At 38.5% G+C, this 57,671-nt stretch carries 50 protein-coding genes and 5 tRNA genes (1 of these 55 cut by a window edge); 33 read left to right on the top strand and 22 right to left on the bottom strand.

What is annotated here, in order from left to right; translation table 11 throughout:
- Nucleotides 1-8: 8 nt before the first annotated feature.
- Nucleotides 9-2,012: an NAD-dependent DNA ligase LigA gene (gene ligA, locus DRF67_RS11955; RefSeq protein ID WP_115928529.1), complete on the bottom strand. Its 2,004-nt coding sequence runs from the start codon at nt 2,010-2,012 to the stop codon at nt 9-11.
- 320 nt (nt 2,013-2,332) lie between these two features.
- Here ligA and DRF67_RS11950 point away from each other — a divergent pair, with 320 nt between their 5' ends.
- The 8 genes from DRF67_RS11950 (at nt 2,333) to DRF67_RS11915 (ending at nt 15,735) form a co-directional block, all read left to right on the top strand.
- A complete protein-coding gene (locus DRF67_RS11950) occupies nt 2,333-5,419 on the top strand; it encodes a TonB-dependent receptor (protein ID WP_115928528.1) in 3,087 nt (1,028 codons plus the stop codon).
- 161 nt (nt 5,420-5,580) lie between these two features.
- A complete protein-coding gene (locus DRF67_RS11945) occupies nt 5,581-6,327 on the top strand; it encodes a glycerophosphodiester phosphodiesterase (protein WP_115928527.1) in 747 nt (248 codons plus the stop codon).
- 323 nt (nt 6,328-6,650) lie between these two features.
- Nucleotides 6,651-9,629, top strand: coding sequence for a SusC/RagA family TonB-linked outer membrane protein (locus tag DRF67_RS11940; protein WP_115928526.1), 2,979 nt, complete (start codon nt 6,651-6,653; stop codon nt 9,627-9,629).
- A 7-nt stretch (nt 9,630-9,636) separates the two neighbouring features.
- Nucleotides 9,637-11,085: a SusD/RagB family nutrient-binding outer membrane lipoprotein gene (locus DRF67_RS11935; protein WP_115928525.1), complete on the top strand. Its 1,449-nt coding sequence runs from the start codon at nt 9,637-9,639 to the stop codon at nt 11,083-11,085.
- Between the two features lie 37 nt (nt 11,086-11,122).
- On the top strand, nt 11,123-12,706 hold the full coding sequence (locus DRF67_RS11930) for a calcineurin-like phosphoesterase C-terminal domain-containing protein (protein WP_115928524.1): 1,584 nt from the start codon (nt 11,123-11,125) through the stop codon (nt 12,704-12,706).
- A gap of 290 nt (nt 12,707-12,996) precedes the next feature.
- Nucleotides 12,997-13,710 (top strand): 3-ketoacyl-ACP reductase, encoded by a 714-nt coding sequence (locus tag DRF67_RS11925; RefSeq protein WP_115928523.1) that lies wholly within the window; start codon nt 12,997-12,999, stop codon nt 13,708-13,710.
- Between the two features lie 307 nt (nt 13,711-14,017).
- Nucleotides 14,018-14,845, top strand: a complete 828-nt coding sequence (prmA, locus tag DRF67_RS11920) for a 50S ribosomal protein L11 methyltransferase (RefSeq protein WP_115928522.1) — start codon at nt 14,018-14,020, stop codon at nt 14,843-14,845.
- Between the two features lie 257 nt (nt 14,846-15,102).
- Complete coding sequence (locus DRF67_RS11915) at nt 15,103-15,735, top strand: MgtC/SapB family protein (RefSeq protein ID WP_115928521.1); 633 nt, start codon at nt 15,103-15,105, stop codon at nt 15,733-15,735.
- Nucleotides 15,736-16,148: 413 nt separating this feature from the next.
- On the opposite strand, the gene DRF67_RS11905 is transcribed toward DRF67_RS11915, so the two are convergent.
- Both DRF67_RS11905 and DRF67_RS11900 read right to left on the bottom strand, forming a co-directional pair.
- Nucleotides 16,149-16,222: transfer RNA gene (locus tag DRF67_RS11905), tRNA-Arg, on the bottom strand.
- Between the two features lie 14 nt (nt 16,223-16,236).
- Nucleotides 16,237-16,311 (bottom strand) — tRNA-Pro (locus DRF67_RS11900).
- A gap of 437 nt (nt 16,312-16,748) precedes the next feature.
- On the opposite strand from DRF67_RS11900, the gene DRF67_RS11895 reads away from it, so the two are divergent.
- The 5 genes from DRF67_RS11895 (at nt 16,749) to DRF67_RS11865 (ending at nt 22,073) form a co-directional block, all read left to right on the top strand.
- Nucleotides 16,749-17,270 carry a thermonuclease family protein gene (locus tag DRF67_RS11895; protein ID WP_115928519.1) on the top strand — a complete coding sequence of 174 codons (522 nt, stop codon included), beginning with the start codon at nt 16,749-16,751 and terminating at the stop codon, nt 17,268-17,270.
- Between the two features lie 431 nt (nt 17,271-17,701).
- Complete coding sequence (locus DRF67_RS11890; protein WP_115928518.1) at nt 17,702-18,637, top strand: NAD-dependent epimerase/dehydratase family protein; 936 nt, start codon at nt 17,702-17,704, stop codon at nt 18,635-18,637.
- A 245-nt stretch (nt 18,638-18,882) separates the two neighbouring features.
- Nucleotides 18,883-19,479 carry a Crp/Fnr family transcriptional regulator gene (locus tag DRF67_RS11885; RefSeq protein ID WP_115928517.1) on the top strand — a complete coding sequence of 199 codons (597 nt, stop codon included), beginning with the start codon at nt 18,883-18,885 and terminating at the stop codon, nt 19,477-19,479.
- Between the two features lie 1,090 nt (nt 19,480-20,569).
- A complete protein-coding gene (locus DRF67_RS21350; protein WP_123912738.1) occupies nt 20,570-21,367 on the top strand; it encodes a KGG domain-containing protein in 798 nt (265 codons plus the stop codon).
- A gap of 73 nt (nt 21,368-21,440) precedes the next feature.
- Complete coding sequence (locus DRF67_RS11865; protein WP_228435793.1) at nt 21,441-22,073, top strand: YciE/YciF ferroxidase family protein; 633 nt, start codon at nt 21,441-21,443, stop codon at nt 22,071-22,073.
- Nucleotides 22,074-22,246: 173 nt separating this feature from the next.
- On the opposite strand, the gene DRF67_RS11860 is transcribed toward DRF67_RS11865, so the two are convergent.
- The 5 genes from DRF67_RS11860 to DRF67_RS11840 all read right to left on the bottom strand — a co-directional run bounded on the left by DRF67_RS11860 (nt 22,247) and on the right by DRF67_RS11840 (nt 24,425).
- Nucleotides 22,247-23,245, bottom strand: coding sequence for an SDR family oxidoreductase (locus DRF67_RS11860; RefSeq protein WP_115928513.1), 999 nt, complete (start codon nt 23,243-23,245; stop codon nt 22,247-22,249).
- Nucleotides 23,246-23,274: 29 nt separating this feature from the next.
- Complete coding sequence (locus DRF67_RS11855) at nt 23,275-23,748, bottom strand: PA2169 family four-helix-bundle protein (RefSeq protein WP_115928512.1); 474 nt, start codon at nt 23,746-23,748, stop codon at nt 23,275-23,277.
- Between the two features lie 387 nt (nt 23,749-24,135).
- A tRNA-Arg gene (locus DRF67_RS11850) sits at nt 24,136-24,209 on the bottom strand.
- Between the two features lie 42 nt (nt 24,210-24,251).
- Nucleotides 24,252-24,326 (bottom strand) — tRNA-Pro (locus DRF67_RS11845).
- Between the two features lie 14 nt (nt 24,327-24,340).
- Nucleotides 24,341-24,425 (bottom strand) — tRNA-Ser (locus DRF67_RS11840).
- Between the two features lie 135 nt (nt 24,426-24,560).
- On the opposite strand from DRF67_RS11840, the gene DRF67_RS11835 reads away from it, so the two are divergent.
- From DRF67_RS11835 to DRF67_RS11820, 4 genes are all read left to right on the top strand, one after another.
- Nucleotides 24,561-25,586, top strand: a complete 1,026-nt coding sequence (locus DRF67_RS11835) for an N-acetylmuramoyl-L-alanine amidase (protein WP_115928511.1) — start codon at nt 24,561-24,563, stop codon at nt 25,584-25,586.
- Nucleotides 25,587-25,658: 72 nt separating this feature from the next.
- Nucleotides 25,659-27,059, top strand: coding sequence for an aspartate ammonia-lyase (gene aspA / locus DRF67_RS11830; RefSeq protein WP_115928510.1), 1,401 nt, complete (start codon nt 25,659-25,661; stop codon nt 27,057-27,059).
- 74 nt (nt 27,060-27,133) lie between these two features.
- Entirely contained in the window at nt 27,134-27,988 is an 855-nt protein-coding gene (locus tag DRF67_RS11825; protein WP_115928509.1) for a glycosyltransferase, read from the top strand.
- A gap of 83 nt (nt 27,989-28,071) precedes the next feature.
- Entirely contained in the window at nt 28,072-29,127 is a 1,056-nt protein-coding gene (locus DRF67_RS11820) for a hypothetical protein (protein ID WP_115928508.1), read from the top strand.
- Between the two features lie 23 nt (nt 29,128-29,150).
- Here the strand turns inward: DRF67_RS11820 and DRF67_RS11815 are convergent, their stop codons facing one another.
- The 3 genes from DRF67_RS11815 to DRF67_RS11805 all read right to left on the bottom strand — a co-directional run bounded on the left by DRF67_RS11815 (nt 29,151) and on the right by DRF67_RS11805 (nt 32,341).
- Nucleotides 29,151-30,629: a lipopolysaccharide biosynthesis protein gene (locus tag DRF67_RS11815; RefSeq protein WP_115928507.1), complete on the bottom strand. Its 1,479-nt coding sequence runs from the start codon at nt 30,627-30,629 to the stop codon at nt 29,151-29,153.
- A gap of 9 nt (nt 30,630-30,638) precedes the next feature.
- Nucleotides 30,639-31,433 carry an FkbM family methyltransferase gene (locus DRF67_RS11810; protein ID WP_115928506.1) on the bottom strand — a complete coding sequence of 265 codons (795 nt, stop codon included), beginning with the start codon at nt 31,431-31,433 and terminating at the stop codon, nt 30,639-30,641.
- A 236-nt stretch (nt 31,434-31,669) separates the two neighbouring features.
- Complete coding sequence (locus tag DRF67_RS11805; protein WP_115928505.1) at nt 31,670-32,341, bottom strand: DUF2461 domain-containing protein; 672 nt, start codon at nt 32,339-32,341, stop codon at nt 31,670-31,672.
- 391 nt (nt 32,342-32,732) lie between these two features.
- Here DRF67_RS11805 and DRF67_RS11800 point away from each other — a divergent pair, with 391 nt between their 5' ends.
- From DRF67_RS11800 to DRF67_RS11770, 7 genes are all read left to right on the top strand, one after another.
- Nucleotides 32,733-34,430, top strand: coding sequence for a DEAD/DEAH box helicase (locus DRF67_RS11800; protein ID WP_115928504.1), 1,698 nt, complete (start codon nt 32,733-32,735; stop codon nt 34,428-34,430).
- Between the two features lie 152 nt (nt 34,431-34,582).
- Nucleotides 34,583-35,221 (top strand): DUF47 domain-containing protein, encoded by a 639-nt coding sequence (locus tag DRF67_RS11795; RefSeq protein ID WP_115928503.1) that lies wholly within the window; start codon nt 34,583-34,585, stop codon nt 35,219-35,221.
- 12 nt (nt 35,222-35,233) lie between these two features.
- Entirely contained in the window at nt 35,234-36,376 is a 1,143-nt protein-coding gene (locus DRF67_RS11790; RefSeq protein WP_115928502.1) for an inorganic phosphate transporter, read from the top strand.
- A 287-nt stretch (nt 36,377-36,663) separates the two neighbouring features.
- Nucleotides 36,664-37,635, top strand: coding sequence for a polyprenyl synthetase family protein (locus DRF67_RS11785; protein WP_115928501.1), 972 nt, complete (start codon nt 36,664-36,666; stop codon nt 37,633-37,635).
- Nucleotides 37,636-37,712: 77 nt separating this feature from the next.
- Complete coding sequence (locus DRF67_RS11780) at nt 37,713-38,672, top strand: GSCFA domain-containing protein (RefSeq protein ID WP_115928500.1); 960 nt, start codon at nt 37,713-37,715, stop codon at nt 38,670-38,672.
- Nucleotides 38,665-39,189, top strand: coding sequence for a DUF4269 domain-containing protein (locus DRF67_RS11775; RefSeq protein WP_115928499.1), 525 nt, complete (start codon nt 38,665-38,667; stop codon nt 39,187-39,189). Before DRF67_RS11780 ends, DRF67_RS11775 begins: the two co-directional genes overlap by 8 nt.
- A 7-nt stretch (nt 39,190-39,196) precedes the next feature.
- Nucleotides 39,197-39,961 carry a TatD family hydrolase gene (locus DRF67_RS11770; RefSeq protein ID WP_115928498.1) on the top strand — a complete coding sequence of 255 codons (765 nt, stop codon included), beginning with the start codon at nt 39,197-39,199 and terminating at the stop codon, nt 39,959-39,961.
- A gap of 130 nt (nt 39,962-40,091) precedes the next feature.
- Here the strand turns inward: DRF67_RS11770 and DRF67_RS11765 are convergent, their stop codons facing one another.
- The 3 genes from DRF67_RS11765 to DRF67_RS11755 form a co-directional block, all read right to left on the bottom strand.
- Complete coding sequence (locus tag DRF67_RS11765; protein ID WP_115928497.1) at nt 40,092-41,399, bottom strand: DEAD/DEAH box helicase; 1,308 nt, start codon at nt 41,397-41,399, stop codon at nt 40,092-40,094.
- Nucleotides 41,400-41,702: 303 nt separating this feature from the next.
- On the bottom strand, nt 41,703-42,323 hold the full coding sequence (locus tag DRF67_RS11760; protein ID WP_115928496.1) for a porin family protein: 621 nt from the start codon (nt 42,321-42,323) through the stop codon (nt 41,703-41,705).
- A 108-nt stretch (nt 42,324-42,431) separates the two neighbouring features.
- Nucleotides 42,432-42,920, bottom strand: a complete 489-nt coding sequence (locus DRF67_RS11755) for a DUF6438 domain-containing protein (RefSeq protein ID WP_115928495.1) — start codon at nt 42,918-42,920, stop codon at nt 42,432-42,434.
- 136 nt (nt 42,921-43,056) lie between these two features.
- Here DRF67_RS11755 and DRF67_RS11750 point away from each other — a divergent pair, with 136 nt between their 5' ends.
- Nucleotides 43,057-43,788, top strand: coding sequence for a methyltransferase domain-containing protein (locus DRF67_RS11750; RefSeq protein WP_115928494.1), 732 nt, complete (start codon nt 43,057-43,059; stop codon nt 43,786-43,788).
- 68 nt (nt 43,789-43,856) lie between these two features.
- On the opposite strand, the gene obgE is transcribed toward DRF67_RS11750, so the two are convergent.
- From obgE to DRF67_RS11735, 3 genes are all read right to left on the bottom strand, one after another.
- Nucleotides 43,857-44,840 (bottom strand): GTPase ObgE, encoded by a 984-nt coding sequence (obgE, locus tag DRF67_RS11745; protein WP_115928493.1) that lies wholly within the window; start codon nt 44,838-44,840, stop codon nt 43,857-43,859.
- 79 nt (nt 44,841-44,919) lie between these two features.
- Nucleotides 44,920-45,498 carry an adenylate kinase gene (locus DRF67_RS11740; RefSeq protein WP_115928492.1) on the bottom strand — a complete coding sequence of 193 codons (579 nt, stop codon included), beginning with the start codon at nt 45,496-45,498 and terminating at the stop codon, nt 44,920-44,922.
- A gap of 153 nt (nt 45,499-45,651) precedes the next feature.
- A complete protein-coding gene (locus DRF67_RS11735) occupies nt 45,652-46,206 on the bottom strand; it encodes a phosphoribosyltransferase (protein WP_115928491.1) in 555 nt (184 codons plus the stop codon).
- A gap of 196 nt (nt 46,207-46,402) precedes the next feature.
- Between DRF67_RS11735 and abc-f the strand changes: the two genes are divergently transcribed.
- Nucleotides 46,403-47,992: a ribosomal protection-like ABC-F family protein gene (abc-f, locus tag DRF67_RS11730; protein ID WP_115928490.1), complete on the top strand. Its 1,590-nt coding sequence runs from the start codon at nt 46,403-46,405 to the stop codon at nt 47,990-47,992.
- A 188-nt stretch (nt 47,993-48,180) separates the two neighbouring features.
- On the opposite strand, the gene DRF67_RS11725 is transcribed toward abc-f, so the two are convergent.
- The 5 genes from DRF67_RS11725 to DRF67_RS11705 form a co-directional block, all read right to left on the bottom strand.
- Nucleotides 48,181-48,699: a hypothetical protein gene (locus tag DRF67_RS11725; protein ID WP_115928489.1), complete on the bottom strand. Its 519-nt coding sequence runs from the start codon at nt 48,697-48,699 to the stop codon at nt 48,181-48,183.
- Between the two features lie 111 nt (nt 48,700-48,810).
- Nucleotides 48,811-49,380: an AAA family ATPase gene (locus DRF67_RS11720; protein WP_115928488.1), complete on the bottom strand. Its 570-nt coding sequence runs from the start codon at nt 49,378-49,380 to the stop codon at nt 48,811-48,813.
- A 108-nt stretch (nt 49,381-49,488) separates the two neighbouring features.
- On the bottom strand, nt 49,489-50,379 hold the full coding sequence (locus DRF67_RS11715) for an alpha/beta fold hydrolase (protein ID WP_228435792.1): 891 nt from the start codon (nt 50,377-50,379) through the stop codon (nt 49,489-49,491).
- Nucleotides 50,380-50,534: 155 nt separating this feature from the next.
- Nucleotides 50,535-51,017, bottom strand: coding sequence for a PIN domain-containing protein (locus tag DRF67_RS11710; RefSeq protein ID WP_115928486.1), 483 nt, complete (start codon nt 51,015-51,017; stop codon nt 50,535-50,537).
- A complete protein-coding gene (locus DRF67_RS11705) occupies nt 51,007-51,789 on the bottom strand; it encodes a hypothetical protein (protein ID WP_115928485.1) in 783 nt (260 codons plus the stop codon). The genes DRF67_RS11710 and DRF67_RS11705 overlap by 11 nt, the downstream gene beginning before the upstream one ends.
- 185 nt (nt 51,790-51,974) lie before the next feature.
- Between DRF67_RS11705 and DRF67_RS11700 the strand changes: the two genes are divergently transcribed.
- From DRF67_RS11700 to dapB, 7 genes are all read left to right on the top strand, one after another.
- Nucleotides 51,975-53,261 carry an adenylosuccinate synthase gene (locus DRF67_RS11700; protein WP_115928484.1) on the top strand — a complete coding sequence of 429 codons (1,287 nt, stop codon included), beginning with the start codon at nt 51,975-51,977 and terminating at the stop codon, nt 53,259-53,261.
- A 172-nt stretch (nt 53,262-53,433) separates the two neighbouring features.
- Complete coding sequence (locus tag DRF67_RS11695; protein WP_115928483.1) at nt 53,434-53,724, top strand: hypothetical protein; 291 nt, start codon at nt 53,434-53,436, stop codon at nt 53,722-53,724.
- 262 nt (nt 53,725-53,986) lie between these two features.
- On the top strand, nt 53,987-54,835 hold the full coding sequence (locus DRF67_RS11690; protein WP_115928482.1) for an energy transducer TonB: 849 nt from the start codon (nt 53,987-53,989) through the stop codon (nt 54,833-54,835).
- Between the two features lie 164 nt (nt 54,836-54,999).
- Nucleotides 55,000-55,773 carry a ParA family protein gene (locus DRF67_RS11685; RefSeq protein ID WP_115928481.1) on the top strand — a complete coding sequence of 258 codons (774 nt, stop codon included), beginning with the start codon at nt 55,000-55,002 and terminating at the stop codon, nt 55,771-55,773.
- A 68-nt stretch (nt 55,774-55,841) separates the two neighbouring features.
- Nucleotides 55,842-56,732: a ParB/RepB/Spo0J family partition protein gene (locus tag DRF67_RS11680; RefSeq protein WP_115928480.1), complete on the top strand. Its 891-nt coding sequence runs from the start codon at nt 55,842-55,844 to the stop codon at nt 56,730-56,732.
- Complete coding sequence (locus DRF67_RS11675) at nt 56,732-57,370, top strand: DUF5683 domain-containing protein (RefSeq protein ID WP_115928479.1); 639 nt, start codon at nt 56,732-56,734, stop codon at nt 57,368-57,370. The genes DRF67_RS11680 and DRF67_RS11675 overlap by 1 nt, the downstream gene beginning before the upstream one ends.
- Nucleotides 57,371-57,428: 58 nt before the next feature.
- Nucleotides 57,429-57,671, top strand: the start of a protein-coding gene (gene dapB / locus DRF67_RS11670) for a 4-hydroxy-tetrahydrodipicolinate reductase (protein ID WP_115928548.1). The gene runs 459 nt beyond the window's last position; 243 of the gene's 702 nt are visible here — the first part of the coding sequence; it begins with the start codon at nt 57,429-57,431; its stop codon lies off the right edge, out of view.

The following is a 57,671-nucleotide window of genomic DNA, read 5'->3' as shown; positions in this document are numbered from 1 at the left end:
TATGCTTGTTATTTTTCAATCAAATCCAGGAATTGCTGTTCATCCAGAATGGTAATCGTTCCGATATCCTGGGCCTTTTTCAGCTTGCTGCCGGCCTTTTCACCTACAACCAGATAGCTGAGGTTCTTAGATACGGCAGAAATATTTTTTCCACCATGCTTTTCTACCATTTCTTCTGCGGATTCACGGGTGAATAAGGAAAGTTTTCCTGTAAATAGAAATGTTTTTCCGTCCAGGACATTCGATAAAACCTCATTGGTGCTTTCGCCTTTTTCAAGCTGTACCCCGTAAGATTTTAAACGCTCTATCATCAGTATATTTTCAGAATTCTGGAAAAAATCTACGATGCTTACTGCAATTTTGGTCCCGATATCTTCCACCTGACAAAGTTCTTCCACCGTAGCATTCTTTAACTCATCCACGGTAGAGAAGTTTTTAACCAGCTTTTTGGCAACAGTTTCTCCCACGTGCTTAATCCCGATTCCATACAACACTTTTTCAAACGGAATTTCCTTTGATTTCTCAATTCCCGTAATGATATTCTGGGCGGACTTTTCAGCCATTCTTTCCAATGGAAGCAGCTGTTCTTTAGTCAGCACATAGAAGTCAGCAGGATTTTCAATTAACGTTTCCCTGTAAAGCTGCTCAATGGTTTCACTTCCCAGATTATCAATATTCAGAGCCTTTCTGGAAACATAATGAATCATCCTTCCTACGACCTGCGGCGGACAGTGAAGTTCATTCGGGCAGAAGTGGATGGCCTGGGCTTCAATTTTCACCAGTTCTGTTCCACATTCCGGGCAGTGTTTGATGTATTCGATCTCTTTGCTTTCCTGGGTTCTTTTATCCGTATTAACGCCAACGATCTTTGGAATAATTTCCCCCCCTTTTTCTACGTAGACAAAATCATGCTCATGCAGGTCGAGCTTTTTTATGATATCTTCGTTGTGCAGGGAAGCCCTTTTTACAATAGTACCTGCAAGAAGAACAGGTTTCAGATTGGCGACCGGCGTAATCGCCCCCGTTCTGCCAACCTGATAGGAAACAGTCTTAAGTTCAGTTTCCACTTTTTCAGCTTTAAATTTGTAAGCCATCGCCCAACGGGGTGACTTCGCTGTATAGCCAAGCTGCCGCTGCTGCTGAAGTGAATTTACTTTTAGTACGATACCGTCAATTTCAAAAGGGAGGTTATGCCTTTCCATATCCCAGAAGGTAATAAACTCTTTTACTTCAGCCAAGGTGGTACACAGCTTCGCCTGCTGGGACGTTTTGAAGCCCCATTGCTGAGCCTTTTGAAGCAGCTCCCAATGTGTTTCTGCAGGAATCTCATCTGAAATGAACTGATAGAGCACTGAAGACAATCCACGTTTTCTTACCTCAGCACTATCCTGCATCTTTAAGCTTCCGCTTGCCGTATTTCTTGGGTTCATGAACGGATCCAGCCCATCCTCTTCACGGAGCTTATTGATTTTGTCAAAGTTTTTGCGGGTCAGATAAATTTCACCACGCATAAAGAACTGCGAGGGAAAATCTCCTTTAAGGGTCAAAGGAATATCCGAAATCGTACGGACGTTGTGCGTGATTTCATCTCCCTGGAAACCATCACCGCGGGTAACGGCCTGGGTAAGTTTGCCATTCTCGTAAAGAATAGAAATGGAGGCACCGTCATACTTCAGCTCAGCCACAAATTCTACAGGATCATTGATGGTTTTGATAATCCTTTTTTCCCAGTCCTCAAGATCGTCAAAATCGTAGGAGTTGTCCAGAGAATACATTCTGAATCTATGCTGAATAGTAGGGAAAACCTTGGTAACACCACCACCCACCCGCACAGTAGGCGAGTTGTCATCATAAAATTCCGGATGCTTTGCTTCAAGCTCCTGAAGCTCCTGAAGAAGGATATCAAATTCATAATCCGAAATGGTAGGCATATCCAGAAGGTAATAATTCTCGTTATGCTGATGAAGCTCTTTTCGGAGCTGTTCTATCTTTTGTTGAATATTTTCAGGCATTGATTTCTATCTTTTGAGCAAAAATAGCTAAAGTAATCTCATTTAAAAAATATGAGAATTAAATATTACAGGAAAATTAAAAATACGTAATATGGCTCAACAAACTGGTTATCCAGCGAATACATAGAGTGTTTAAAGTAATTTAACATCATGTTTTAATTAATTTAAAAAAATGTTAAAACTTTCTTAAACAGCCGGCCTCCAGGATCAGAATACCTTTGCACATCTATTGGGATGAAACCTCCGAAGATCTATCACCATGAAAATCAAAGAGGTTCCTGACGATCATCAAAAAATTAATCAAAAAGATTTTCGGAAGAATGAAAAAAGTAAAGATTGTACTGGGATTATTGTTTTTAGGGCTTGGAACGATGGCATTTGCACAGACCACACAGGCTTCTATTGTAGGGAAAGTAACCGGGGTAGGAAATACAGCCCAGGAAAAAGTGAAGGTAACGATAGTGAATGAATCTACAGGATTCAGAACAGAAACGGAAACCAATTCAAAAGGAGAGTATATTTTTAAAGAAATTCCTTTGGGTGGGCCTTATACAGTGATTGTGAATGATGATAAAAAAGAAGGCTACAATGTCAATTTCGGAGATCAGGTGACGGTCAATATGAATACCGGCAGCAGCGAAAAGCTCATCGAAGAAGTAATAGTAACAGGAAATCTTAAAAACAAGATCGGAAATCTGGGGGCAGCCACAGCTATTTCTGCCAAAAACATCAGTATGCTCCCTGTAAATGGAAGAAATTTTACCAACCTTACCGAATTATCTCCACTCAGCGGAAAAGGAGGAAACCTGTCGGGACAGCTCGGGTCTTCCACCAATTTTACTATTGACGGGATGACCGCAAAAAATCCCACGTCTGCAGGATCTACCACCAGCCGAAGCGGAGCTCCTTTCTCCATCTCCATAGAAGCGGTTCGTGAATTCAAGATTACCACCAACCAGTACGACGTTACCCTGGGAAGAAGTGGTGGTGGAACAGTAAGTGCTGTTACCAAATCCGGAACCAATAAATTCTCAGGAAGTGCCTGGGAATATTTAAGGACCAACTGGCTCTCCAGCCCTTATGATATCAGAGGTAACAAAAGACAGAATGATTTTTCCACTTCCCAGTTTGGGTTTTCGTTAGGCGGGCCGGTCATTAAAAACAAACTTCATTTCTTCGTAGCCTGGGATCATCAGCTGGATTCAAGACCTTTGCTTATCGCAGATATCAAATCTCAGGATGACGAGAAAAGACTTAATACCACCACGCAGACCCTTAATCAGTTTCTAGATATTGCAAGATCAAAATATGGGGTAGGCAACACGCCGCAGTTCGGAAGTTTTGATAAAGTAAGAAACTCAGATGCTGCATTTTTACGTTTAGACTGGCAGATCAACGAGAAGCATTTATTGACCTTGAGAAATAACTTCACGTATGATCTTAATAAAAACGGATTGGGTGATAATACCAATATCACCTTCTTCGAATCTTACGGAAATGATAAAAACCTTGATAACAGTTTATTGCTAACCTTAAGGTCCAACCTGAAGCCGAACTTAACCAACGAATTAAAGGCTCAGTATCTTTATACGTTCCAGGACAGTTACCAGAATAATCAATTAGGGAAACCTGTTCCAAGAGCGATTGTGGAAGGAGTTACTTCAAGTGCAGGGGCTACCAATATTCAGATCGGAGGACACCGTTTTGCCCAGGAAAGCTTCAGAAATAATGTATTCCAGATTGTAGATAATTTATATTATAATACAGATAAAGTAAAATATACTTTCGGGGCAGATCTTATGTACACTACATCAAAATCCATCTATGGAAGTGAGGTGAACGGCCGATTCCATTTCCAGGGAATGGGTAACTTTGACGCGATGACGCCTTACAGATTTTACAGGGAGGTTCCTTTGATGGAAGATCCTTCGGTAAGATCAAATATCTGGAACCTTGGTCTTTATGGGCAATTTCAGACGAAACTGGCAAAAGGACTTGATTTAATGGCTGGTTTAAGGTTAGACTACGGTGGTTACCCAAAGGCAGAATTCAATCAGAAATTGTTTGATGAAATGGGAATCAGAACGGATAACCAGATCAAATCATTTGTCATCCAGCCGAGATTCCAGTTTGAGTGGAACATTAATGAAGATAACAAGGACTTCATTAAATTTGGTGCCGGTATTTTCTCTTCGGATATCAACAACTATATGGTTATTAATAATCTGGTTTTTGACGGAAAACACCTGGCTACAGTGGATGTCACTTCCAAAGATGTCCCGTTCCCGGATTTCAACAGTTACAGAAACGATTATGGATCAGTACCTTCGCTTTCACAGTATCAGATTCCTACCATCAATTATACCGGTAAAGACGCAAAAATTCCTATCGTATACAAAGCCAACATTTCCTACACCCACTTCTTCAACGAGAGGTTCAGAGCAGGAATTGCCGGATATATGGCGCTGGGGAGAAACAATTATTACTACTATGACAGAAATATGGTAGCCAATCCGTTCTTTACGTTAGCTAATGAAGGCGGCCGTGGCGTGTTTATTCCTACAGGGGCCATTACCAATAATCCCAACAACAGTGTGAGTTTCGACTGGAAACAGGGGAGGATCAATAATAACTTTGGAAGAGTATTGGAATTGGTAAGCGACGGTAAAGTGAATCAGTTCTCATTTGTGGTGGATACCAGCTACCGTTACTGGAAAGATGGAGAAATCACTGCAAGTTATACCTGGTCTGATATCAAAGACAATACCTCATACAATGGAAATGTAGCGAACTCCGCAACTCTGTCCACCATGATTCAAAGCGATCCTAGAGACCTGAGAATGTCTTACTCTGATAATCAGTTCCGTAATAAGGTCGTGATTTATGGAAACTCACCTACCATTGCAGGATTTTCTTTAGGAATCAGATATTCAGGGATAGGAGGTACCCGCTTCTCTGCAACTACAGGAGGGAATATCAACGGCGATTTCGTAGATTCCAATGATCTTGCCTATATCTTCCCCGCGTTTGCCCAATCTATTTTAGATGATCCACAGGTGGGAACAGCACTGAAAGATTACATCAGTGAGTACAACGGTAAGATCGCTGAGCGTAATGGCGGTAAGAATGGATTCTTTGGAGTATGGGATGTACGTGTTGCCAAAAAAATAAAATTTGAAAAAGTAGGGGCATTCGAACTTTCTGTAGATATTTTCAATGTGGCCAATCTTCTTAACAAAGAATGGGGAGTCAACAAATCGTACGGAAACACTTCGCTGTATAAGGTGAACAGATTTAATAAGGATACGATGCAGTACGAATATACCAAAAACGTTAGTGGAAGTGGTTTGGTTCCGTTGTCAGGAAATCCTTACCAGATTCAGATCGGCGCAAAATATAGCTTCTAATACGTATTTTTGAACCGCAGGATATAGAAGAATCGGAGCTATTAATCGATTTTAACCTTAATGTTGATCCTTAAATCTTCTGTTCTTGTGGTTTCATTTTTATATTAACTACCTTTATCAGAAAGTTTCAGAACTTTTGTTTTAATTATCTAAATTATATTATGAAAAATTTTATCTTAGGATTAGCAGTTTTAAGTACAGTTTTGATGAAAGCACAAACACAGATCATTGCCCATAGAGGATACTTTCAGGCGCAGCCTCCGACAACGGAAAACTCCCTTGCTTCTTTGGCAAATGCCCAGAAACTTAAGGTGTATGGGTCAGAATTTGATGTGAGAATGACCAAAGATGGCATATTGGTCATCAACCATGACGAACACCATGGTACAATGGAGATCTCAGAGACATCCTTTAAAGACCTGGAAGCTTTGAAATTATCAAACGGAGAAAAGTTTCCTACGTTGAAAGATTATCTAAAGCAGGGAAAAAAAGATCCGTCTGTGAAGCTTATTGTTGAGATCAAACCGGCTAAAACTCCGGAAATAGAAAGTGAGATCACCCGGAAAACGATCAAAATGATTAAAGATATGAAGCTGGAATCTCAAAGTGAGTATATTTCTTTCAGCCTGCATATTTGTAAAGAGATCAAAAAACTGGAACCTGGTTCTAAAGTTCAGTATCTGAATGGAGAATTGTCTCCGGAGCAGATCAGAAAAGAAGGGCTGGATGGAATGGATTATCACTACAGCGTTTTCCAGAAAAATCCGGCATGGATTGCAGAAGCTAAAGCATTAGGTTTAATTACCAATTCATGGACGGTAAATGATATTGCTGTATACGAAGAGCTGAAAAAGCAGGGAATAGGGTTTGTAACAACAAATATTCCCGAACAATTGAAGAATAAATAATTCTAAATTCAATACCTTATACAATCTGTCTCCTGCCGGGAGACAGATTTTTTTTATTATAACATATCTGTATAGTTTATTGTGAATCAATATCTTAAAGTGGATGTTTATTATTGTATCAAGATAAGACAATAAAGATACGCAAATACAATAGGACAATGGTATTAAAAATCATTAATTATACAAAGCTTTAATAATCAATTAGTTGTGTGTGTTGTTCATATGTAATTAACGTTTTGTTTAATAAATCTTTAATAAATGTTAAAACCTTGTTAAAATCGCAATCATAATGTCGTTTTAATTTTGCGCAAACAAAAAAGGATATGCGTAAAGAGACACAGAAATTATTGGTTTTGTCGCTGTTAGGATTATTCAGCGTCAGCCTGACGGCTCAGCAGAAAGTAAAAAAAGATACTGTAAGAGGTCTGGATGAAGTAGTGGTAACTGCTTTAGGAATCAAAAGGCAGGATAAGTCCCTTGGTTACGTTGCTGAAAAAGTAGGTTCTGAGATTTTTGAAAATATTCAGAACAATAACTGGGCTCAGGGGCTTGAAGGCCGTGTAGCCGGGCTGAAAATTCAAACTGCGGGAGCCGGGCCTTTAAGTTCTTCAAGAATCACATTAAGAGGAGAAAAATCTTTTAGCCTTGATGGAAACTACGCGCTTATTGTAGTAGATGGTGTTCCGTTGAGCAATTCAACCACAGGAACCGGAACTGCAGCATATGGAGCGGGAACCGGAGGAGATCTTCCCATCGATCTGGGTAATGGTCTCAACAGCATCAATCCGGATGATATTGAATCGATAACAGTTCTTAAAGGGGCCTCTGCTGCAGCTTTGTATGGTTCAAGAGCAGCCAATGGAGCCTTAATGATTACCACAAAATCAGGACGAGGTAAGGACGGGAAAATCCGGGTTTCTTTCAACTCTTCATTAAGTTACGATTCTGTATTAAAATGGCCGGATTATCAGTATGAATACGGGCAGGGAACACAAGCTAAAAATTCTGCGGGAGAGTTTTTTTATTCGTACGGTGCGTCTCCGGATGGGGTAAGCACAGGCGGAACGAGTAGTGCGTTCGGACCGAAGTTCAATGGACAATACTATTTCCAGTATGATCCTAACCTTTTGGGTCAAAGCGCAGAAAGACAGTTGTGGAGACCTTACAAAGACAATGTGAAAGGTTTTTGGGAGACCGGGGTCACTTCTTCCAACAACGTTTCTGTTGAAAGCAGTACTGAAAAGACGAGCTTCAGGGCATCACTTACCTATCTGGATAACAAATGGATGATGCCTAATACGGGTTTTGACCGCTTCAATGGAGCATTCTCGCTCGATCATAAGGTAACGGATAAATTGAAAATCTCAGCAAGATTCAATTATGCGAATACCAAAAGTGACAATCTCCCTGCAACCGGATATAACAACCAATCGATTTCGTATTTCATGATCTTCCAAAATCCTAATGTTGACCTTGCCTGGTATCAACCGATTTGGAAGCCCGGGCAGGATGAGATCGATCAGATTCATCCCTTCAGCAGTTTTATCGATAATCCATATCTTATCGCTTATCAGATGCTGAACGGTGTTCAAAAGAAAATGATCACCGGGAATCTTTCCGCAACCTATGATTTTAATAAAAATTTCAGCTTGATGTTCAGATCAGGGATTGAGATGCTTAATGAGAAGAGGACAACGAAACGGCCTTACAGTTCTGCCAATTATCTGAAAGGTTTTTACAGAGAACAGTATATAAAGAATAATGAATTCAATAATGACGTATTGTTCACCTTTAAAAAAGACTTCAACAAATTTAATATTACCGCCAATGCGGGAGCAAGTATCCGCTACAACGAATATGTAATGAATGATTACCGTGCGGAAGGACTGAAAGTAGTGGGAGATTACAGTTTAAATAATGCCATCTCTCTGATCACCAAAGTTCCGAAGCCAAATGATCAGCAGACGAATTCTGTATATGGTTTGGTAAGTGCTAATTATGACAACCTGGTATTTTTAGATGTTACCGGCAGAAATGACTGGAGCAGCACACTTCCTGTCCAGTACAGATCTTTCTTTTATCCTTCAGTAAGTACAAGTGTTATTCTTTCAGATCTTTTTAAATTATCAGGTCCTGCTTTTAATTATTGGAAATTAAGAGCTTCTTGGGCAAAAGTTGGGGTGGCCGGTCTTCCTTACCAGCTGGATAAATATTACACGCCAAGCGATTTTGTCGGTTCTGTCTTAACCCCCGGAACATATCCGAATCCATTGCTGAAGCCTGAAGATAATACCAATATTGAAGCGGGTATGGATTTTTCAGTGTTAAAGAACAGATTGAGCTATAATGTTACGCTTTATCAGAACGATACCGAAAATCAGATTATTACCATTCCAACATTATTGGAATCTGGTTATTCAAACAGGATTATCAACGCAGGAAAAGTAAGAAACAGGGGAGTAGAAATGAGCATGAATGCTGCGCCTTTCAAAACAAAAAACTTCAGTTGGAATATCTCAGCAAACTGGACGTTAAACCGAAACAAAATTCTGACATTACCTGACGAATTTGCAGGTGAAAGTTATTATACCATTTCAACAGTAGCCGGAGTATTGTATTATAATGCAACTGTTGGCGGTTCTTTAGGAGATCTCTATGGTTTTAAACTGGTAAGAAATGCTAACGGAGATGTTGTTTATGATCCAGCAACGGGACTTCCTGCAAGGCCGGACCGGGTGGAGAAAGTAGGAAATGCATTCCCGAAATGGAGAGCAGGCTTCCAGAATGATTTTAAAATTAAAAACTGGCAGATCAGTTTCTCATTCGACGGTCAGTACGGTGGAGTGGCCTATTCCCAAACCCATCACAAAATGTCTGAGCAGGGTAAATTAGGACATACGCTGATGGGAAGAGATAATCCAGGTGGGACAATCGTTGGGCAGGGGGTGATCTTAAATGCTGACGGAACCTATACTGCGAATACAAAAGCCGTTGGATTGGCAGCCTATTATGCGGATTACTACAGAAGAGCGAATGTGGAAACCAATACTTTCGATACCTCTTTCATCAAGCTGAGGGATGCAAGAATTGCCTATTCATTCTCAAAAGAGCTGATTGCTCCGCTAAAGCTTACCGAGCTTACGCTGGCTGTTTTTGGTAAAAACCTATGGATGTGGACGAAGTTTCCAATGTTTGATCCGGAAGTTGCAGCTCTCAACGACTCTACCATTACTCCGGGGGCCGAGATCGGTCAGCTTCCATCGGCAAGAACTGTCGGATTTCAAGTTAATTTAAAATTCTAAGATCATCATGAAAAAAATATTTTTATCAACACTCATTGCGCTATCTGTTTTTACTTTTAATTCCTGTGAGCGAAACTTTGAAGAGATCAACACCGATACCAGCAGAATAAAAGAGCCTTCTGTAGGAAGTTTTTTGGTTCCGATTCAGTATGAAATGGGATCTTACGGATACAACAGGGCGGATGATTTCACTTTTGATATTATGCAGGTGGCGCTTGATTTTCCTAATGAAGGAGCCACAGTAAGCCGTTACTATCTTACGGAAAGCACAGGAAACGGATACTGGAATACAAGCTATAAATGGCTGAAACAGGTAAAAGAACTTAACGAGGCCGCCAAAAAAGAACAGAATAACAATTACCTGGCTATTTCAAAGGTTTTGAATGCCTGGATCATGTCAAACCTTACCGATGCATTCGGTGACGTTCCTATGACGGAAGCTTTACGGCTGGAGGAAGGTATCATGAGGCCGAAATATGATAAGCAGAAAGATATCTATATGTTCCTTTTGGATGACCTGAAGGAAGCAAATACACTTTTTGATGAGACCAAGACATTAAGTGAAGGGGATCTTTTCTTTCAGGCCAATGCAAGTACCGCCGGAATTGTAAAATGGAAAAAATTCTGTAATTCTCTTTCTTTAAGGCTTCTAACAAGGATTTTAAAAAGAAACGGAGAGGTGAATGTCAATCAGAGAATTGCCGATATCGTCAATGATCCGGTGGGTCATCCTATCTTCCAAAGTAATGCAGACGGTGTTGTTCTGGATATTTCAGGAGTTGCGCCATTGTTGCCGCCGATTGCACGGCCACAGGATTTCACAGCGTACAGGGCTTCCGGAGGTTTCTTTACACAAACTTTAGTAGATAATAATGACCCGCGGTTAAGTTTGTTTTTCACACAGGCAAAATCAATTCCTGGAAATGCCAATATTGGATATAAAGGGGCGCCTTCAGGCTACGCTCTGGGAACTGCTTTCGATTATCAGCCGTCAAATCTCAATCAGAATTTGGCAAAAGCTCCGTTGAAAATTTTAGTAATGCCCTACGCAGAACTTCAGTTTATCCTTGCAGAGCTTGCTTATAAAAAAATAATCACAGGAAGCGCCCGGACCTTTTATGAGAATGGTGTGAAAGCAACGCTTGAACAATGGGGAGCAACAGTTCCGGCCAACTACTTTGACAATCCAAAAGTAGCTTATGATGACAGCCTGGAAAGAATTATGCTCCAGAAATATGTAGCTCTTTTCTTTGTAGATCATCAGCAATGGTATGAGCAAAGAAGAACGGGGCTTCCTGTGTTGCCAAATAATGGCGGTCTGATGAATGATGCTAAAATGCCTCAAAGGATGCTATATCCGACGGTAACAAAGGTGCAGAACTATGATAATTATGTAATTGCTTCCCAAAATATGGGCGGAGACCATATCAACACCAAAATGTGGTGGAATAAGTAATGTTCAATAGAATATTTAATCTCTTAATTTTTTTAACATGAATATAAAATTTTTAATGCCGTGCTTACTGATTTCGGCAATGGCATTTTCCCAGACTTCCGTTTCAGGGTATGTCTTTGAGGATCTTAATAAAAACCAGAAGAAGGAAAACCGTGAAAAAGGAATCCAGGGTGTTGCGGTTTCCAATGGTGCACAAGTGGTCCTCACGGATAAAAGCGGAAGATATAGCCTGCCGGTTCAGGATGGGCAGACTGTTTTTGTTATTAAACCTTCCGGGTATCAGGTCGCTTTGAACGGAAACAATTTACCCCAATATTATTATCAGTACAAGCCGAAAGGTTCACCGGCAGATTTTAAATATAAAGGAACGGCTCCTACAGGTGAGCTTCCAAAAGAAGTGAATTTTGCTTTGAATAAACAAAACGAAAATAAAAATTTTGATATTTTGGTTTTCGGAGATCCACAGCCATACACGGAAAAACAATTGGATTATTTCAGAAGAGCCATTGTAAACGAAGTGAAAACTACGAAGAAAAATACAGTCTTCGGAATTACGCTGGGTGATTTGGTTGGAGACGATTTAAGTTTGCAAAAACCGTATGCAGATGTGATGAAGGAAATCGGCTTACCGTGGTACAATGTGATGGGAAATCACGATATGAACTATGAGGCGAAAGAAGATTATTTATCAGATGAAACTTTTGAAGCGACTTTCGGCCCTGCCAACTATTCTTTCAATTATGGAAATGTTCACTTTATAGTATTGGATGATATTTTATATCCCGATCCCAGAGATGGAAAAGGATATTGGGGAGGATTCCGTGAAGATCAGCTGCAGTTTATTGAAAACGATTTGAAACTGGTGGATAAAAATAAACTTATTGTTGTTTCTTTCCATATTCCGCTGGAGCATCATAATGAAGATAATTTCAGAAATTCTGACCGTCAGAAGTTATTCGATTTTCTAAGTCCGTTCCCGAATGCATTGTTATTGTCCGCTCACACCCACATACAGCAGCAGATTTTTTACGGAAAGAAAGCAGGCTGGAATGGTGCAAAAGACCTTCATGAATATAATGTAGGAACGACGTGTGGTGACTGGTGGTCGGGAACGTCGGACGAAATGGGATTGCCGACTTCTACCATGAGAGACGGAACTGCAAAGGGGTATTCTTTCATCAGTTTTACAGATAATCAGTATAAAGTGAAGTACAAAACAGCGGGGAAGCCGGAAGATTATCAGATCAAATTGTCCCTTCCTAAAGTCGTTCCTTTCCCGGCAAAAACGTCAGCAAAAATAATGGCTAATTTCTTCATGGGAAGTCAGAAGGATAAAGTTGAATACAGAATAGACAATGGGAAATGGGAAGAAATGGAATACGACGAATCCATAGACCCTAATTTTGCCCTTTCAGTATTCAAGTGGGATACTACGGAAAAGATTTTTCCAGGCAGAAGACCCTCCAATCCTGAAATGTCAAAGCATATCTGGAAGGCAGATTTTCCTAAAAAGCTATCATTGGGAAAACATAAAGTTGAGGTCAGAGCTTTTGACCGGTATGGAAATCAATTCTCTGCTTCCGAAGATTTTGACGTTCAGAACTCAGTTCAGATTCCTTAAGTCTTCTATTTTTTACTATACTTTTTTTAGATTTGAGAGCCGGTCCTTGGGATCGGCTTTACTTTTTACTTTCAGCAAAATGTCTATTGCGTAAAGTGAGTTTTAAATTATGAGATCTATTCTTCAACCACAAATGTTGGGTGTAGTGTAAGCTGACTGTATTTCATAAACATTAAAATCCAATGATTTTCGAGGATCCCAAAAGCTATTAAAAAACAATTAAATATAGATTCTTGCCGCTCTGTAAAAATGTTCTTTTGTAACTTTGTATAAAGAAAAGTATCATTACTATGAATATAAACGGAAAAAATGCCATCGTTACAGGTGGTGGAAGAGGGTTAGGTAAAGCGGTAGCATTAGCATTAGCCAATGAAGGAGTAAACGTTGCTATTACAGGAAGAAACGAGGAAAACCTTAAAAATACAGTTGATGAAATCCAGAAATTGGGGGTCAATGCAGCCTACGCGGTCTTCAGTATTGATGATGAAGCATCAGTAAAAGCAGGAATCAGCACATTAGTTGAAATGCTTGGTGGAGTGGATATCCTGGTGAACAATGCGGGAATCGGGGATTTCGGTACCATTGAAGAAATGTCTTCTGAAACCTGGGAACAGGTGATCAGAACCAATTTATTTGGGGTGTATTACGCCGCTAAAGCAGTTCATCCTTTTATGAAGGCTCAGGGTGAAGGAGATATCGTGAATGTAGCCTCCACAGCAGGGTTGAAAGGAGGTCCCAATATGTCGGCATACGCAGCGTCCAAAGCAGCAGTAGTTTCTCTGTCACAATCGATGATGGCAGAATGGAGAAAACAGAACATCCGGGTCATCACGCTGACGCCAAGCACCATTGCCTCTGATATGAGTATCCAGGGAGGACTGACAGACGGAAATCCGGATAAAGTACTTCAGCCTGAAGACTTTGCAGAATGGGTGCGTGATATTTTGAAAATGAACAGGAGAGCACTGATTGCCAATGGTTCTATCTTTTCTACCAATCCGTAGACTGCTTACCACTTACAGTTATTGCAGTTACAGTAAATGCTGTGAATTGATGGACAGCTTTTTAATAAAAGAATTCAATAGGAGCGGACTTTAGTCCGCTTTTTTTATAACATTCAGTTCCAATGGCTTGAGTCCAAACCTAAATAAAGAAGCACGATCTGAGTAATGTAATTCATGTGAGCTAAAACTTCCGAACACACAGATCTTATGCTTTCAAAAACACGAAATCTTCGGGCTTTCACCAAAACTTACCCCTGCCATTTTTTTAACAATAATAACATTAGTATTTTTGCAGCAAATTAATCACATGCAAAATTATTTAGAATTCAATTTCAAAATTTCTCCATTGCAACCCTGGAATGAGATTTTAATGGCAGAACTCATCGAAATAGGTTTTGACAGCTTTACAGAAGAAATTGACGGAATTTTAGGATATATTCAGACCGAACTGTTTCATGAAGATCAGCTTAAAGGGCTTCCAATTTTTGACAACGAAAACGTAAAGATTGAATACTCTTTCGAAGAAATGCCGAATATCAACTGGAATGAAGAATGGGAAAAGAACTTTTCACCCATTAATATTGATGATAAAGTACTGATCAGAGCAGAGTTTCATGAATCTGTTCCAGGCATGCATGAGATTATCATCCAGCCTAAAATGTCTTTCGGGACAGGACATCATCCTACCACGCACCTGATGATCCAGCAAATGATGAATATTGATTTTAATGGTAAAAAAGTATTGGATATGGGCTGTGGAACTTCTGTGCTGGCTATCTATGCAAAACAGCAGGGAGCGGGAGATACAAAAGCAATTGACATTGATGAGTGGTCCGTGGAAAATTCAAAAGAGAATGCGGTAAGAAACGGTGTCGAGCTGGATATTGAGCAGGGAACAGCAGAGAACCTTGGAAAAGAGACTTTTGATATCATCTTAGCCAATATCAACAGAAATATTCTGATTTCAGATATTCCTACTTACGTTTCCGTATTGAATGATGGAGGAAAGCTGTTGCTTTCGGGACTTTGTTTCTTTGATGTAGATGATATTCTGGAAGTATGCAGGGAAAATGGCCTTGAACTGAAAAAACAGGTACAGCGCGAAGAGTGGGTAAGTTTGTGGCTTGAAAAATAGAAAAAACAAAAACTATAGATGAAAACTTTATGGGCCACTTTATTTTTACTCACCGTGAGTGAAGAGACCATAATGAGGAAAAGGAAAAACAGATCGCTAAAACGGATCTCTGGAACACGAGTTCCTATCTAATGAAATAACAATTTTAGAAATAAATTGAACCGCTGTATTGTACGGCGGTTTTGTTTTGATATAAGGGTAAAAAGTATTTTTATAATTGAAAAAAATCAGATACATTTAATATCAAAAATTTGTCAATGAATCTGTTTGAAGATTTGCTTCCCATTTTATTTTCAGTATTTGTGGGGGGTATCATAGGAATTGAAAGGGAATATCAGCTGAAATCGGCAGGATTGAGAACCATGATCCTGGTGACCTTAGGAGCCTGTATTTTTACCATGCTCTCTATGAATTTTGGAAGCCCGGGAAGTCCGGACCGCATCGCGGCCAATATTATCACCGGAATAGGTTTTGTAGGGGCTGGCGTTATCTTTAAAGAAGACAGCAGGGTTTCGGGACTTACTACAGCTGTTACCATATGGATCTGTGCTGCGTTGGGCATGACGATAGGAGCTGGCTATTACCAGGAGGCCACCATAGGTTCCATCGTGGTATTTTTACTCCTTATAATGTTTAAATACGTTCAGACTATCATAGACAAAATAAGTGTGCGGTATACCTACCAGATCACGCTCCCGTATGAAGATGGGGTAGCGGAAAAGTACGAACAGATTTTTAAAGAACACCAATTGACATCATTCAGGTCGAAACAGGCAAGGATCGGAGATCAGTATACCATCACCTGGCGGGTACAGGGATCGGCCGAAAAACACAAAACTTGCACGGGGATTTTGCTCAACGATCAGTTGATTGAAGAATTTAGATTCTGACCATAAGAAAATAGGACTGGAAGATTCCGGTCCTATCCAAACATGATTAAGTGTATAGCTAAGCCATCACAATGGCTGCAAGGAATTCAAAGTGCACAAAAAATTTTCTTCATCCTTAATCGATGTTCCTTGGATACAATTAAACTAACTTTAATATGAGTAAGTTTTCTGCTGCAAAAATACTAAAGGCTGTTGATCATCAGGAAAAAGATAACCTGATTCCGCAAAATAGATCGGTGAAACGGATTTTTTATGCATTGAAACGTAAAGCCAAATACGTTCATCGACTGGAAAGGAGATAGTTTTCGATTTCAAATTTCTCGCCAACTTTTGTGCTTGATCCCATTTCATCTCCTCTACTTTAAACAGAGTAAAAAACAAAAAACCTCACAATAAAAATTGTGAGGCTTAAGTGAGCGCGAAAGGATTCGAACCTTTGACCGTCTGCTTAGAAGGCAGATGCTCTATCCAGCTGAGCTACGCACCCTTGAATTTTAAAAGTCGGGGCGGCAGGATTCGAACCTGCGACCTCCTGGTCCCAAACCAGGCGCGATGACCGGACTACGCTACGCCCCGAGGAGGTCATCAGTAACGAATTTTACTTCGTTTTTGCGGTTGCAAAGGTACAATACTTTTTCAAATAAAAAAATAAAATTAAGATTAATTTTCAATTAATTTTTCACGAATACTTTTCAATCGTATTTATGGAACTCAAAACCATTTACTTACATTGTCTGAAAAAATATGAAAAAAATAAATAATTTTTCTTCGTTTTTCCTTTCTTTCGGGAGTTCAAGGGCATTTAGTCAGAGAACTTCTTTTATCAGGTGTTGATCACAAAAAAGAAAAAATATTTAAATTAACCCGAATGCTATCCGGGAAGGTTGTCTTATTACGGTTTCTTTTCCGCTATATTCAAAAGTCCAAACAGGATCATTAGAAACCCTGGGGTTAAAGACTAAAATCAAAGATTTGCTGATGATTTTAACGGGTCGAATTCCTATATTTGCCGGATGAAACGATTCATGTTGTTGGGCCTTCTTTTTCCCGTTTTGTTCTTTTCACAGACCACAGGGAAGATCATCAAAATTTCAGATGGAGATACTGTAACAATCCTTTTAAAAGGGAACCGGCAGAAAAAACTGCGGCTTGCAGAGGTAGATTGTCCAGAAAATGGTCAGGCTTTTGGAAAAAATGCCAAACAGTTTACTTCAGCGCAGGTATTTGGTAAAACCGTTCATTTTATTGAAACAAAAACAGACCGCTACGGACGTTCTGTGGCCAAAGTATATTATGATAATGGCAAATACCTTTCAAAAGAGCTGATCAGAGCCGGAATGGGGTGGTGGTATTTTTCTTATTCCAAAGATGTGTCATTAGGGAAGCTGCAGAAAGCTGCTCAGAGCAAAAAGATAGGTCTTTGGCAGGATGTTCATGCTGTTGCTCCGTGGGAGTACCGCAAAATGAAGCGTGAACTCCGAAATAAAAAATATCAGGTCAACAAAAAAAATACAAATGCAAAAGCAATGATATAAGGTAAGTAGACAAATGATTATATTCTGTATTACTGATATTTCTCCTCATAATAATGGCTTAAACAAAGAGCTTACTAAACGGCTGTCAGTTTTTTCCTTCGTTGAACCTATATTAATTCTTTGCTGGAGGAGGATAATGGTATAGTCTTGGCTGTTGATTTTAAATTATTATTTGTTAGTGCTTAAGTTTGAAGCAGGTAAGCTGGTTGAGAGTAAGGATGCTTTTAATTGACTCCTGCAGGACGGGGGATTTGCTGCTATTGACCTTAACTGTGTTATAGAGTTGCTTCTGTTACTCCGGAATTATCACACTAAAAATAGAAGGTTTAAACATGAGTTAAATCTCCTTTTAAAGTGGATTTGTTCATAGGATGGCAGCAGAGAATAATTTCTGTTTGTAGCTGATACAAAATGAATAAAAATACAATACAATGCAAACAATATTAGGAGCCAACGGACAGATTGGTGAAGAGCTGGCAAGAGAGCTCAAACGGAATTTTACTTCAGATATCCGTATTGTAAGCAGGGCAGCCCAAAAGATCAATGAGACCGATGAGGTGTTCGCAGCAGATTTATCAATCCGTGAAAAGGCTGTTGAAGCAGTTAAAGGCAGTGAAATTGCCTACTTTACCTTAGGGCTTCCGATGAGCTCTGATCTTTGGGAGAAGCAGTTCCCGCTTATCCTTCACAATGTGATTGAAGCCTGCAGGATTCATGGGACTAAGTTGGTGTTTTTCGATAATACATATATGTACCCTCAGGACGGCCGCATTTTGAAGGAAAATACGACGTTTGAACCAGTGGGTAGAAAAGGGAGAGTAAGGAAGAAAATGGCAGATATGGTTTTGAAAGAAATTAAATGCGGCGGGCTGCAGGCTGTTATTTGCCGCGCGCCAGAATTTTATGGACCGGGTAAAACACAGAGCATAACCAATACATTGATCTTTAACAATATCAAAGCAGGAAAGAAGCTGAAGGTTCCACTGAGTGCTGATAAAAAGAGAAGCCTGATATGGACACCTGATGCCAGCCGTGCAACCGCATTGATTGGCAATACACCGGATACATTCGGTCAGACCTGGCATCTTCCGGTTGATAAAACGCATCCTACTTATAAAGAATTCATTCATCTCGCTTCCGGAATTTATGGCAGGGATCTCGATTATTCTGTGATTCCTAAATTTGCTTTTACCATAGGTGCTTTATTTAACAAACAGGTGAAAGAGTTGCTGGAGCTGTTGCCAAGATATGCTCATGATAATATTTTTGATGATTCAAAATTCAGAAGTAGATTTCCTGAATTTCACGTGACTTCCTATCATCAGGGAATTGACACGATTAAAAAGGAGCAGCTTTTAGAAAAATAAAATAGGTAATAAACATAAGGTCGGAGAGTCCTATTTATTGTTTAATCATAATGGTTAAATTTTATATTGTATTTATAAATTATTAAATATAGTTATTTTATGTTAAATATTTACTATTATTTATTAGTGTTTTAGTAAATTAATCTATATTTACATATAATTCTATAAGTTTTTTATAATTTATTCACTAATACCTGAGACACCTGTGAAAATCTTATATCACACCTATATTAAATACAGGTATTATGGTAATCAACGAAAGCATTTTGTATTCTGCAGGTGCGGAAATCAAAAATTACAGGCCCACGGAATTTATTTTCAAAGAAGGTGACGGATCTTACTTCTACTATCAAATCGTAAAAGGTGATGTTAAATTAAACAATTATGATCAGGACGGTAAGGAGTTTATTCAGAATATCCTTTCGGAAGGGCAAAGTTGTGGAGAATCCATTCTTTTTATTGACAAGAATTACCCTATGAATGCTGAAGCCATGACAGACTGCAGTATTCTAAAACTCTGTAAACAAAAATTTTTCAGGCTCCTGACTGAATATCCTGAAATCTACATGGATATTTGTACATGGCTTTCACAGCGTTTGTATTATAAATTTATTATGATGCAGAATATTTCCTATCAGGATGCTATTGTCAGGTTAAGAGGGCTTATGGAATATCTTAAAAGTTTTCATGATAATCATGCACCTTATTCCTTCCTTATTCCCCTTACAAGACAGCAGATGGCGAGTCTCACCGGTCTTAGGGTTGAAACTGCTATCAGAACTTTAAAAACTATGGAGCAGCAGAAAGTGGTTCAGATAAGAGACCGTAAAATTTATTTCTGAGACCTGGCACCTTTATTATATTCCATTCTGGAACGATCTTCATTCATCCTGGGTTTCTAAAATAATCACCTCCCTGCTTACTATGCCTTGATACTGAATCTTTGCTTAGGCTATTACGTAAATATAAAAATAGTTTTACCTGATTAAAAATTAAGTGGTGAGATAATGCGGATCAGGCGCAAAAGTTGGGGACCAAGCAAAAAGTTCAGTTAATAGAAAAAATAATATTGTATACTAATCACTGTTTGACTCGTAGAAATAAGATTCATCTATTGAAGGGAGATAATCTTCGATTTTAAGGTATAAGTAAAAAAATTAACCGCAGAAGGCCACAAATTTCCACAGATGTTTAAGTGTATTTTTCAGAGGTTTTTTTTCTAATCGGCTCAATCCAGTAAGAACGATGAAAAATAGTTGTAAGTAAACCTTTAACCGACCTAGGAATCAGGAGCGTTAATAAACCTTTTAAGGTTCGCCGATTCAAATAAAAAAATAAAAAATCAGAGGCAAAATTGATCTTGAATCCGTTAAAAAATTTCCAGTGTCTGAGCATGGCCATCGTATTGAGTCGAATAACAAATGTTGAATCCATGCGAGTTTGGAAATTTTAGGAGGCAAGGTCAATTTTTAGCGGATGATTCCAGTCTTGAATTTTTGTATACTTTTGCTTCAAGGCAAAAGTATAAATAGAAAAATATTCCGTTTCTCCTCCAACTTTTGTATTTGATCCTTAATGCCTGAACTACAATATCTTTTATTGATCATATTCGACGTCATATCAATGGTCTGTATAACAACTCCTGATGTGACCTTGTGGAGTATAATACCTATGGAAGAAAAATACATTAGTAATAAAATTGAAAAATTTTCTAATAATTCCATGGATATGATACCAGTCATAAAATAAAGAATATTGATCCTGTAATTTTGATCAGTCAGTGAAAATAAAATCTAAAGCCCTTTATAGAGTAAAGGGTATCATAAAAGCATTCAGCTGGTAATTCATTGAATAGAACCAAAACCATTGCTGCCTTAATACTAGTTAAAATCAGCAATACATCACTAAATATTAATTGCAAAAAATTGTAGTATGAACACTAGAAATTCAAACAACCGGAATTCAAGAAACAATTCTTCAAATGAAGGAAAATCAACTCTTGAAGAAGTTTATCAGTTAGGATACGACCATGGGTATAGCGATGCATCGGAAGATGAAGATTATGATGATGATTTCTCAGATTATGAGGATTATTTCGATGATTACGACAACGAGTATGATGATGAGTATGATGATGACGAGTATGATGACGATGAGGACTATGATGATGATGACTACGACGAGGATGATGAGGAAAATGACAGCAGAGGACGGGGTTCAAGAGGAGGAAACAGAGGATCAGGAGGTAACAATCAGGATAGGGACAGCCAGGGAAGATTTACTTCAGGAGGTAGAGGAAACTCAGGTGGCAGATCGCGTAGTGGATCACAATCGGGGTCTGGATCTGGGTCCAGATCAGGTTCGGGTTCCGGATCGGGAAGAGGAAGGTCATCGGGAAATGGTACTTCTAAAAGGGGTTTTGCATCTATGAGCAAAGCTGAACGTACCCGGATTGCACGAATGGGTGGCGAAGCTTCTCATGGCGGCGGCAGATCCTCGGGGTCAGCGTCAAATTCCGGTTCAAGATCCGGCTCTAACAATGGGAATGGTTCAGGAAGTTCAGGATCAGGTAGAGGACGAAACTCAAATTCAAGCTCTGGAAGTGGACGTGGCTCCAGTTCAAACTCACGCTCAGGAAGCGGCAGAGGATCCAATTCAGGAAGCAGTTCATCACAAAGATCTTCAGGATCCGGCAGATCCGGTTTTGGAGGAAGACGTAATAATTCATAATTTTTAATAGATTGCCTCTTTAATTTTAATTGAAGAGGTAATCTTTTCCATCTACTAAACACCACATTACATTATGGCAACAAAAACAACAGAAACCAAAACTCCGGGAACTGGAACACAGGAAACTAAAATTCCGGAAAGCAGCACTATGCCAACCTCTGAAAAGAAAATGCAGGTGGATAATGCTGTTGTAAATAAAAATGAAATGAAGAACTCTTCACTTCACAAGTTTTTCGTGAGTTCTCTTAAAGATATTTATTTTGCAGAAAATGCAATCATAGATGCACTGACAAAAATGGAAGAGGCTGCAACGACCGAAGAACTGAAGGAGGCTTTTGAAGATCACCAACTTCAGACTAAAAAACATGTAAGCCGTCTTGAAAAAGTCTTCAGATTAATTGATGAAAAACCTGAGAAAAAAGAGTGTGAAGCCATTAAAGGAATCATTAAAGAAGGTGAAGAAATTATCAAATCAACTGAAGAAGGCTCAATGACACGGGATGCAGCTTTGATTATTGCTGCTCAAAAAGTAGAGCATTATGAAATTGCGACGTATGGGGGGCTTGCTCAGTTGGCGATTACAATGGGACATGATAAGGTAGCTGACTTACTCGAAACCACATTGCAGGAGGAAGAGGATACCGATTATAATCTTACCGAAATTGCTGAAACTTTTATCAATTTTGATGCGGAACAGGAGGATTAATCCTCTTTACCATGTATAATAGCGGCCTTGTGGGATATCTCCTGCATGGTCGTTTTATTTCAGGATATGTTGATTATCAGACTTGTAAATGTATTAAAGATCAATATGTCAACAATAGCAGAACAGCTAAAGCCACTCTAAAGTGGCTTTAATGATGTGTATTTTAAGTGCGGTTAGGGTTGTCCGCTTCCTCCGGCAGAACCGTAAATCTGTCCGCTTGCAAAGCTGGCATCATTATCGGCCAGCTGAACAAATATTGAGGCGAGCTCTGCGGGTTGTCCCGGCCGGCCTAATGGCGTATCACCACCAAATTTTTCAATGTTTTCCTGGGTCTGCCCACCACTGATCTCGAGTGCTGTCCACACCGGTCCCGGGGCGACACCATTTACCCGGATTCCCTTGGGTCCGAGTTGTTTCGCCAGAGATTTTACATAGCTTGTTGTAGCTGCTTTTGTTTGAGCATAGTCATAGAGTTCAGCAGAAGGATCATAGGCTTGTACGGATGATAGGCCTATAATGCAGGAACCCGGTTTTAGATGTGGTAATGCAGCCTTAATGATCCAGAAAGGAGCATATATATTGGTTTTCATTGTCCGTTCAAATTCTTCAGTACTGATGTCGAGAATGGATGCGTGGGTTTTCTGATGTCCGGCATTATTCACTAGGATGTCTAACCCTCCAAGCTGTTGTACCGCCTGTGACACCAAGATGTTGCAGAATTTTTCATCACGCAGATCTCCGGGAATAGCAATTGCTTTCCGGCCTGCCTTTTTAATCAGTTCAATGACCTGTACAGCATCAGGTTCCTCTTCAGGAAGGTAGTTGATTGCTACATCTGCCCCTTCTCTCGCATAAGCAATAGCCGCAGCACGTCCAATCCCGGAATCTCCTCCTGTTATCAATGCTTTTCGGCCCTTTAGTCTTCCGGAGCCTATATAGCTTTCTTCACCATGATCAGGGATTGGTGTCATTTTACCTGCAAGACCGGGGAAGGGCTGAAATTGTTTTTTAAATGGAGGTTTAGGATATTTTGTCCTAGGATCTGTAAGGTCCGAAACTGTGTTGCGGGTATCTTTTTTGGTTTGCGCAAAAGCACCGGGTGCAACAGCTGCTACTGCAAAAGTTGTTGCTATTTTCCCTAATGCATTTCTTCGTGTGATTTCTTTTTCCATATGATGTAGATTTGGTGTAGCATTTCTCCTTAGCTATCCGATTGGTCTTTCTTTTTGTATTGTACAATGTTTTTAAATTGATTGTAGGAAACCTTCAGGCTGTGAAGTTGCTCAGACACAATTTTTGTGCTTTTCTCACATAGGTGGCCGCTGTTTATGGCGCTTTCATAGGCATCTATAGCTGCTTTTTCACCAAAGACCACATTTTCCAATGTGGATTCTACCAGATTTCCCATCGTAAAGGAGTTTTTAATATCAATCCAGGTCCGGTGAACTGCTCCTGCTATAGAAGGTGAGTCCTGAGGTTCCCCATTTTTCTCTGTGATCAGGTTGATCAATTCATTCCTCATAATTTTAGATTGTGAGATCATCCGGTCATATTCATCTTTTACGTCAGGATACATTTCCCATACTTTTCCTTCAACCTTTTCAAATCCCTCCATTCTGTCGTTAGTGATATGAAGCAAATCATTAAGCACTGCTATATTTTGTTCCGTTCTCATAGTATTTTGTGGTGTTTATGTTGTTATAGGGATACGGTGTTTACTTGTAAGTCAAACACAGTAATATAAAATTACTTAATCTATACTGGGTTGTTTATTACTTCAGTCATATGATGGTGAATAAAAAAACTTTATTTTCCGATAGGTATAATGTATAAAATTCTATCAGTAGAAATAATAGGTATAGACTAAAATGAGATGGTCTTCGATGTAAAGGCGAAAGTGTATGAAGTGTATAGGGAAGAAATAATTTCTTCAAAACTTTTGTATCTGATCCACAAAAGTCTGGTGTCCAGATTATTGCTTAAGAAGGGCTATGATTTCCGGGCTTATTAAATAAGGTAATTAAAAACAAAAAAACTCACAATAAAAATTGTGAGTTTTAAGTGAGCGCGAAAGGATTCGAACCTTTGACCGTCTGCTTAGAAGGCAGATGCTCTATCCAGCTGAGCTACGCACCCTTGAAGTTGATTCTCGCTTAGTTAATAAGCGCATTAAAAAAGTCGGGGCGGCAGGATTCGAACCTGCGACCTCCTGGTCCCAAACCAGGCGCGATGACCGGACTACGCTACGCCCCGAATATATAAGAGAGCGGAGGGTAAGGGATTCGAACCCTTGCGACACTTTCGCGTCGACAGTTTAGCAAACTGCTCCGTTAACCACTCCGGCAACCCTCCTTTTTGTTTATTTTTTAATGATCGTTGTTCCGTTATTGCGAGTGCAAATATAGAATAGATTTCTTTATTTACCAAATAAAATTCAAGAAAAATTTGTGTATTTTTGAAGTAATAAATCATTCAAAAACCAAACTGATGCGTAAGACATTATATATCATCGGATTAAGCACTTTTCTTTTTTCATGCACTTCCCAGCCTACTGTGAAAAAAAATACGTACAAATCGAAAAACCCCGTAGCACAGCCGAAACCGGTAGCTAAAACAACAACTTCGGAAGCTCCAAAACCGAAAATTACCAACGACCGTGGCGTCGAGTTTTTTACAACTAATATAGCAGACCCTGCGAAAAATGATAATACGGTAAGTTATGGCTCTATTGTCTCTGCAAAACCTGGTGGTTATAAAGTGGTAAAAACGTATTTTCCAGCCATAGCACAGAATTTCAGACAACGTTATTTAATATTACATTATACAGCTCTTCCCGACGATAAGTCTATTACTGTTCTTACCCAGCAGGCAGTGAGTTCACATTATCTGGTGAATAACACCGGCGATAATGAGATCTACCAGCTTGTGGATGAAAACAAACGTTCTTATCATGCAGGAGTAAGCTCGTGGAGAAACGATAAAAACCTTAACGATACTTCTATAGGAATTGAGATCGTAAATTCGGGTTATTCTACCGATGCGACAGGTAAAAGAATATTTGCCCCTTTCAGTGATGAGCAGGTAAGAAAAGTGGCGGCTCTTGCAAAAGATATTGTCACAAGATATCAGATTCCCGCTACCAATGTTCTTGCTCACGCAGATATTGCCCCGACAAGAAAACAAGATCCTGGTCCTATGTTCCCGTGGAAGAAGCTGTACGACGAATATCAGATCGGAATGTGGTATGATGAGATGACCAAACAGAATTTCTTCAGTATCGCACAGGCTGATTTTACTACACGATACATTGATCCTACATTTATTTTCCAGGTACAGACTGCCTTGCTGAAGTTCGGTTACGGTATAGACCTAAGTGGAAAATGGGATGATGCCACCAAGAAAACAATTGAGGCCTTCCAGTACCATTACCGTCCGCAGAATTATGACGGAATTATGGATGCCGAAACATGGGCAATACTGCAGGCTCTGAACCAAAAATATTCAGTAAAATAATTCAAATTAAAGCGCATCGGTTAGATGCGTTTTTGCTATCTTTAAACGATCAAAAACAGTAAAATATCTGTAATGGAAAATTTCAGAAAAGAAAGTGATCTATTGGGCGAATTGAACGTGCCATTAGATGCTTATTATGGGGTTCAGACACAACGAGCTATCGACAACTTCAAAATTTCAGGACAGCTTTTGTCTTCTTACCCGGATTTTATCAAAGGCCTGGCTTTTGTAAAAAAAGCGGCTGCAAAAACCAACTATGAATTGGGTCTTCTGGATGAAAACCTGTATTTTAAAATAGCAGAGGCGTGTGATGAAATTGTAGAAGGGAAATATCATGACCAGTTTCCGGTAGACATGATTCAGGGGGGAGCAGGAACTTCCATCAACATGAATGCGAATGAAGTGATCGCCAATATCGTGTTGGAAAAATTGGGGAAAAATAAAGGAGAATACGAATTCTGTTCGCCTAACGACCATATCAACCTTTCACAGTCTACCAATGATGCCTACCCTACAGCAATCAAAATGGGATTGCTACAAATGAATACCGGTCTGGTAGAAAAGCTTGAAAAAATAATCGCAGCTTTCCGCGCAAAAGGACAGGAGTTTCAGGATGTTATAAAAATGGGACGTACACAGCTTCAGGATGCTGTACCAATGACCTTGGGGCAGGAATTTGAAGCCTATGCAGCAACGTTGGAAGAAGATATTTCCAAGCTGAATAATAATGCCGGTCTTTTCGTAGAAGTGAATATGGGGGCAACAGCTATTGGAACAGGATTAAATGCTCCGGTTGGATATGCAACCCTTTGTGCTAAAAATTTAGCTCAGATTACAGGTTTTCCAATCGTTTCTGCACCAGATCTTGTGGAGGCTACCCCGGATACGGGATCTTATGTGATCTACTCTTCAGCAATGAAGCGTCTTGCAGTGAAGCTTTCAAAGATCTGCAACGATTTAAGATTACTTTCATCAGGACCGAGAGCCGGTCTGTTTGAAATCAATCTGCCACCTATGCAGCCGGGATCTTCTATTATGCCAGGTAAGGTGAATCCGGTCATTCCGGAGGTAGTGAACCAGGTATGCTTTAAAGTAATTGGAAATGACCTTACCGTAACTTTTGCAGCAGAAGCAGGACAGCTGCAGCTTAATGTAATGGAGCCGGTACTTTCCCATGCGATCATGGAAAATATCAACTTCCTCTGCAACGCCCTGGATACCCTTCGTGATAAATGTGTGGTAGGGATTACAGCCAATAAAGAAGTCTGCCTGAATATGGTAAAACACAGTATTGGTATTGTAACGGCACTTAATCCGTATATCGGGTATAAGCAGTCGACGCAGATCGCGAAGGAAGCTTTGGAAACAGGAAAAAGCGTTTACAATCTTGTTCTGGAAAAAGGAATTCTTTCCCAGGAAAAGCTAGACGAGATTCTGGATCCAAAAAATATGCTGAAGCCGCATAACAAATAATACAATAAATAATAAGTGATAAATGGTGTTTGTCATCATTTATCACTTATCATTCATCACCTATAAATTACTCCGTGAGGTTTTTAATTATTATTCCTGCCCACAACGAAGAGCAGAACCTCTCATTCACTCTGGATTCCTTACAGCAGCAAAGTAGTAAGGATTTTAAAGTGGTAGTCGTTAATGACGGTTCCATAGACAGTACGCCTGATGTTGTCAGAAAATATACTGCAGCTGATCCCCGTTTTGAAACCATTAATCTTCAAAAATCAGAACATCAGCCCGGTTCAAAGGTGGTTCATGCCTTTAAAAAAGGGTTGCAAACACAATCAATAGAGGAATTTGAGATCATTTGTAAATTCGATGCTGATATTATTCTTCCCCAAAACTATCTGGAAGCTGTGGAAAAAGCTTTTATCAGTAATCCTGATTATGGATTGGTAGGAGGCTTACTGTATGTAGAAAAAGAAGGGAACTGGGTCTATGAAGGAAATTCCAATAAGCACCACGTAAGAGGACCCATGAAAGCGTACCGAAGAGAATGCTTTGTTCAGATGGGCGGACTAAGGGAAACATTGGGATGGGATAATATTGATTCTATTTTGTTAGAACATTTAGGATGGAAAGAAATCGTCTTGCCCAAGCTTCATGTAAAACTTATTAAAGTAAAAGGAGCCGATTATACGATAAGACCAGCCGATTATTATGGTCGTTATTTCTATTTTCTAGGATTAAACAGATTTCTGGCCTATATTGCCTCCTCAAAAGAAGCAATGAAAAGCAAATCACCATCATTTTTCTTTGATATTGTGAAATCCTATGAAAGTTGTAAGTCAAAAAAACTGGAGCTTAAAATTTCAAAGGAAGAGCAAAAAGCTGTTAATGATCAGCGTTGGAGAATGCTGAAGAAGAAATGGCTGAAAATGTGATAGAAATGGGTTTCAACCGATTTAACAAAAAATAAAAACTCAATTGGCTTTAGCCAAAACCTAAAAACAATTCCAATCAGTTAGTGAAAAAAATAGCTTACATTGAAATAGACACCCATGTAGAAATTGCCCAGGCTTTCATGAATATCATGGAGGGATCTCAGCACTTTGCGGTAGACTATTATTTTTCAAAAAAAATCAAAGATCAGGTCATCATCAATGATCAGACGGTTTATCTTTCAGACAGTTCAATGATTTCAGAGCAGTTAAAGGCTAAAGAATATGATCTTGTCCTGATCGGAACCGTCCATCGGTTTTTCAATACCTTTTTGGCAATCACGGAAAAATGCAGGACTGCAGTCATTTCCCACAATCTTAATTTTACAAAAGCCTCAAAATGGGATTTGATGAAAAGTGTTTTCAAAGAAGATCTGATATACAGGCTGAAGCTTTGGTGGAAAGAAGGATTGTTCTATGCTCCTGAAGTCTATCGGAAATCCGGATCATTACTGGTGCTGGATCAGGGTATGTCTTCAGAAAGGCATCTTTTTTTACCGCTTTTTTTTACACAAAATTTTGAAAAGGCTGAAAACAAAAGTCTGACCATCGTCATTCCCGGTGGAGTGTCTCAGAAAAGGCGGGATTATGTCCATATTGTAAAAACTATCGGGAATATGCGGGATGCAGGGCATTATACCTTTGTATTTCTTGGGAAGGCAAAAGATCATGAACTAAAACATCTTAAACATTTATCAGCACAGCTCCCCCGTAATATTCAGATCATTTATTTCTCAGAAAGAGTTCCTGCAAAGGATTTTGAAAGCTGGATGCAGAAAGCTGATGTTTTATGGTGTCCTATTCAACAGGAAACAGAATTTTTCAGTATGAAAGAGGTCTATGGAATTACCAAGATGACCGGAAACCTGGGAGATGCCATTGCATATGGAAAACTGGCCATCTTTCCCCCAAGCTATCCATCTGAGCTTGCATGGATAGTCCCCGAAAAAAATATTCCTCATCAGTTCAGAGAAATTTCAGAGCTTCAGGTTGATTTCCATACAACCTACTGCAAAGAAGAAGTTCAAAAAAGAGCAGAAGCAGTGTTGAGCCACCTTTCAGGGATTGAAAATCCAGGCTAATATCGGATTTACCTTTTTTCGTTCTACTTAATCTTAAAAACGCTTTTGATGAATTTTGCGTTCAGATAGTTTTCTATCGGAAATACTTTGGTAAAATAGTTCCCGATATAGATAAGGATTAAGACAACAGTTGGTTTATAGATCAGATTGATAAAATTGCTGTCAAAGGTTGGCAGAACGATCGCTACTGTAATGGCGAGTGTACAGATAATCGAAACAAAAATCATTTCAATGGTGAGTGGCGAGACCTTAAATACGATATAATTGAAAACAATCTTTACTACATTGTAGATGATCAAAGAGATTGCGGTGGATAAAGCAATTCCTATCAGTTTCAGATCCGTGTTTTTAATGAAATAATAATTTAGCCCTATCGTAAGACCTGCCAGTAAAAGCATCACCAGAATGTTGAATCTGTAATGCTTTGAAAGTGAAATAATATTGCCATTGAACCCGGTCGCAAGATCGATTAAAACCGCTGATCCCCAGATCCATACCACAGGCTCATATTCTCTCAGCATCGTTCCGTTTTTAGGCATGAATTGCGTAAGATAGGGAAACCCTACCATGATGCATGAAAATAATACGGCTCCCAGGAAATATAGGGACAAAGAAGTCTTCTTATGAAACCTGTCCAGTTCTACCATATCTCCGTCTGCCAGGGTTTTATTGATTATAGGTGCTGAAATATTAAATAATCCCAGCTGAGGAATAGAAATCAATGAAATCAAAGCATAAAGAACCGAGTAGATCCCTACTTCTTCCATCCCCATAAATTCTCCGATCATAAAGCTGTTGATGGCCAGATAATTTCCGAAAGTTCCCAGAAAGCCAAAAAAGCTGTAGTTGAAAAAATCTTTCCAGAAATCGTTTTTCTTAAAATAATCGGTAGTAAAATCCAGCTGAATTTTTTCAAGCTTATTGGTGTAGTAGATGTACCCGAAAAGCATCAAGGCAAAAACTCCAAAAAAGAAAGCAAACGCTACCTTCTGGGAAAATGCAAAATAGAAAAAAAGACAGAAAGCCCCAAGATTGGCTATTTTGGGGAATAGATTATCAAAGATATTGGAAACAACTATTCTTTTATAATTGGAGGTGTATTTGTTGAAAATAGCACAAAACGAAAGAATTAATATCAATGGAAGAATCATTTCTTTGATTTTCCAGGCTTCTGAATGTCTGAACTTCGGATAAAAATAAGGCAGTACAAAAAAGACCGCCGAAAAAATGATGAAATTAATAAAAACCGTGAGCAGGGAGAGAGAAAGCATATTTTGCTTTTTGCCATCTTTTTCTACGCTATGAAAAAACTTTACGTTCGAGTAGGAGATACCCAATACAACAAAAGGAACCAGCATTTCAGCAGTAGGCAGAATGTAGCGGAGTTTTCCATAAAATTCAAAATCATTCGGAAAAATGAATATTGCAGAAACTGTGCCCAGCAAAAAACCAATATAACCGATAATGGAATATTTGAAGCCTTGTCTCGCTACTACACTCATAAAGTTGTTTTAAGGTTTTTTAGGTATAAAAATTATATTGTTGATGTACTGAGTTTTATTTTTTTCGTCATTTGTATTTTGTGAGATGATATCTTCCGTTAATGCTTCCAGGGTAAAGCTGTTTCTGTTAAGGTATTTCACTTCATATCCCCAGCTTTTTACTTCTGAAATATCGGTCCATATTGGTGTTTGGTGGTGTCTTTGTTCCATTTCGACCATTAAGGTCGGCAGGAACTGTCTGATGGTTTCTTTAGCTCCCAAAAGAGTTTTTATTTCATTACCTTCTACGTCAATCTTGATAAAATCAAGCGTATTGAACTGCTCTTTGGCTGCCCAGTCGTCCAGCTTGATCACTTGTACCGTTTCAGTATAGCTTTTTTCTTCTCCTTTTTCCTTGTAAGAAGTGTTGAGCGTGCCACGTGATGCGATCATTTTTCCGTTAATAACCGGAACTTTGAATTCTGCCGTTCTGTTTTCGTCAGATAGGGCCAAAGGAAGGACACGCATTTGAGGAAATAGCCTCTTCAGACGGGTGTATAGCTTTTTATTAGGTTCAAACGCATAAATATGCCCGTGATCCAGCTTATTTTGCAGTTGATAGAGAAAGGTTCCCACATTCGCACCAATGTCCAGAATTACGGCATCTTCAGAAAGATATTCTTTGATCCATACCAATTCCGGCTCTACATTTCGTTCCGAAAAATTATCTTTATTAAGATTGTTTAAGTTCTTAAAATATCTTTTTTTGTAGAAACTCGGACTTATATATTGTAGTTTTTCTGCAATTTTTTGGTATAAAGACATCCCTTGATATTTGACGAATAGCAAAGATAAACAAAAATGTAAAACTTATCTTAAAAAATGTTAAATATAATAGGTTGATTGTCAGAGTCAGACTTTATGACTTTGTCTTACAAGGTGCTAATACTACAATACGGGTCACCTGCCACAGGGATCTATACAGGAGTGGTAGTGGTTATTTTCATGCCGGAAAAGTTTGAAACACTCATCGCCTGCTAACAGAAGATAAAACCAATGATTTACTGAGCTGAGAAAGGCGTGTTGAGGAAGTCATTCAAAGGCTTCATCAGTTTAAATACCTTGGTCATATTGTTTACAGCGTTTTTGTCAAGAACATCCTCGTCTTTGATGGGGTAGACCACGATGAAATTTTTAAGTTTCAGATATTCAGCCATAGGATCTTCCTTTTCGAAGCCTTGGGGAACTTTTTTAAGTTTATCGTCCTGGTCGAGCTGAGGAAAATGTTTTTTGAAATCTTTTTGATTTAAAACACGGAGAAAATCATCACCATATAATGATATCTCCTTTCGTACTTCTTTTAATACAGAGGGCTCCGGCATATAAATTCCACCGGCAAGAAAAGATTTTCCAGGTTCCATGTGCAGGTAATATCCGCCTTTCTGGTTTCCCTTCCCCATGCCCAATGAAGCACCGAAGTTGGTTTTGTATGGTGATTTGTCCTTTGAGAACCGCGTATCCCGGTAAATCCTGAATAATGCCTTTTTACTGTCTATTTTAGCGAGTTCCTGATCAAAACCTGACATTTCCTTAATGAGGTCATCCAGAAAAGCAACGATATTTCCTTGTGATTCTGTATACAGGTTTTTGTTTTCATTGAACCACTCGCGGTTGTTATTTTTACTTAACTTTTCTAAAAAATCAAATGTTTTGGATGAAATAGCTGCTGGCATATTTTGTGGGTGGTATTAAAGTTGATTATATGGGTTGTGATCCTTTATTCAGACTGTATATTATTCATTATGAATACGCTATAGCGTTGATGTGAATGCAGTTTCTTATCATTCAAATGTAGTGAATAAGATGTGAAAGCAAAAAAGAAAATTTTATGTTTTGTTGGTTTATTTTTAATAATTCATCAATAACACAGAAAAAATTAATCCAATTTAATAAAAAAAAATATTGCTTAACAGTTTATTAATACATGGGGTGTTTTTTTGGATTATATTTTTTAAATATTAAAAAAATATTAAAGGATTGTGAATTTAAGATTGTATATTTAAAACTTTATTCAAAAACAAGTCAAATATTTATTGTATCTTTGCAAAAATTTTAAAATAGTTAATGAATTTATTTACGGAAACCAATTTAAGTCCTGATATTCTTAAGGCGATTGGCGAACTGGGCTACGAAAGCCCAACAGAAATCCAAAAACAGACTATCCCTTTTATTCTTTCAGATATTCGCGATCTAATCGCACTTGCGCAGACAGGGACAGGCAAAACAGCAGCGTTTTCGCTTCCGATTTTGGATATGATTGACGATACGAGTCGCAAAATCCAATTATTGGTGCTTTGTCCGACACGGGAATTATGTCTTCAGATTTCTAAAGACATAAAGAACTACTCTAAGTACATGAAAGACATCAAAACTACTGCGGTTTATGGTGGAAGTAGTATTGTAGACCAGATGAGATCTTTGAAGGATAAGCCACAGATCATTGTGGGTACTCCGGGAAGAGTAATTGATCTTATCAACAGAAAGGCACTTGACTTTTCTGCCATTCATTGGTTAGTATTAGACGAAGCTGATGAAATGCTTTCAATGGGATTCAAAGACGAATTGGAAACCATTCTAAGCGAAACTCCGGAAACAAAACAAACGTTCCTTTTCTCGGCTACGATGAACAAGGAGGTGGAAAGAATTTCCAAAAATTACCTTACAAAACCTCACCGTATTTCAGTAGGTTCTATCAACGAAGTGAAGAAGAACATTACGCATGAATATTACGTAGTAGGGTACCGTCAGAAAAAAGAAGCGTTGAAGAGATTGATCGACGCCAATCCTAACCAGTATTCTATTATCTTCTGCAGAACCAGAATGGAAACTCAGGAGGTTGCAGACTTCCTGATGCAGAATGGTTATGCAGCAGACGCACTTCACGGAGATCTGTCTCAGGCACAAAGAGATACAGTAATGAAGAAATTCAGATTGAAAAACATTGATATCCTTGTAGCAACAGACGTTGCCGCAAGAGGATTGGATGTAAACTCTCTGACTCACGTTATCCATTTTTCTTTACCTGATGATCCTGAAGTATTCGTTCACAGAAGCGGAAGAACAGGTAGAGCAGGGAAGGACGGTATTTCTATGGCTTTAATAAAGCCTGAAGAAAGCAGAAAACTAAAGCAGATTAAATCTGCAACAAAAATTGAAATCAACGAAAAGTTCATCCCTACAGGTGATGATATCATTAAAGCTCAGGTAGGAGGAGTATTCGAGAAATTATTGACCGAACACGAAGACCTTTTTGAATTTGATGACAGTTTGATTCCGGATCTGAGCAATTTCACGAAAGAAGAGCTTGTCCATCAGTTACTACAGTTCCAGTTGAAAGATCTTGCCTTGTATTACAAGGATAAACATGATCTTGCTGAGCAGAAACTAAGCAGCAGAGATGATGACTACTCAAGAAGAGATCGTGGACGTGACCGTGACAGAGACAGAGGACGCGATAGAGACAGAGATCGTGGAAGAGACAGAGACCGTGGCGGAAAACCAAGAAGAAGAGATGAAAACATGGTTAGATTCTTCTTTAATCTTGGAAAAAAAGATCATCTGAAGAAACTTGATGTTTTAGATATCATCAACAAAGCAACTGCTGATGGAAAAAGTAAGAAAAGAGCTGAAATCGGTGATATCGAAATTTTAGAGAAATTCTCTTTCTTCGAAGTTGAAAAATCGTTTAAAGACAATGTCCTTAGTAATATTCAGTCGATGAAGTTCAAAGGAAAAGATATGAGAGCTGAAGTAGCAAACTAATCTCTCTTTTATACCCTATAAAACCGGCAGTAATGTCGGTTTTTTTATTTGATTATCAGGGGTTAACCTAATGTTAACAAAACTTAATGTTATATAGTTTCACGTGCGGTGCTTTTTTAGGAAATTTGCACACGAATTATAAATACTAAAAAATGGGAATTGGTAATATTTTCCACGCTTTTCAACCAAAAGATAAAATCTTCTTTGTACTTTTTGAAAAAGTAACTGAAAATCTAGTTGCAATGTCTGAAGAATTCAATGCAGGAATCAAGGATTTCGATCTTAATGACGATTCTATGTTGAAGAAAATGAGCGACTACGAGCATAAAAATGATGAGCTGACTCACGAAATTTTCGTGGAATTGGGGAAAAACTTCATTACTCCTTTTGATCGCGAAGATATTCACACTCTGGCAACAGGATTAGATGATATTGCTGATTATATCTACGCCTCCACAAAATATATTTTCTTATACAAATCACCTGAGATGAAGGCCTATTCAGACTTCTCTCTATTGATCCATAAAGCATGTCTTGAAATCCAGAATGCAATGAAGAACCTTAAAGGGTTTAAAAATATGGAACAGGTGAAAGAAGCTTGTATTAAGGTGAACTCTATTGAAAATATTGCTGATGACCTGCTTTCCAATTCAATGGTAGAATTATTTGAAACAAATGATGCCATTAATATCATTAAGGTTTCATCTGTATTGAACTATCTTGAAATCGTAACAGACAAAGCAGAAGATGTTGCCAATACGATTGAGAACATCATGATTAAATACGCCTAATACATAGCAAAAATGGAATTTCCGATTTTACTTATAGTTATTATTGCGCTGGCTCTGATCTTCGATTATATCAATGGTTTCCATGATGCTGCCAACTCAATTGCAACTATAGTTTCTACAAAAGTTTTAACTCCATTCCAGGCTGTACTTTGGGCGGCGCTTTGGAACTTTGCCGCTTTCTTTATTGCTGCTTATATCATTGGAGAATTTAAAATTGGTAATACAATTGCCAAAACCGTTAACGAGAATTTTATCACCCTTGAGGTCATATTTTCCGGCCTTATCGCCGCGATTGCGTGGAACCTTCTGACATGGTGGTTCGGGATCCCTTCATCATCATCACATACGCTGATCGGAGGTTTTTTGGGAGCAGCATTAATGCATGCGTTCATGTTAGATTATCATGATGTAGCAGCTGCACAACCGGAATTAGGTTTCTGGGAGACCGCTAAAGAAGCTTTCCGTCAGGTAACCCATCAGAGCGTTGTAAAGTTTGATAAAGTAATTCCTATCTTCCTGTTCATTTTCATGGCACCGATTATAGGGATGATTATTTCCATCATCATTACCCTGATTATTGTACACCTTTATAAGAAGTCCAATCCGCATAAAGCAGATAAGTCTTTCAAAAGATTGCAGCTGGCTTCATCAGCCCTCTTTAGTTTGGGACATGGTTTGAATGATGCTCAGAAAGTAATGGGAATCATTGGAGCAGCGGTAATCTATTATCACGTAAACATGCTTCAGGATGCACAGTATTTGAATATTCCTTCTGCAGGACGTTTTGATTACTTTGCGCAACACTATATTTGGGTTCCTTTGGTTTCGTTTATTGCAATTGCTTTAGGAACAATGAGCGGTGGTTGGAAAATCATCAAAACAATGGGTACCAAAATTACAAAAGTGACTTCATTAGAAGGAGTAAGTGCTGAGACAGCTGGTGCGATTACTTTATTCATCACAGATCACTTTGGTATTCCTGTATCTACTACGCATACCATCACCGGATCTATCATCGGGGTTGGATTGACCAAAAGAATTTCTGCTGTTAGGTGGGGGATTACGGTAAGCTTATTATGGGCTTGGGTGTTGACTATTCCAATTTCAGCGATCGTAGCAGGAATCACTTATCTTGTGGTTACCTTCCTTTCTTAAAAAAAGAAAATTATACGTACTATATCAACTTTGCCCAACGGGCAAAGTTTTTTTTTGAAATTAAGTAGTAAACAGAAATTCCTTCATTTATGATTTTAATAACAGCTTTGTTTTAATAAAAAGGAATATATATCTTCAGAAACTTTTAATTGACAGCCGTATTTTATCAATTACAGATTAAGTAAAACATTTTTGCTGAAATCAACTTTAAATCCCGCAGGAAACAATAAGTTTTTTGTTTTATAAAGCCTTGAAAAATTGTATTTTTGTTCAAATTATAAGATTTTATGGAATTTTTAGACAGATACCAGCAGATTGTTGCCGACGCCATCACTAAATATACTTTTAAAGATAAGCCTTCGGAGCTCTATGACCCGATGAATTATATCATTTCCCATGGTGGAAAACGTCTTCGTCCCATTATGGTGCTGATGGCATGCGATCTGTTTGGTGGTGATCTTAAACAGGCTATTAAGCCGGCATTGGCCATAGAATTCTTCCATAACTTTACACTGATCCATGATGATATTATGGATGAGGCGCCTTTAAGAAGAAATAAGCCCACGATTCATACTTTGCATGGGATCAATGTAGGAATCCTCTCCGGTGACGGACTGATGCTGAAAGCCTATAAGTTTTTCGAGGATCTTGAACCTGAAATTTTTAAAGCCTGTATCAGAATCTTTACCCATACCGGTCTTTTATTATGTGAAGGGCAGCAGTATGATATCAATTTTGAAACTCAGGAAAATGTAACTTTTGATGATTACATCAGAATGATCACCTATAAGACCGGCGTATTGAGTGCTTCGTCATTCGAAATCGGTGCTCTGATTGCAAGAGCAGACTTTAAGGATGCAAAAGCGATCTTTAACTTTGGAAAACATATCGGAATTGCGTTCCAGATTATGGATGACTATCTTGATGTATTCGGAGATCAGGCTCAGTTTGGGAAAAAGCATGCCGGGGATATCTACGAAAACAAAAAGACAGTTTTATACCTTCTGGCAAGAGAACACGGTACCGAGGAAGAAATAAAGGAACTGGATTACTGGTATGGTAAAAAAACCGAGAACATTGACAAAGTTTACGGAGTAGAAAAAATATTCAGAAGAACAAAAGTAGATGAAAAAGCGTTGCGTCTGATCGAAAAACATAATGAGATCGGACAAAGCTATCTTAAAAAAATTGATATTCCTGAAGAAAAGAAAAAGCCGTTCATTGAACTGGCCAATTACCTGTTGAGAAGAGAAAGCTAAATACAGGCAGCAGGAGAGAGGTGGCAGGCCGGAAGCAATGTGCTGCAATCTCTCTTCTGCCACCTAACACCTATACAATGAAATTCAGAACTGAAGTTGATATCCCCCAGTCAGAAAAGAAAATTGAGATTGAAGATAAAATATTTTCAATAGGATCGTGTTTTGCTTCTGAGATGACCGATCTGCTGGAACAGGGACAGATCCAAACACTTAGTAATCCGTTTGGAACCATTTTTAATCCCTTTTCAATCAATACAGCAGTCAACAGACTTCACGATTCTTCTTTCTATGGAGAAGAAGATCTGATTACTTATAATGAAGAGTTTATCTCTCTGGATCATCATAGCGGTTTTGATACACGATATGTTCATCAGACCTTACAGAAGATCAATGATGCCATTGAAGAAGGAAATGCATTTCTTCAGGAAGCAGACTGGGTTATCATCACCTATGGATCATCATTTGTCTATGAATTTGTTCCCAAGAAAAAACTGGTGGCCAACTGTCACAAAATTCCGCAGAAATTTTTTGAAAAACGCTTGCTTTCCCATCAGGAACTGACCGCGGCCATCTACAATACCATTCTGGATCTTAAAGATATCTGCAAGGAAGGTGTACAGATTTTGTTTACGGTTTCGCCGGTACGGCATACCAAGGATGGAATGATCGAAAATCAGCTCAGTAAATCAAAATTAATCACGGCTGTTCATGAATCGATCTCGATGTTTGAAGATTGCCACTATTTGCCAGTTTATGAAGTATTGATGGATGACCTCAGAGACTATCGTTTCTACAAAGAAGATATGATTCATCCCAGTACGCAGGCTGTGAACTATATCTTTGATAAATTTGGAGAGGCTTACTTTTCCATTGATGCTAAAGCATTCATCAAAGAGAATTTTAAGATCATGAAAGCGCTGGAACATAGAACCAACGATGAAAAGGACCCTAAATTTATTGAATTCAGGGAAAAGCTGGACGAGAGAATTAAAGTCCAGCGGTCGAAAGTAAAACATACCATATTTTCCAATGATTGATTTTGCAACCATTCATTATTTAAAAAACGGAAACCCCAAACAGAAAAGAGCTTATGACGTTCTTAAAAAGTATAATATTTTTGAAATACTAGACCCATATTCTCCATTGCTGGCAGGAACGATTCCTATTGAAATTGATACTGAAAGCAGTGATCTTGATATCATCTGTAATGTAGATCCGGCATCCAAAGACGTTTTTTTGAATGATCTGATAGCTGCCCAGGTGATCCCTCCCGGTACTGAAATAACGGTTGAAGAGGTAGAAGTAAGAGGAGAACGATGCATTGTTCTGAATTTTACACTGGAAGAATTTCCCGTTGAAATTTTTGGACAAAATAAACCATCTGCTGAGCAGAATGCCTACAGGCATATGGTAGCTGAATACAGCATATTGCTGGAAAAAGGCGAAAAATTTAAACAAAAAATAATAGATCTTAAAAGACAGGGCATGAAAACAGAGCCGGCATTCGGACTGCTGATGAACCTTGAAAACCCTTACGAAGATCTGTTGAAATAGTAAGAAAATGATTGATACACATACCCATTTATACGCAGAAGAATTTGATGAAGACCGAAACGAAGCAATTCAGAAAGCCTTAAATAAAGGAATTACAGAGTTCTATCTTCCCGCTATTGATTCCGAATCCCATCAGAAAATGCTTCAGTTGGAAACAGAATATCCCGGACAGGTTTTTTCCATGATGGGGCTGCACCCATGCTATGTAAAACCGGAATCCTGGGAAAGGGAGCTGGACATTGTAAAAGGATATCTAGATCAGAGACATTTTCCTGCCATAGGCGAAATAGGAATCGATTTATATTGGGATAAAACGACTCTGGATATCCAGGTGAAAGCTTTTGAACAGCAGATCGACTGGGCTATTGAAAAAGACCTTCCCATTGTGATTCACACCCGCGAAAGCTTTGACGAAACATTTGAAGTGCTGGAGAGAAAAAAGCATCCGAAACTGAGAGGTATATTTCACTGCTTCTCAGGGGAAATCGATCAGGCAAAACATGCCATAGATTTGAATTTTATACTGGGAATCGGTGGAGTGGTGACCTTTAAAAATGGAAAGATCGATCAGTTTCTGAGGGAAATTCCCCTGGAAAAAATTGTTCTTGAAACAGATTCTCCATACCTGGCACCTGTTCCACACAGAGGAAAAAGAAATGAAAGTTCATATCTTGATCTGGTGGCAGGAAAACTCGTAAATATTTATGGGAAAGATTTCTCAGAAATTGACAGGATTACCACAGAAAACGCAAAGCATATATTTAAAACCTGATTTTAAATTGGAAAGCGCTATTTAATAAAATTTCAGGAATCTGTTGATATAGATCCTCTGGTTTTATAAACGGTGACCTCTTATACTTCGGTATAAAAAATAAAAACCTTCCCGACGGAAGGTTTTTATTTTATTTCTTTCTTGTAAAACTCTTGTTCTTAGGTTTTTTATAACCGACCGATGGAGTGTTTGACGAAGATTTGTTATTATTCTTGTTTTTGTTTGGCCTGGAGTTGTTGGATGACCTGAGCTTTTCCTGACCAGGCGCAACGGGTTTATTATTAGAATCCCTTTTCTGTGCTACCAGGTCATCCGTGTGAAACGGATGGTTTTTTACCACCGGAATTTTTTTTCCGATCAGCTTTTCAGTATTTCTAAGATTCAGAAGGTCTAATCCGTCTACAAAAGAAATTGAGCTTCCTTCAGCTCCTGCTCTTCCTGTTCTTCCGATTCGGTGTACATAGGTCTCGGACACATCGGAAAGTTCAAAATTGATGACAAATTTTAATTCATCAATATCAATTCCTCTTGCTGCAATATCTGTGGCCACAAGAACCCTTGTTTTTCCCGATTTGAAGTTATTCAGGGCATTCTGTCTGGCATTCTGGGATTTATTGCCATGTATAGCCTCCGCAGAAACATTGTCCTTCTGAAGTTTTCGGGCAATTTTATCAGCTCCGTGTTTTGTTCTTGAAAATACCAATACAGAATCAGAAATATCATTTTTCAGGATATGTGATAATAGATTCAGCTTGTTTTCTTTTTCTACAAAATAAACAGATTGTTTAATGGTATCAGCCGTAGAAGAAACCGGTGTTACCTCCACTTTTATCGGATTGTTTAGTATAGAATTTGCCAGTTTCTGGATTTCACCAGGCATTGTTGCAGAGAAGAACAACGTCTGTCTTTTCTGTGGCAGAAGCTTAATGATTCTTTTTACATCATGTACAAATCCCATATCGAGCATTCTGTCTGCTTCATCAAGAACAAAAATTTCAAGATTTTTTAGACTGATAATGCCCTGGGCAATAAAGTCCAGCAGTCTTCCAGGCGTTGCCACCAGGATATCCACTCCTCTCCTGAGAGCAGCTTCCTGATTTCCCTGCTTTACTCCTCCAAAAATAACGAGTTGCTTTAACGGAAGATATTTACCATATGCATTAATATTTTCTTCGATCTGGATGGCCAGTTCTCTGGTAGGAGTCAGAATTAATGCTTTTATATGGGGAGTGGAAATTTTATTTTTAGATAAATTCTGTAGAATAGGAATAGAAAAGGCAGCCGTTTTACCGGTTCCGGTCTGGGCGCAGCCTAAAAAATCGCGGCCTTCTAAAATATCAGGAATAGATCTTTCCTGGATAGGAGTAGGGGTGGTGTACCCTTGCTCCTGAATTGCTTTTGCAATAGGTTCTATTAAGTTTAAGTCTGTAAAATTCAAATGAATTATTTTAAAATATTGATAAAAATTCCTTCAGTCTGAAAGAATTACATTATGCAAAGGTAATCTAAATATTTTTAAGAGCTTACCACATATCTTTTGAAAAAAACCTTTCCTTAAAAAAGAAGCAATTTGAGATAATTCTACTTTATTATTTTTTATTTTCTGTGCCTATTCAGAGATCACAGTACAGCAGAAAAGAAATACTGGCGAAAAAAGTGAATTGATAACAGAGGCCTTCCAGGTTCATAAAAATGGCTGCCCGATCAGGACAGCCACTTCTTTGTAAGATATATCGTCAGGCTATTTGAATCGGTATCCCAGACCAGCCTGTAAAAATCCGATCTTCATAGGTACGGAATTCTCTTTGCTCACTTCAATAAAGTTGAAATTATATCGGGCGTCTACAAAAAACTTATCGTTGATTTTATATTCAGCACCTAAGAAAGGGAAGAAATTGACGCTTTTCACCCACTCAAAATTTTGTTTATTGGTTCCGGTAAACTCGTTGCTACTTTTTACTTTTGTGGATACGTTGATCCCGAAGTTCATCCCTGCCGAAACAGAGAATGCAGGAATAACGTAATATTTGGCAGAAACAGGAATCTGCACCTGATTGAGCTGATACTCGAAATTCATATCTCCTACATTCACCACTTCATTGCCTATTACTTCTACCCATGGATAAGATTCTTTGCCCCCAAGCTGGGTATAAAGTACTTCTGCCTGTACAGCAAATTTTGGTGATAATGCCTGCTCTGCAAGGGCTCCCACATAAAAATAGGATTTTGAATCTGATTTCTCATCGAAAAATTTCATGCTGGACAGGTTATACCCACCCTTTATTCCAAAGCTCATTGATGAACTTTGTGCATTGAAAGAGGTGAATGCCGCTAAAAGCAGTACGAAAAAAATGTTCTTCATGTCGGTTATTGAGTTTGATAATTATAATTGATGTTTCTTATAAAAAAATAATCCCCTCATGAGAAGGAATTATTGGGGCAAAGGTAATCTAATATTTTTAAAGGTAAGTTATTTCACCGGCGTCCATTGTTGATTTTTTCTCAGATTTTCAAAAAACTGATATACTTCAGCCAGCTTTTGTGTACCGCGTTTTCCGTAGTCTTCAACATTCTTTGTAGTTCCGTCAGCAAAACTAATTCTTAAATAAGATGTCGGTAGATCCGTAATATTACGTTCTCCGTATCGGTCATTTAGTTTTTTTACCTCCAAACCATCAAGCAGACCGATGAGTTTATTATAATCCTCCGTTTTAATTGTCCCTTTAAAAGTTCCTTCCCGGGGTTTGGAGAATTCATCTTTAGACGGCTTGTCGCTGAAATTAAAGTGCTCCGCTTCAAATACGGCCGTTCTGTCGGGGTTGATTGTCATTTTAAAGACAGGACAAAATCCGAAACAGGGCGTTGCCTCATATTCGATTTTAGAATATTTTGAACCTGTTTTCTGGGAAGTACATGAAAATACTACAGCTAAAGCAAAAAAACTTAATAAATATTTCATAGCTTACAATTTGAGACTGTCAGTCAATAATTGTTCCAAAGACTACCGTGAATCGGTGTAAAGAAAGATTGAGATGATCTACCATAACTATTTTTGAATAAATTTTTGTTATTTTGAAATCGCTAAAAAATGCCTCATGTATAATTTCCTAAAGTCGGTCGTTAAAAAATTCATTCCCAAAGATGTCCTTATTAAAAATGAGGATCACTTTAGAAAATTATTGAAGCCACTGTATCAGGGACAAAATCATGAATGCAGTATTTGCAGAACACAACTCAAACGTTTTGCAGAACTGAATAATGGACAGCTGATCTGCCCGGTATGTGGAAGTCTGCCCAGAACCCGCAGACTCCATGACGTTCTGGAGAATGAATTTCTAAAGCCCAATATGTCCTTTCTTGATTTTTCCCCATCCAGGATGCTGTACAAGAAATGGAAAAACAGAAAAGATATAGCGTATTTTCCCACTGATTTTGAAGATGAGTTTCTCTCGGACTATCATTATGATATCACCAATATCAGCGTAGAAGATAACAAATTCGATTTGATCGTATGTTACCATATTTTGGAGCATATTATTGATGACCGTTCAGCGATGAAAGAGCTTTACAGGGTTCTTGACAACAAAGGCACAATCCTGATACAGACTCCTTTTAAAGAGGATGGTATTGATGAGGATAGCAGCATTGTGACACCGGAGGACCGGTTAAAGCATTTCGGGCAGGAGGATCACGTACGGATTTATTCGGTATCGGGGTTGGAAGGCAGGTTAAAGGAAGCCGGTTTTATTACAGAGATCAGAACCTGTAAAGAAGATTTGTATCACGGGCTGAGTGAAGATGAAACCATCATCATTTGTAAAAAATAAAAGAGAAACATTGCTGTTTCCCTTTTATATATTTTATCTGATTTTCAGTTCAGACAAGATGGTCTTATTTATCCATGCAACTGTTTCCAGATCGCATCTTTTAGTTCTACAAGACCTTCTCCCGTCACTCCTGAGAAAAACAGAGGCTGTTTGTTTTCAGGGAATTCAGCTGCAATTTCTTTTTTAAGCTCATCATCCAGAAGATCGGATTTTGAGATGGAAATAATAAAGTCTTTATCCAGAAGCTCCGGATTATACTCTTTGAGCTCGTTTTCAAGAATTTTAAACTCCTGGAAGTGATTCTCCGAATCAGCAGGAATTAAAAACAACAGAATGGAATTCCTTTCAATATGTCTCAGGAACCTGTGTCCCAAACCTTTTCCTTCAGCTGCTCCCTCAATGATTCCAGGAATGTCGGCCATTACAAATGATTTGTAATTTCTGTAATCTACGATTCCAAGATTGGGCGTCAGCGTGGTAAAAGCATAATTTGCAATTTTGGGCTTTGCTGCAGAAACAGAAGCCAGCAGTGTAGATTTTCCTGCATTTGGAAATCCTACCAATCCTACATCTGCTAAAATTTTAAGTTCAAAGACAATATAACCCTCCTCGCCCGGAAGCCCAGGTTGTGCATATCGGGGCGTCTGGTTTGTTGAGGATTTGAAATGTTCATTACCTAAACCTCCTTTACCTCCATGCATCAGGATGATTTCCTGTCCGTCTTCTAAAATTTCACCAATGATTTCTCCTTCTTCATTTTTGGCGATCGTTCCCACCGGAACTTCAATATAAATATCAGATCCGAATGCTCCGGTCAGCTGATTTTTTCCACCGTTTTCTCCTCGTTCAGCTTTCACATGGCGGGTATAGCGCAGCGGAAGCAAAGTCCATTCATTACCATTTCCTTTCATGATGATGTGTCCTCCGCGACCTCCGTCGCCTCCGTCAGGACCCCCTTTAGGAATATATTTCTCACGGCGGAGATGGGCAGACCCGGCACCTCCGTGTCCGCTTTTACAATGGATCTTTACGTAATCTACAAAGTTTGACATAATTGTTAGGGTTTAGGCCTTAGGGGTTAGGGAATAGATATTTAACCATGCTAAATCCTAATCCCTAAATCCTAAATCCTTATTTAATTTTCTCTACTTCAGCGAAGAGTTTCTGGGAAATTTCATCAATTTCTCCAACACCGTTTACCTCTACATATTTTCCCTGCTGCTTATACAGTTCGGCTACTTCTGCTGTTTTAGTATAATATTCTTTAATTCTGTTTTCGATGATCTCTACATTGCTATCGTCAGATCTGCCACTGGTTTCTCCTCTTTTCAGAAGTCTTTCAACCAGAATTTTATCTTCTACCACCAGCGAAAGACAGATGTCAATCTTGTCATTCAACTCCTCTTTCACGATTTTTTCCAAGGCTTCTGTCTGTGCAGTCGTTCTTGGATATCCGTCAAAGATAAAACCGTTGGTATCGGTAGGCTTTCTGATCTCATCGATCAGCATATCTGTTGTTACCTGATCCGGAACCAATTCTCCCTTATCGATATAAGATTTTGCCAGTTTCCCAAGTTCAGTGTCGTTTTTCATATTGTATCTGAAAAGATCACCGGTTGAAACCTGCTTTAAATTGAATTTTTCGATGAGATTCTGAGCTTGTGTTCCTTTTCCACTTCCTGGAGGGCCGAACAGAACAATGTTTATCATAATGTTGTTTCGCTTTTAGCAAATGGCATTTTGCGTAGGGCTCTTGGCTTTTGGCGGCTTGCTCTTCTGCTTTCAGCTTTTTTAAGTTATTATTAAATTTATTTCTTTACTTTAATTTTTAAGCTAAAAGCTATCAGCTAATAGCCAACAGCGTTAATGGTTGATTTGTCCTTCTTCCAGTTGGTACAAATTAGGGAGGTTTCTTCCCAATTCATCATAATCCAATCCGTAGCCTAGAACAAACTTGTTCGGGATTTCTTTTCCGATATAATCCAGCTTGAAGTCTTTCTTGTAAATTTCAGGCTTCAGTAAGAAACTGGCCAGTTTTACAGACTTCGGACGCTGTGTCTCCTTAAAATATTTGAAAAGACTCTCTACCGTGTTTCCCGTATCCACGATGTCTTCTACCAAGATGATGTGACGGTCTTTCACATCTTTGGTAAGCTCCATTTTCTGGTAAACAATCCCTGTAGATTCAGTTCCTGCATAAGAACTCATCTGAATGAAAGCGATCTCGCACTCACCCGGATAATATTTTAAAAGGTCTGAGAAGAACATGATTACCCCATTCAAAACACCAATGAAAACAGGAACTTCATCTTTGTAATCTTCATAAATTCTTAGCGCGGTCTCTTTTACAATTTCCTGAATTTCGGCATCCTTTAAATAAGGAACGAAAGTTTTGTCGTGAACTTTAATACTTTCCATAAAAAATTTTAGTAGTTGGCAAAGTTACGGATTTTTGATTTTTGATTAAAATCTTTTTATGTTTAATCCCCGATTTGTACTATCTTTGTTCTTTCAAAACCCAAAAATACAGGCATGTAGGATATAATTTCTTTCAGATTCAATAAAACGGTAACCGATGAGTTGCCGGTGTTTAACCTTTATTAAGAAAGAAATCATGATTTTACTACAAAATATATCCTTTGGGTTTCCGGGAGGAGATCTCTTATTCAATCCTATCAATTTAACAATACAAGCTCATACTAAATCAGCCCTGGTGGGTAGCAACGGTATGGGAAAATCGACCTTGCTGAAGATAATAGCCGGCGAAATACAGCCATTAAGCGGAAATATGAATGTTCAGGGACAAATTTTTTATGTTCCCCAGATGTTCGGAAACTTCAATCATTTAACCATTGCAGAATGTCTGAAAGTAGATCCGAAACTGGATGCGCTTTATAAAATCACCAATGGTGAAGTGGATGAGCAATACTTTGAAATCCTTAATGATGATTGGGATATTGAAGAACGGTGCCGGAATGCATTGCAGTACTGGAATCTTGAACAGTTTGATCTTAACCAAAAACTGGAAGCATTAAGTGGGGGCCAGAAAACCAAGGTTTTTCTTGCAGGAATGATGGTTAATGAAACTGATATGATCGTTTTGGATGAGCCTACCAATCATCTGGACCTGGAGGCAAGAAAGAAATTGTATGATTTCATTGAAAAAACAAACGCTACTGTTATTATGGTGAGCCATGACAGGACACTGTTGAATCTCGTGAATACAATTTTTGAACTGAGCAACCAGGGAATTGCTGCATATGGAGGAAATTATGATTTCTATGCAGAACAGAAAGAAGTGGAAAGTGAGGCTTTACAAAATGACATCCATGCCAAGGAACGGGCACTGAAAAAAGCAAAAGAAAAAGAGCGGGAAACCCTGGAACGTAAGCAAAAGCTCGATACTAAAGGGAAACAAAAACAAGAGAAATCCGGAGTCGCCAGAATAATGATGAATACCCTCAGGAATAATGCTGAAAAAAACACCTCAAAACTGAAAAGTGTACATGCAGAAAAAATCAGTGATATTTCGGAAGATTTGAGAGATTTGCGGTCTGCCGTCAGGAACTCGGACCAGATGAAAGTGAATTTCAGTGATTCCAACCTGCATTCCGGGAAGGTTCTGGTTACTGCTGAGGACATTAACTTTAGCTATGGAGCAGAAAAGCTCTGGCCGGAAAATCTGGATCTCGAAGTACGCAGTGGTGATAGAATCTCCATTAAAGGACCCAATGGATCAGGAAAAACCACACTCATACAGCTTCTTTTGGGAAGCCTCAAGCCTTCTGCAGGAAACATCAGCCGGGCTGGATTCAACAGCATCTATATCGATCAGGAGTATTCACTGATAGATCCCGATAAGACCCTTTATGAGTTTGTTCAAAAGTTCAATGATAGTGCGTTGCAGGAATCAGAAGTGAAAACACTGTTGTCCCGTTTTTTGTTCCGTAAGGAAACATGGGGCAAAAAATGTGGAGTACTGAGTGGAGGGGAACGTCTGAGGTTACTTCTGTGCGGACTATCCATCAGCACTGGTGCTCCGGATGTGATGATTCTTGATGAGCCCACCAATAACCTTGATCTTCAGAATGTGGAAATCCTTACCAATTCTATCAAAGATTATCACGGTACTCTGCTGGTGATTTCGCATGATGAAGTTTTTCTCGAAGAGATTGGTGTACACAAAGAGGTGATATTAGGTTAAGGATCCTATCATGCAGCTAATGCATTATGCAGGAGAGTTGCTGAAATACCTTTTGACCTGGACAAAAGAAATTCAACAGAAACGGACTTTAGTCCGTTTAATAAAAAATAAAATTCAATTTGGCTTTAGCCAAACATATAAAGCCTGAACATTTACGTCCAGGCTTTTGATTTTTACAAGTAAAAATATTATTTCTTCGTTTTTTTGACAGCATCAAGATAGATTTTCTTGATGCTATTCTTTTCCTCTTTTTCGCTGACTGCTTCAAGCGCTGGAAGAAGAGTCGTATTATAAGGCGTTTTCAGTTTCAGGATTTCGCCCAGGGCAAATGCTGTGCTCCATCGCACAACGGTTCCTTCATGGGTTGTATGATCCAGCAGATTCCTGATGGCCTGATCCAAATTTCCTGCAAACAGGTGAGCGGTATTGCCTATCACTTTGGCGCTTTCCCATTTTATTTTGGGAGCCTTTTCGGTAAGAGTTTGGGTAATGAATGCAAATACTGTTTCGTCTGCAAGGCCAGGAGTTTGTTTGGTAGCATATTCCAGGGCTTCTATGCAGGCTCCTTTTACAGGATCTTTAGACTTTTCTGCAAATGCGATCAGTTCATCTGTTGGCAGGGACTTGTCAATGATCCATTGACTGATAATCTCTGTTTTTTCCTTGGCTTTAGTGGTTTTATCCTTAAAAAGTTCTTCTATGTTCATGGTTTTTGATTTTATTTTTTCAGCGTTCTAATTTAGGGATTCCTTTTGAAAAGCTTTGGTCGTTATAAAAGAAGGAACTTTAATCATACCCTTTTAATAAACTGGTTGTCGTTAAAGGAGCCTCTTATTTATCTGGAATCTCCTTTGTTTTATTTCATCCAGGATCATATTGATCTTTTCCTCCGGATCATAATCACCTGAGATTTCTATAAGCGGTGTATCTTTCCCGGAAAGCCATTCAAGGTGGGCTTTTAAAGTTCTGGTGGCAATACCGGTATCGTGATCATAATCTTTTGCCCAGTTCATAAACTCCTGAAATTGTTTTGCTCTTTCCGGATTTGCAATTATTACGTCGCCATATCGTTCATATTCTCTTTTTCGCAGTCTTTCCATTCTGATTTCAGGGGGAAGATATAGGAATACAATCAGGTCAAATGCCGGAAATACATCTTCACCCCAATGAATTATTGAGCCACCGAAAATCCAGTTTTCATGAGTATGTAGGATTTCAGAAATAATGCTATTCCTTGTTTCAGGATTTTGTTTTTCTGTAAATGGTATTTTTGTTTTGAGCCAGAAAAAATCATCACTGTCAAAATATTCTATGCCGAGCTTTTCAGACAATGCTTTTCCGAGAGTGGTGACTCCGGAACCCGAAGCTCCGAAAATATGTATCCTCATGAGTTTTTATTTATAATCTGCAAAATCTGCAGAATCTGCGAGAGCTTAAAAAAATATTTAAATCACGCAGATGGAGAGATCACACAGAAACCTGTAGTTGCAATAGTACTAAAAGTGCTTTAAAATCCATTCATGGATTCCTTCCAGTACTTCTTCCCGGATTGCTTCATTTAAAATCTCATGACGCATTTCAGGATAGATCTTTGTCTCCACATCTCGGAATCCGTCGGCCTTTAAATGCTTCACCGTATGCATGACCCCTTTGCTGAAATCACCAATCGGATCATTCTTGCCGCTTACAAATAAAAAAGGAAATGATTTTGAAATAGAAGAAGCCCAGTTTCTCGCTGTCGCTTTTTTATAAATGGCAAACAAAGTATAAAAAGCATTATGCGTAAATGGAATCCCGCAAAGCTCATCCTGTTCAAATGCCCTTCTGTTTTCGGGATTAATGCTCAGCCAGCTGGTGTCGCCGAAATCCTGATCTTGCTTAAAATGCTTATTGTTGACATGGGTGAAAACAGTATTCAGAAAAGTACGGTGTTTGGGAGCAATACGGTTAGCCACGGCTAAATAGCCTTTCAATAAACTGATTCCTGGTAATGGTCCACCGGTTCCTGTAATAATAGCACCGTTGAATTTCTTACCTGACTTCTGAAGAAGGCAACGGGTAATAAAGGATCCCATTGAATGCCCAAGAACAAAATGAGGAACATCCGGAAATTGTTCTGCGAGATGATCCGCCATCATTTCTGCATCTGCAATCAATCGTTCATCCGGCTGCTGAAGCTGGAAAAAACCAATGTCCTTTTTGTCTTTCACAGACTTTCCATGTCCCAAATGATCATACGTCAATACCGCAATTTGATGACCGGCAAAATATTCTGCAATCTCTGCATACCTTCCGCTGTGTTCCTGCATACCGTGAACGATGAGAAGGGTTGCTTTTACTGTGTGCGGCGAAAACAGGGTGTGAAAAAGCTGAGACTCGATGTTCATTTTTGATGATAAATACGCTGATGTTTGGGATATTGGCATGGAGAATCGTTTAGATGCGAGTCAAAGATATTGAATAAATGTGTTTTTATTAGGCAAAACCAATTAGCCCCTCAAATGTAAAATTCTAAACTATTGTTTAAGCGCTAAAAATATTTTTACAAATCTAAATAACCAAAATACTCATTTGGTGGAATATTTAAATCTATAAAATTAAAACCAGGCTTTTGTCCTTCTTCTTGAAGAAGGTTGTAAATTTTAATACTCTCGGTATCAGAAGATAAATAATAAATGATGTTTTTTTCTACATCTGCTTGAGAAAATAATTTTGAGTCATTTGGAATTATGTTTCTTTCAGCTAGTTTTAATTTTCCTTTTTTTGTGAAAACTATTTTAGCAATCCCTCCAGTTTTAGTAGCATGATTCAGATTAAATGGAAGAATAGCCAAATTTCTTAAAGGTAGTTCTGATATTGAACCTCCAACACAATATTCAGCAATTGAAATTGTTGAAATATACATCTTAATATCATTGTTTAAAAAGTATTTATAATATTCTAAAGCATTTTTAAATAATGGATCAGCATCATTTAAAAATCGAATAAAAAAACTTGTATCTAATAAAACCCCATTAACTTTCATAGCTTCCTCTTATTTGTCGTAACCACTCATCAGGATTAATATTTGAAAGCCAAGATTGTTTTGCTTTATCTCTTAATTTTTTCAAATAATTCTCGTCAAAAATGGGATTATAATCAATTAACTCAATGAATTCTAAATTTGTAAAATCAATTTCTCCGTTTTCGGAATGTTGGTTACCTTTAGCTCTTATCCCTAAAGATTTATATAGAATATTTTCTTCTTGTTGTTCTAAGAATGAAATGGGAGTTTGAATTCTGACCGTTCCGTATTCATCGGTCAATAAGTGAATATTAGCTTTGTCTTTACCTCCTGCATTAGTTATTTTTCCATAAAAATAAAATTCTGCTTCAGCCCAAATCGCTTCTGTTCTTTTAAAATCAGAAAATTTATCTATTCTAATATTGTTAGAACCCTCAAGTGATGTAGTGATATCAAAAGTGTAATCCTTTTTCTTTGCTAAGTCTTGAAGGCTTTCAATAGCTTTAGCTGTTGCTAGATCCAAATAATCAATTGTATTAGTTTGGGAAATTAAACCTAATATAGCATTAAAACTAACTATATATTGTATTCCGGTTTTAAAAATATTTCTGACAGAGCCTTCTTTAATATCATAAGAAATTAAAGGTCTGTTTTTTTTATCTCCAGAATATAACAAGTCATCAACATTGTTTAATATAGAAATTATTTCCTTGATATCAAAGTTATCAGGATTTATATCTACGTTTCCAATTTTTCCAGAAACTTTTATTTCTATTTGACTATGTTTTTCCACAAAACAAAAGTAAACAAATTTTTATTTCAAAAATTACAAGACGTGACTTTATTGTTTTAGACTAAATAATTTTAATACCTTCAACCTCATGATTTTCACCTTAACCCAAAATAAATATCCCCTATAATTTGGCCGTCATTTTTTTTAAAAGTAATTTTGCACGAATCTAAAAACAAATGTAAAATATGTCAACTTATGTAGTTGTAGGTCTTCAGTACGGAGATGAAGGCAAAGGAAAAATCACGGATGTTTTATCAGCCAAATCGGACTATGTAGTGCGTTTCCAGGGTGGAGACAATGCTGGTCACACGGTTTATGTAGGGGATGAAAAATTTGTTCTACACCTTCTTCCTTCAGGAGTTCTTCAATGCAAAGGGAAATGTATCATTGCGAACGGAGTAGTGGTAAACCCTAAGTCTTTTATTAGAGAAGTTGGTCAGATCGAGAGCAAAGGCTTAAGAACAGATCACATTTTTATCAGCAGAAGAGCGCATGTGATCATGCCTTACCACATCCTTTTGGATACTTACCGTGAAGAGGAGCACGGAGGAACTCAGATCGGAACTACCAAAAAAGGAATCGGACCTTGTTATGAAGACAAAATCGCAAGAGTCGGGATCAGAATGGTAGACCTTTTAAATCCTGAAATTTTAAGAGATAAAATTGAGAAAAACTTAAAAGTTAAAAATTCTCTTTTTGAAAAATATTACGGAAAACCAACCCTGGACGTTGAAGAAATCTACAACGAATATCTGGAAATCGGAAAGCAGCTTCAGGACAGAATCGTTGATACTGAACTTGAGCTGAACGAAGCGATCAGAGACGGTAAAAATGTTTTATTCGAAGGGGCTCAGGCATTAATGCTTGATATCGACTTCGGTACTTACCCATACGTAACTTCATCTTCTCCGTCTACAGGAGGAGTTTGTTCAGGAGCAGGAGTTCCACCAACATCACTTCAAAACCTGATTGGTGTTGCCAAAGCATATTGTACAAGAGTAGGAAACGGACCTTTCCCATCTGAATTGGATAATGAGCTAGGCGAGAAAATCAGACAGATTGGCGGTGAGTTTGGAGCAACGACTGGAAGACCAAGAAGAACAGGTTGGTTAGACCTTGTTTCTTTAAAGCATGCCTGCATGATCAACGGAATCAATAACCTTGTGATTACAAAACTTGATGTCCTTACAGGAATTGAAAACCTTAAAATCGTTACTCATTATAAAACTGAAGATGGAAAAGTTATTGATTACTTTACTTCATCAACAGAGAAATTATACCATTACGAGCCTATCTATCACGATTTACCAGGTTGGGAGGAAGATATCACAAAAGCGAGAAGCTATGACGAACTTCCGGATAATGCACAGAAATACATCGAATTTATTGAGAAATATTTAGGAATCAATGTGTACCTTGTTTCTGTAGGCCCTGAAAGAAGCCAGAACATCATCAGAAAAGAATTATTCTAATATTTTTAGACTATAAACAGGAAGAGACCATCAGTTTTTGATGGTCTCTTTTTTTTGCAGTATTTCAAGTCGAAAATAGGGGTACATGAACAATAAGAGTACGGTTTAAAGTATCCTAACCGGCCGGTTATTTAAATTTCCTATATTTATCCATCAACTGTAACCGAAATCAATGGAAAATAAAAAAGTATCTCAACGTATTCTTGACCATATTGCCATCAGTTTTTATTGTACCATTGCGTATGCTGTTTTACTGATGATCTATTTAAGCCTGCCACTGGGGGCCGGTAGTGATTTTTTACTGATATTGTTTATAGCCTGCAGTTTGTTGTTGAGTATCGCTGCTATTACTTTTGCCTGTAAAAGCTATAAAAATGCAAAACTAAGTTCCCTTCTTCTGATCATTATTAATTCGCTGGGGTTGTCTATACCGCTGTTGCTTTTACTGCTTCTTTCTACATAATCACACTTAGATTGAAAATTATTCCTTGTTTCATACAGCCGCATGTGTCCGTCATGTTTGTTGCTTTTCTGTAGATTTAATAGTTTGAATTGATAAATTTTAAAATGTAAAATGTTAAATTTTAAACTTTATCATAAAATTTTCTAATATTATGTTGTTTTGATAAAATTATGGCAGATCTTTTGATATTGACTCATTGCTTATCGATAAGAACTAATAAAACTAATAATCACATTTTTTAACAGTTTAAATAATTATAGTGATGAAACAACAGAACCAAAATCAGGATTTTCGTTTTAACGAAGTCCTTTTTGAACACCGTAACAAGGAATACGGAGCATATGTACTAAGAAACGAATCAGATAGAATCTTAACCAAAGCACTTTTCATTGGTGTAAGCTTAATGGCTGCAGTATCCATTACACCATTTGTGATCTCTGCGTTTAAAACTCCAGAAGTGGTTAAGCCAACCTGGACTCTTCCGCCGCCTGTGTTGATCCCTCCGGATGAAGAAACTCCAAAAAATCCTCCTGTGCAGATTGTAAAAACTGTTATACCTCCAAATACAAAGACGTTTGACAGCACAATACCTACTCCTTCAGCGAATGCTGAGGATAATGAAAAAAAAGATCCTGTTCCGGATGATGCTGTAGCAGGCCTTACAAACAATTTTAAAGGAGATCCAATAGCACCCAATACACCACATGTTCCAACTATATCGGTCGGAACAGGACCGGTAATAAATACTCCTCCGCCAGTAATTTCAAATCCTGTTGATAAAAACAAAATTGCAGAAGCTGGAGAACTTGGAGTAGAAGCCAATTTTGCAGGGGGAATAGATTCATTCAGAAACAAAGTCATGAACAGTTTTGACAGTTCAGGATTTGAAGCTGAAGATCTCGTTAAAACAACAGTTACTTTCATCGTAGAAATGGACGGAACTATTTCCGGCATCAAAGCTAATGGAGCCAACGCGGATTTCAACAGTGAAGCGATCAGAACAATTCGATCCATCTCAGGTAAAGGAAAATGGATTCCTGCCAAAAACAAAAAAGGCGAATCTGTAAGAAGTTACTTCAAATTTCCGATCTCGATGAAGTTTGATAATTAATAGGGAAAGACATATTTTATAGAGTTATCCACAAAGATTTTTTTTTGTGGATAATTTTTTTAATTGTTAATTAGCTTATTAACAATATTTTAACTCAATTTTGAATTTCGCCACTCACCGAGAGCAAAGAAAAAAGTGTATTTTTGAAACTTAAAGTTCTAATAATGGCAAAAATCATAGGTATTGCTAATCAAAAGGGAGGTGTTGGTAAAACGACCACTGCCGTAAACCTGGCAGCAGCATTGGGAGTATTGGAAAAAAGAATATTAATCATTGACGCTGACCCTCAGGCGAACGCTACGTCGGGCTTGGGAGTGGAAGACGTGCAGTATTCTACATATAATCTGCTGGAGCACAGTGCAGATACAAGAACCTGTATCAAAAGAACGGCGACTCCAAACCTGGATATTATTCCATCACATATCGACCTGGTAGCAGCCGAAATCGAGCTGGTAGACAAGGAAGACCGTGAGTATATGCTAAAAAAAGCTCTGGCTAGTGTAAGAGATGATTATGATTATATCATCATCGACTGTGCACCGAGTTTAGGTCTTATTACAGTAAATGCCCTTACAGCAGCTGATTCTGTGATTATCCCGATCCAATGTGAATACTTTGCATTAGAAGGACTTGGGAAACTTCTGAATACCGTAAAAAATGTTCAGAAAATCCATAATAAAGATCTTGGAATAGAAGGTCTTCTTCTAACAATGTATGACAGCAGACTGAGACTTTCTAACCAGGTAGTGGAAGAAGTGAATCTTCACTTCCCTGAAATGGTTTTTGAAACCATCATCAGCAGAAACGTGAGATTGAGTGAAGCACCAAGCTTTGGAGAGAGTATTCTGAATTATGATGCTGAGAGCAAGGGAGCCGTTCAGTATATTCAATTGGCAGAGGAGGTTCTTTTAAAGAACGAAAATTTAGTAAAGAATTAAACTATATAATAAATGGCCTTTAGGTGAAGCCCGCTTCACTTAGCAAACATCATTTATCAATTATATCTATGAAGGACAAAAAAAGAGCTATGGGACGCGGCTTGGGTGCCATTTTAAGTGCAGAATCGAAAGCGAGTGTCAATTCGGCAACTGATGAAGGGGCAGATAAGTTCGTGGGGAATATTGTAGAAGTAGCACTTGAAGATATTTATCCGAATCCTACACAGCCAAGGACGTACTTTGATGAAAAAGCATTGAACGAACTTGCACAGTCGATCAAAAATCTTGGGGTGATACAGCCGGTTACCTTAAGGAAAGACGGTGAAAAATTCGAGATTATATCCGGGGAAAGACGTTACCGCGCTACTAAAATAGCCGGGTTAACGACGATTCCTGCTTACATTCGCTTAGTTAATGATCAGGAGCTTCTGGAGATGGCTCTTGTGGAAAATATTCAGAGAGAAGACCTCGATGCCATTGAAATTGCACTCACTTATCAGAGGCTATTGGAAGAAATCGGTCTTACCCAGGAAAATCTGAGCCAGAGAATAGGAAAGGACAGAAGTACCATTACCAATTCTATCAGGCTTTTAAGATTAAATCCGGATATCCAGAATGCCATCAGAAGCGGAGAAATATCTGCAGGACATGGAAGAGCGATCATCAGCCTTGAAAGTGAAGAAGATCAGCAGACCTTGTTTGAGCTGATTATAAAAGAAAAACTGAACGTTCGACAGGCTGAACAGGCTGCCGCTGCATTTAAAAATCCAAAATCGCCGGCAGCAAAAAAAGTAACTGCCGAGCTTTCCAATAATTATAAAAGAGCCCAGAAGACCATTGCTGACATCCTGGATGTAAAAGTGGAGATCAAGGCTTCTGGAAACGGTAAAAAAGGTAAAATTGTTCTGGACTTCAAAAATGAAGAAGAGCTGGAATATATTTTATCCCATATTAAATAATGAAGAAAATATTTTTCACATTTTTCTTGTGTATCGCTGTATTGGCCTATTCACAAGTAAGCCCAGTTGATACTGTTCGGGTGGAAAGTCTTCCGAAAGAATCAACTCCTGCCGTAAAACCTGGGAAAACGGAATCCAGGATCATTGAAGATCTTGAAAAAGCCAATGGGCCTACAAAAAAAACAATAAAGCTTAATCCTACCAGAGCCGGATTGTATTCCGCAGTTTTTCCGGGGTTAGGACAATTCTATAACAAAAAATACTGGAAAATTCCTATTGTTTGGGGAGCTGTGGGAGCAGGAGTCGGAATTGCAGTCTGGAATGATAATCAGTACAAAAAATATCGTGAATATTATATTGCTAAACTCAACGGGACGCCTAATGAATTTGTAGACAGCCATCCATGGCTTGATAAGAAAGCTCTGGGAAATGCACAGGACCGATCAAAAAGGCAACGTGATTATGCAATTGCGATTACAGGTCTCATCTATATTCTTAATATAGTAGATGCCGTAGTGGATGCGCACCTTTACGAGAGCCGCCACGACCCGGATCTGACCTTTACACCTTCCGTTATTCAGGATCAATACGGATATACTCCGCCTAAAACAGGATTCAGTTTAAGTTATAGATTTTAAAGACAATACCTGCATCAAACCGAAAGATCTGATGCAGCATAAAAACAAAGAAGATTATATGAAAATAGCGTTAGTTGGTTATGGCAAAATGGGTAAGATCATCGATGAGATCGCACAGAAAAGAGGACATGAAGTCGTAGCCCGCCTGAAGGAAACCCCAACTGCTGAAAATCTTAATAACCCGGATGTTGTGATCGAATTCTCCTTACCGGAAGTTGCATTTGACAACATCAAGGCTTGTCTTGAGCAACAAATTCCGGTTATCTGTGGAACCACGGGGTGGCTGGAGAAAAAAGGCGAA

The organism is Chryseobacterium pennipullorum (genome assembly GCF_003384725.1).
Taxonomy (GTDB): domain Bacteria; phylum Bacteroidota; class Bacteroidia; order Flavobacteriales; family Weeksellaceae; genus Chryseobacterium; species Chryseobacterium pennipullorum.
The sequence above is the reverse complement of the archived record's forward strand: the minus strand, read 5'-3'. Positions and strand labels throughout refer to the sequence as shown.

Excerpts from the sequence above, each read along its gene's own strand:
- ligA (WP_115928529.1), bottom strand. The coding sequence starts at position 2,012 with ATGCCTGAAAATATTCAACAAAAGATAGAACAGCTCCGAAAAGAGCTT.
- DRF67_RS11950 (WP_115928528.1), top strand. The coding sequence starts at position 2,333 with ATGAAAAAAGTAAAGATTGTACTGGGATTATTGTTTTTAGGGCTTGGA.
- DRF67_RS11945 (WP_115928527.1), top strand. The coding sequence starts at position 5,581 with ATGAAAAATTTTATCTTAGGATTAGCAGTTTTAAGTACAGTTTTGATG.
- DRF67_RS11940 (WP_115928526.1), top strand. The coding sequence starts at position 6,651 with ATGCGTAAAGAGACACAGAAATTATTGGTTTTGTCGCTGTTAGGATTA.
- DRF67_RS11935 (WP_115928525.1), top strand. The coding sequence starts at position 9,637 with ATGAAAAAAATATTTTTATCAACACTCATTGCGCTATCTGTTTTTACT.
- DRF67_RS11930 (WP_115928524.1), top strand. The coding sequence starts at position 11,123 with ATGAATATAAAATTTTTAATGCCGTGCTTACTGATTTCGGCAATGGCA.
- DRF67_RS11925 (WP_115928523.1), top strand. The coding sequence starts at position 12,997 with ATGAATATAAACGGAAAAAATGCCATCGTTACAGGTGGTGGAAGAGGG.
- prmA (WP_115928522.1), top strand. The coding sequence starts at position 14,018 with ATGCAAAATTATTTAGAATTCAATTTCAAAATTTCTCCATTGCAACCC.
- DRF67_RS11915 (WP_115928521.1), top strand. The coding sequence starts at position 15,103 with ATGAATCTGTTTGAAGATTTGCTTCCCATTTTATTTTCAGTATTTGTG.
- DRF67_RS11895 (WP_115928519.1), top strand. The coding sequence starts at position 16,749 with ATGAAACGATTCATGTTGTTGGGCCTTCTTTTTCCCGTTTTGTTCTTT.
- DRF67_RS11890 (WP_115928518.1), top strand. The coding sequence starts at position 17,702 with ATGCAAACAATATTAGGAGCCAACGGACAGATTGGTGAAGAGCTGGCA.
- DRF67_RS11885 (WP_115928517.1), top strand. The coding sequence starts at position 18,883 with ATGGTAATCAACGAAAGCATTTTGTATTCTGCAGGTGCGGAAATCAAA.
- DRF67_RS21350 (WP_123912738.1), top strand. The coding sequence starts at position 20,570 with ATGAACACTAGAAATTCAAACAACCGGAATTCAAGAAACAATTCTTCA.
- DRF67_RS11865 (WP_228435793.1), top strand. The coding sequence starts at position 21,441 with ATGGCAACAAAAACAACAGAAACCAAAACTCCGGGAACTGGAACACAG.
- DRF67_RS11860 (WP_115928513.1), bottom strand. The coding sequence starts at position 23,245 with ATGGAAAAAGAAATCACACGAAGAAATGCATTAGGGAAAATAGCAACA.
- DRF67_RS11855 (WP_115928512.1), bottom strand. The coding sequence starts at position 23,748 with ATGAGAACGGAACAAAATATAGCAGTGCTTAATGATTTGCTTCATATC.
- DRF67_RS11835 (WP_115928511.1), top strand. The coding sequence starts at position 24,561 with ATGCGTAAGACATTATATATCATCGGATTAAGCACTTTTCTTTTTTCA.
- aspA (WP_115928510.1), top strand. The coding sequence starts at position 25,659 with ATGGAAAATTTCAGAAAAGAAAGTGATCTATTGGGCGAATTGAACGTG.
- DRF67_RS11815 (WP_115928507.1), bottom strand. The coding sequence starts at position 30,629 with ATGAGTGTAGTAGCGAGACAAGGCTTCAAATATTCCATTATCGGTTAT.
- DRF67_RS11810 (WP_115928506.1), bottom strand. The coding sequence starts at position 31,433 with ATGTCTTTATACCAAAAAATTGCAGAAAAACTACAATATATAAGTCCG.
- DRF67_RS11805 (WP_115928505.1), bottom strand. The coding sequence starts at position 32,341 with ATGCCAGCAGCTATTTCATCCAAAACATTTGATTTTTTAGAAAAGTTA.
- DRF67_RS11800 (WP_115928504.1), top strand. The coding sequence starts at position 32,733 with ATGAATTTATTTACGGAAACCAATTTAAGTCCTGATATTCTTAAGGCG.
- DRF67_RS11795 (WP_115928503.1), top strand. The coding sequence starts at position 34,583 with ATGGGAATTGGTAATATTTTCCACGCTTTTCAACCAAAAGATAAAATC.
- DRF67_RS11790 (WP_115928502.1), top strand. The coding sequence starts at position 35,234 with ATGGAATTTCCGATTTTACTTATAGTTATTATTGCGCTGGCTCTGATC.
- DRF67_RS11785 (WP_115928501.1), top strand. The coding sequence starts at position 36,664 with ATGGAATTTTTAGACAGATACCAGCAGATTGTTGCCGACGCCATCACT.
- DRF67_RS11780 (WP_115928500.1), top strand. The coding sequence starts at position 37,713 with ATGAAATTCAGAACTGAAGTTGATATCCCCCAGTCAGAAAAGAAAATT.
- DRF67_RS11775 (WP_115928499.1), top strand. The coding sequence starts at position 38,665 with ATGATTGATTTTGCAACCATTCATTATTTAAAAAACGGAAACCCCAAA.
- DRF67_RS11770 (WP_115928498.1), top strand. The coding sequence starts at position 39,197 with ATGATTGATACACATACCCATTTATACGCAGAAGAATTTGATGAAGAC.
- DRF67_RS11760 (WP_115928496.1), bottom strand. The coding sequence starts at position 42,323 with ATGAAGAACATTTTTTTCGTACTGCTTTTAGCGGCATTCACCTCTTTC.
- DRF67_RS11755 (WP_115928495.1), bottom strand. The coding sequence starts at position 42,920 with ATGAAATATTTATTAAGTTTTTTTGCTTTAGCTGTAGTATTTTCATGT.
- DRF67_RS11750 (WP_115928494.1), top strand. The coding sequence starts at position 43,057 with ATGTATAATTTCCTAAAGTCGGTCGTTAAAAAATTCATTCCCAAAGAT.
- obgE (WP_115928493.1), bottom strand. The coding sequence starts at position 44,840 with ATGTCAAACTTTGTAGATTACGTAAAGATCCATTGTAAAAGCGGACAC.
- DRF67_RS11740 (WP_115928492.1), bottom strand. The coding sequence starts at position 45,498 with ATGATAAACATTGTTCTGTTCGGCCCTCCAGGAAGTGGAAAAGGAACA.
- DRF67_RS11735 (WP_115928491.1), bottom strand. The coding sequence starts at position 46,206 with ATGGAAAGTATTAAAGTTCACGACAAAACTTTCGTTCCTTATTTAAAG.
- abc-f (WP_115928490.1), top strand. The coding sequence starts at position 46,403 with ATGATTTTACTACAAAATATATCCTTTGGGTTTCCGGGAGGAGATCTC.
- DRF67_RS11725 (WP_115928489.1), bottom strand. The coding sequence starts at position 48,699 with ATGAACATAGAAGAACTTTTTAAGGATAAAACCACTAAAGCCAAGGAA.
- DRF67_RS11720 (WP_115928488.1), bottom strand. The coding sequence starts at position 49,380 with ATGAGGATACATATTTTCGGAGCTTCGGGTTCCGGAGTCACCACTCTC.
- DRF67_RS11715 (WP_228435792.1), bottom strand. The coding sequence starts at position 50,379 with ATGAACATCGAGTCTCAGCTTTTTCACACCCTGTTTTCGCCGCACACA.
- DRF67_RS11710 (WP_115928486.1), bottom strand. The coding sequence starts at position 51,017 with ATGAAAGTTAATGGGGTTTTATTAGATACAAGTTTTTTTATTCGATTT.
- DRF67_RS11700 (WP_115928484.1), top strand. The coding sequence starts at position 51,975 with ATGTCAACTTATGTAGTTGTAGGTCTTCAGTACGGAGATGAAGGCAAA.
- DRF67_RS11695 (WP_115928483.1), top strand. The coding sequence starts at position 53,434 with ATGGAAAATAAAAAAGTATCTCAACGTATTCTTGACCATATTGCCATC.
- DRF67_RS11690 (WP_115928482.1), top strand. The coding sequence starts at position 53,987 with ATGAAACAACAGAACCAAAATCAGGATTTTCGTTTTAACGAAGTCCTT.
- DRF67_RS11685 (WP_115928481.1), top strand. The coding sequence starts at position 55,000 with ATGGCAAAAATCATAGGTATTGCTAATCAAAAGGGAGGTGTTGGTAAA.
- DRF67_RS11680 (WP_115928480.1), top strand. The coding sequence starts at position 55,842 with ATGAAGGACAAAAAAAGAGCTATGGGACGCGGCTTGGGTGCCATTTTA.
- DRF67_RS11675 (WP_115928479.1), top strand. The coding sequence starts at position 56,732 with ATGAAGAAAATATTTTTCACATTTTTCTTGTGTATCGCTGTATTGGCC.